Annotated in this window: 52 protein-coding genes and 1 tRNA gene (1 of these 53 cut by a window edge); 31 read left to right on the top strand and 22 right to left on the bottom strand. The window is 58.0% G+C overall.

The genetic code is table 11. From position 1 onward, the window contains the following. Nucleotides 1–32: 32 nt before the first annotated feature. The 8 genes from Q3Y64_RS00005 to tssA form a co-directional block, all read right to left on the bottom strand. Nucleotides 33–779, bottom strand: a complete 747-nt coding sequence (locus tag Q3Y64_RS00005; protein WP_303559208.1) for a hypothetical protein — start codon at nucleotides 777–779, stop codon at nucleotides 33–35. Next, nucleotides 769–1,554, bottom strand: coding sequence for an OmpA family protein (locus Q3Y64_RS00010; RefSeq protein WP_303559209.1), 786 nt, complete (start codon nucleotides 1,552–1,554; stop codon nucleotides 769–771). Before Q3Y64_RS00010 ends, Q3Y64_RS00005 begins: the two co-directional genes overlap by 11 nt. Before the next feature lie 21 nt (nucleotides 1,555–1,575). Further along, a complete protein-coding gene (gene tagF, locus Q3Y64_RS00015; RefSeq protein ID WP_101942254.1) occupies nucleotides 1,576–2,574 on the bottom strand; it encodes a type VI secretion system-associated protein TagF in 999 nt (332 codons plus the stop codon). 3 nt (nucleotides 2,575–2,577) lie between these two features. Then, nucleotides 2,578–6,354: a type VI secretion system membrane subunit TssM gene (tssM, locus tag Q3Y64_RS00020; protein ID WP_303559215.1), complete on the bottom strand. Its 3,777-nt coding sequence runs from the start codon at nucleotides 6,352–6,354 to the stop codon at nucleotides 2,578–2,580. 22 nt (nucleotides 6,355–6,376) lie between these two features. After that, nucleotides 6,377–7,798: a hypothetical protein gene (locus Q3Y64_RS00025; protein ID WP_303559217.1), complete on the bottom strand. Its 1,422-nt coding sequence runs from the start codon at nucleotides 7,796–7,798 to the stop codon at nucleotides 6,377–6,379. A 7-nt stretch (nucleotides 7,799–7,805) separates the two neighbouring features. After that, complete coding sequence (locus Q3Y64_RS00030; RefSeq protein WP_101942256.1) at nucleotides 7,806–8,075, bottom strand: PAAR domain-containing protein; 270 nt, start codon at nucleotides 8,073–8,075, stop codon at nucleotides 7,806–7,808. 16 nt (nucleotides 8,076–8,091) lie between these two features. Further along, nucleotides 8,092–8,802 (bottom strand): M15 family metallopeptidase, encoded by a 711-nt coding sequence (locus tag Q3Y64_RS00035; RefSeq protein WP_101942257.1) that lies wholly within the window; start codon nucleotides 8,800–8,802, stop codon nucleotides 8,092–8,094. 429 nt (nucleotides 8,803–9,231) lie between these two features. Beyond that, complete coding sequence (gene tssA, locus Q3Y64_RS00040; protein WP_101942258.1) at nucleotides 9,232–10,317, bottom strand: type VI secretion system protein TssA; 1,086 nt, start codon at nucleotides 10,315–10,317, stop codon at nucleotides 9,232–9,234. 269 nt (nucleotides 10,318–10,586) lie between these two features. Here tssA and Q3Y64_RS00045 point away from each other — a divergent pair, with 269 nt between their 5' ends. Together Q3Y64_RS00045 and Q3Y64_RS00050 are read left to right on the top strand one after the other, a co-directional pair. Continuing rightward, nucleotides 10,587–11,246 carry a TetR/AcrR family transcriptional regulator gene (locus tag Q3Y64_RS00045; protein ID WP_303559224.1) on the top strand — a complete coding sequence of 220 codons (660 nt, stop codon included), beginning with the start codon at nucleotides 10,587–10,589 and terminating at the stop codon, nucleotides 11,244–11,246. A 71-nt stretch (nucleotides 11,247–11,317) separates the two neighbouring features. Then, nucleotides 11,318–12,598 carry an OmpP1/FadL family transporter gene (locus Q3Y64_RS00050; protein ID WP_170021963.1) on the top strand — a complete coding sequence of 427 codons (1,281 nt, stop codon included), beginning with the start codon at nucleotides 11,318–11,320 and terminating at the stop codon, nucleotides 12,596–12,598. Between the two features lie 64 nt (nucleotides 12,599–12,662). Here Q3Y64_RS00050 and Q3Y64_RS00055 read toward each other — a convergent pair whose 3' ends face one another. From Q3Y64_RS00055 to Q3Y64_RS00065, 3 genes are all read right to left on the bottom strand, one after another. After that, nucleotides 12,663–13,091, bottom strand: a complete 429-nt coding sequence (locus Q3Y64_RS00055) for a hypothetical protein (protein ID WP_170021962.1) — start codon at nucleotides 13,089–13,091, stop codon at nucleotides 12,663–12,665. A 109-nt stretch (nucleotides 13,092–13,200) separates the two neighbouring features. Beyond that, nucleotides 13,201–13,827: a lytic transglycosylase domain-containing protein gene (locus tag Q3Y64_RS00060; protein ID WP_254048217.1), complete on the bottom strand. Its 627-nt coding sequence runs from the start codon at nucleotides 13,825–13,827 to the stop codon at nucleotides 13,201–13,203. Next, on the bottom strand, nucleotides 13,818–15,527 hold the full coding sequence (locus Q3Y64_RS00065; protein ID WP_303559232.1) for a proline--tRNA ligase: 1,710 nt from the start codon (nucleotides 15,525–15,527) through the stop codon (nucleotides 13,818–13,820). Before Q3Y64_RS00065 ends, Q3Y64_RS00060 begins: the two co-directional genes overlap by 10 nt. A 146-nt stretch (nucleotides 15,528–15,673) precedes the next feature. Between Q3Y64_RS00065 and Q3Y64_RS00070 the strand changes: the two genes are divergently transcribed. Further along, nucleotides 15,674–16,204 carry an RNA pyrophosphohydrolase gene (locus Q3Y64_RS00070; RefSeq protein WP_170022031.1) on the top strand — a complete coding sequence of 177 codons (531 nt, stop codon included), beginning with the start codon at nucleotides 15,674–15,676 and terminating at the stop codon, nucleotides 16,202–16,204. Nucleotides 16,205–16,207: 3 nt separating this feature from the next. Next, the gene (gene coq7, locus Q3Y64_RS00075; RefSeq protein ID WP_101942263.1) at nucleotides 16,208–16,828 is read left to right on the top strand and encodes a 2-polyprenyl-3-methyl-6-methoxy-1,4-benzoquinone monooxygenase; all 621 of its coding nucleotides are present in this window, start codon (nucleotides 16,208–16,210) and stop codon (nucleotides 16,826–16,828) included. Nucleotides 16,829–16,842: 14 nt separating this feature from the next. Here the strand turns inward: coq7 and Q3Y64_RS00080 are convergent, their stop codons facing one another. Beyond that, nucleotides 16,843–17,268: an OsmC family protein gene (locus Q3Y64_RS00080; protein ID WP_101942264.1), complete on the bottom strand. Its 426-nt coding sequence runs from the start codon at nucleotides 17,266–17,268 to the stop codon at nucleotides 16,843–16,845. Between the two features lie 525 nt (nucleotides 17,269–17,793). Here Q3Y64_RS00080 and rplM point away from each other — a divergent pair. Then, nucleotides 17,794–18,222 carry a 50S ribosomal protein L13 gene (rplM, locus tag Q3Y64_RS00085; RefSeq protein ID WP_101942265.1) on the top strand — a complete coding sequence of 143 codons (429 nt, stop codon included), beginning with the start codon at nucleotides 17,794–17,796 and terminating at the stop codon, nucleotides 18,220–18,222. 15 nt (nucleotides 18,223–18,237) lie between these two features. Beyond that, the gene (rpsI, locus tag Q3Y64_RS00090) at nucleotides 18,238–18,633 is read left to right on the top strand and encodes a 30S ribosomal protein S9 (protein WP_101942266.1); all 396 of its coding nucleotides are present in this window, start codon (nucleotides 18,238–18,240) and stop codon (nucleotides 18,631–18,633) included. A gap of 133 nt (nucleotides 18,634–18,766) precedes the next feature. On the opposite strand, the gene aceB is transcribed toward rpsI, so the two are convergent. The 7 genes from aceB to Q3Y64_RS00125 form a co-directional block, all read right to left on the bottom strand. Then, nucleotides 18,767–20,362: a malate synthase A gene (aceB, locus tag Q3Y64_RS00095; RefSeq protein WP_303559237.1), complete on the bottom strand. Its 1,596-nt coding sequence runs from the start codon at nucleotides 20,360–20,362 to the stop codon at nucleotides 18,767–18,769. A 170-nt stretch (nucleotides 20,363–20,532) separates the two neighbouring features. Further along, nucleotides 20,533–20,922 carry a type IV pilin protein gene (locus tag Q3Y64_RS00100; RefSeq protein ID WP_101942268.1) on the bottom strand — a complete coding sequence of 130 codons (390 nt, stop codon included), beginning with the start codon at nucleotides 20,920–20,922 and terminating at the stop codon, nucleotides 20,533–20,535. A 23-nt stretch (nucleotides 20,923–20,945) separates the two neighbouring features. Beyond that, the gene (locus tag Q3Y64_RS00105) at nucleotides 20,946–21,443 is read right to left on the bottom strand and encodes a PilX N-terminal domain-containing pilus assembly protein (RefSeq protein WP_101942269.1); all 498 of its coding nucleotides are present in this window, start codon (nucleotides 21,441–21,443) and stop codon (nucleotides 20,946–20,948) included. Between the two features lie 12 nt (nucleotides 21,444–21,455). Beyond that, on the bottom strand, nucleotides 21,456–22,232 hold the full coding sequence (locus Q3Y64_RS00110; protein ID WP_303559239.1) for a PilW family protein: 777 nt from the start codon (nucleotides 22,230–22,232) through the stop codon (nucleotides 21,456–21,458). Beyond that, nucleotides 22,229–22,765 carry a type IV pilus modification protein PilV gene (gene pilV / locus Q3Y64_RS00115; protein WP_101942271.1) on the bottom strand — a complete coding sequence of 179 codons (537 nt, stop codon included), beginning with the start codon at nucleotides 22,763–22,765 and terminating at the stop codon, nucleotides 22,229–22,231. Before pilV ends, Q3Y64_RS00110 begins: the two co-directional genes overlap by 4 nt. Further along, nucleotides 22,762–23,292 carry a GspH/FimT family pseudopilin gene (locus Q3Y64_RS00120; RefSeq protein WP_101942272.1) on the bottom strand — a complete coding sequence of 177 codons (531 nt, stop codon included), beginning with the start codon at nucleotides 23,290–23,292 and terminating at the stop codon, nucleotides 22,762–22,764. The genes pilV and Q3Y64_RS00120 overlap by 4 nt, the downstream gene beginning before the upstream one ends. Then, nucleotides 23,274–26,507 (bottom strand): pilus assembly protein, encoded by a 3,234-nt coding sequence (locus Q3Y64_RS00125; protein WP_303559242.1) that lies wholly within the window; start codon nucleotides 26,505–26,507, stop codon nucleotides 23,274–23,276. The genes Q3Y64_RS00120 and Q3Y64_RS00125 overlap by 19 nt, the downstream gene beginning before the upstream one ends. A 203-nt stretch (nucleotides 26,508–26,710) precedes the next feature. On the opposite strand from Q3Y64_RS00125, the gene Q3Y64_RS00130 reads away from it, so the two are divergent. The 6 genes from Q3Y64_RS00130 to hsdR all read left to right on the top strand — a co-directional run bounded on the left by Q3Y64_RS00130 (nucleotide 26,711) and on the right by hsdR (nucleotide 34,622). Further along, nucleotides 26,711–26,786: transfer RNA gene (locus Q3Y64_RS00130), tRNA-Thr, on the top strand. A 451-nt stretch (nucleotides 26,787–27,237) separates the two neighbouring features. Further along, nucleotides 27,238–28,725 (top strand): N-6 DNA methylase, encoded by a 1,488-nt coding sequence (locus tag Q3Y64_RS00135; RefSeq protein ID WP_303559244.1) that lies wholly within the window; start codon nucleotides 27,238–27,240, stop codon nucleotides 28,723–28,725. Then, the gene (locus Q3Y64_RS00140) at nucleotides 28,722–29,906 is read left to right on the top strand and encodes a restriction endonuclease subunit S (protein WP_303559246.1); all 1,185 of its coding nucleotides are present in this window, start codon (nucleotides 28,722–28,724) and stop codon (nucleotides 29,904–29,906) included. Before Q3Y64_RS00135 ends, Q3Y64_RS00140 begins: the two co-directional genes overlap by 4 nt. 10 nt (nucleotides 29,907–29,916) lie before the next feature. Beyond that, nucleotides 29,917–30,387, top strand: a complete 471-nt coding sequence (locus Q3Y64_RS00145) for a hypothetical protein (protein ID WP_303559248.1) — start codon at nucleotides 29,917–29,919, stop codon at nucleotides 30,385–30,387. A 9-nt stretch (nucleotides 30,388–30,396) separates the two neighbouring features. Further along, nucleotides 30,397–32,244: a DUF262 domain-containing protein gene (locus Q3Y64_RS00150; RefSeq protein ID WP_303559249.1), complete on the top strand. Its 1,848-nt coding sequence runs from the start codon at nucleotides 30,397–30,399 to the stop codon at nucleotides 32,242–32,244. Then, on the top strand, nucleotides 32,241–34,622 hold the full coding sequence (gene hsdR / locus Q3Y64_RS00155) for an EcoAI/FtnUII family type I restriction enzme subunit R (protein ID WP_303559252.1): 2,382 nt from the start codon (nucleotides 32,241–32,243) through the stop codon (nucleotides 34,620–34,622). Before Q3Y64_RS00150 ends, hsdR begins: the two co-directional genes overlap by 4 nt. A 119-nt stretch (nucleotides 34,623–34,741) precedes the next feature. Here the strand turns inward: hsdR and Q3Y64_RS00160 are convergent, their stop codons facing one another. From Q3Y64_RS00160 to Q3Y64_RS00165, 3 genes are read right to left on the bottom strand one after another with little or no spacing between them, the layout of a single operon-like run. Next, entirely contained in the window at nucleotides 34,742–35,479 is a 738-nt protein-coding gene (locus Q3Y64_RS00160) for a hypothetical protein (RefSeq protein ID WP_303559253.1), read from the bottom strand. Further along, nucleotides 35,476–35,802, bottom strand: a complete 327-nt coding sequence (locus tag Q3Y64_RS19460) for an STAS-like domain-containing protein (protein ID WP_368506631.1) — start codon at nucleotides 35,800–35,802, stop codon at nucleotides 35,476–35,478. Before Q3Y64_RS19460 ends, Q3Y64_RS00160 begins: the two co-directional genes overlap by 4 nt. Continuing rightward, a complete protein-coding gene (locus tag Q3Y64_RS00165; protein ID WP_303559255.1) occupies nucleotides 35,795–36,895 on the bottom strand; it encodes an ATP-binding protein in 1,101 nt (366 codons plus the stop codon). The genes Q3Y64_RS19460 and Q3Y64_RS00165 overlap by 8 nt, the downstream gene beginning before the upstream one ends. Before the next feature lie 306 nt (nucleotides 36,896–37,201). Between Q3Y64_RS00165 and Q3Y64_RS00170 the strand changes: the two genes are divergently transcribed. The 19 genes from Q3Y64_RS00170 to Q3Y64_RS00260 all read left to right on the top strand — a co-directional run. Further along, nucleotides 37,202–37,339 (top strand): hypothetical protein, encoded by a 138-nt coding sequence (locus Q3Y64_RS00170; RefSeq protein WP_303559257.1) that lies wholly within the window; start codon nucleotides 37,202–37,204, stop codon nucleotides 37,337–37,339. Nucleotides 37,340–37,431: 92 nt separating this feature from the next. After that, nucleotides 37,432–38,016 carry a hypothetical protein gene (locus tag Q3Y64_RS00175; protein WP_303559258.1) on the top strand — a complete coding sequence of 195 codons (585 nt, stop codon included), beginning with the start codon at nucleotides 37,432–37,434 and terminating at the stop codon, nucleotides 38,014–38,016. Then, nucleotides 38,000–38,410 (top strand): hypothetical protein, encoded by a 411-nt coding sequence (locus Q3Y64_RS00180; RefSeq protein WP_303559260.1) that lies wholly within the window; start codon nucleotides 38,000–38,002, stop codon nucleotides 38,408–38,410. The genes Q3Y64_RS00175 and Q3Y64_RS00180 overlap by 17 nt, the downstream gene beginning before the upstream one ends. An 83-nt stretch (nucleotides 38,411–38,493) precedes the next feature. Continuing rightward, complete coding sequence (locus Q3Y64_RS00185; RefSeq protein WP_303559262.1) at nucleotides 38,494–38,796, top strand: hypothetical protein; 303 nt, start codon at nucleotides 38,494–38,496, stop codon at nucleotides 38,794–38,796. Nucleotides 38,797–38,798: 2 nt separating this feature from the next. Further along, on the top strand, nucleotides 38,799–39,173 hold the full coding sequence (locus tag Q3Y64_RS00190; RefSeq protein WP_303559264.1) for a hypothetical protein: 375 nt from the start codon (nucleotides 38,799–38,801) through the stop codon (nucleotides 39,171–39,173). A 359-nt stretch (nucleotides 39,174–39,532) separates the two neighbouring features. Beyond that, nucleotides 39,533–40,747, top strand: coding sequence for a site-specific integrase (locus Q3Y64_RS00195; RefSeq protein WP_303559266.1), 1,215 nt, complete (start codon nucleotides 39,533–39,535; stop codon nucleotides 40,745–40,747). A gap of 560 nt (nucleotides 40,748–41,307) precedes the next feature. After that, nucleotides 41,308–42,117, top strand: a complete 810-nt coding sequence (locus tag Q3Y64_RS00200) for a hypothetical protein (RefSeq protein WP_303559268.1) — start codon at nucleotides 41,308–41,310, stop codon at nucleotides 42,115–42,117. 123 nt (nucleotides 42,118–42,240) lie between these two features. Continuing rightward, nucleotides 42,241–42,936: a hypothetical protein gene (locus Q3Y64_RS00205; RefSeq protein ID WP_303559270.1), complete on the top strand. Its 696-nt coding sequence runs from the start codon at nucleotides 42,241–42,243 to the stop codon at nucleotides 42,934–42,936. Nucleotides 42,937–42,968: 32 nt separating this feature from the next. Next, nucleotides 42,969–44,687, top strand: coding sequence for a DNA polymerase (locus tag Q3Y64_RS00210; protein ID WP_303559272.1), 1,719 nt, complete (start codon nucleotides 42,969–42,971; stop codon nucleotides 44,685–44,687). Continuing rightward, nucleotides 44,680–45,093 (top strand): hypothetical protein, encoded by a 414-nt coding sequence (locus tag Q3Y64_RS00215; protein WP_303559274.1) that lies wholly within the window; start codon nucleotides 44,680–44,682, stop codon nucleotides 45,091–45,093. Before Q3Y64_RS00210 ends, Q3Y64_RS00215 begins: the two co-directional genes overlap by 8 nt. A gap of 809 nt (nucleotides 45,094–45,902) precedes the next feature. Further along, nucleotides 45,903–47,900 carry a hypothetical protein gene (locus tag Q3Y64_RS00220; RefSeq protein ID WP_303559276.1) on the top strand — a complete coding sequence of 666 codons (1,998 nt, stop codon included), beginning with the start codon at nucleotides 45,903–45,905 and terminating at the stop codon, nucleotides 47,898–47,900. A 548-nt stretch (nucleotides 47,901–48,448) separates the two neighbouring features. Further along, the gene (locus tag Q3Y64_RS00225) at nucleotides 48,449–50,866 is read left to right on the top strand and encodes a heavy metal translocating P-type ATPase (protein ID WP_303560362.1); all 2,418 of its coding nucleotides are present in this window, start codon (nucleotides 48,449–48,451) and stop codon (nucleotides 50,864–50,866) included. A gap of 1 nt (nucleotide 50,867) precedes the next feature. Next, a complete protein-coding gene (ccoS, locus tag Q3Y64_RS00230) occupies nucleotides 50,868–51,074 on the top strand; it encodes a cbb3-type cytochrome oxidase assembly protein CcoS (RefSeq protein ID WP_254048218.1) in 207 nt (68 codons plus the stop codon). 381 nt (nucleotides 51,075–51,455) lie between these two features. After that, nucleotides 51,456–52,877: a cytochrome-c oxidase, cbb3-type subunit I gene (gene ccoN / locus Q3Y64_RS00235; protein ID WP_303559279.1), complete on the top strand. Its 1,422-nt coding sequence runs from the start codon at nucleotides 51,456–51,458 to the stop codon at nucleotides 52,875–52,877. 19 nt (nucleotides 52,878–52,896) lie between these two features. Continuing rightward, nucleotides 52,897–53,514: a cytochrome-c oxidase, cbb3-type subunit II gene (gene ccoO / locus Q3Y64_RS00240; RefSeq protein WP_368506641.1), complete on the top strand. Its 618-nt coding sequence runs from the start codon at nucleotides 52,897–52,899 to the stop codon at nucleotides 53,512–53,514. A 17-nt stretch (nucleotides 53,515–53,531) separates the two neighbouring features. After that, complete coding sequence (locus Q3Y64_RS00245) at nucleotides 53,532–53,714, top strand: cbb3-type cytochrome c oxidase subunit 3 (protein ID WP_101942747.1); 183 nt, start codon at nucleotides 53,532–53,534, stop codon at nucleotides 53,712–53,714. A 6-nt stretch (nucleotides 53,715–53,720) separates the two neighbouring features. After that, a complete protein-coding gene (gene ccoP, locus Q3Y64_RS00250) occupies nucleotides 53,721–54,626 on the top strand; it encodes a cytochrome-c oxidase, cbb3-type subunit III (RefSeq protein WP_101942277.1) in 906 nt (301 codons plus the stop codon). Nucleotides 54,627–54,706: 80 nt separating this feature from the next. Then, nucleotides 54,707–56,116 carry a cytochrome c oxidase accessory protein CcoG gene (ccoG, locus tag Q3Y64_RS00255; RefSeq protein WP_303559282.1) on the top strand — a complete coding sequence of 470 codons (1,410 nt, stop codon included), beginning with the start codon at nucleotides 54,707–54,709 and terminating at the stop codon, nucleotides 56,114–56,116. Nucleotides 56,117–56,125: 9 nt separating this feature from the next. After that, nucleotides 56,126–56,425 carry the 5' portion of a FixH family protein gene (locus tag Q3Y64_RS00260; protein WP_303559284.1) on the top strand. 204 nt of this gene lie beyond the right edge of the window, so 300 of the gene's 504 nt are visible here — the first part of the coding sequence; its start codon is at nucleotides 56,126–56,128; its stop codon lies beyond the right edge, outside the window.

Here is a 56,425-nt window from a genome sequence, read left to right on the forward strand (position 1 = left end):
GGCGGGCAGGCTGCGGGGGTCTAAGGCCTGGTTCATGGCTTCTTGTCTGGCAGGGCGGTGGGGGTCTGGGCCTTCGGATCGTGGGCAACCAGGGCTTCGAGCAGCAGCACGTCGGTGTCGTTGGCGGATTCGCGTGCGCCGTCTTTCTTGCCTGCCTTGCGGGGGGCAGCGGCAACTTCAGCCTTGCTTGTGCTGCCTTTTCCTGCGGGCGCGGCATTCTTTCGGCTGGGCGACTCCGGCGTGTTGGCGGCCGGAGCGGCCAATGTGGCGAGCAATGATTTTTTCGGTGCTGCAGTTTCTGCGGGTGCGGGGGAGGGGGGGGCCTCCGGCGCACTGGCCTGGGCTGCGGGGGCTTCGAGCGCGGCCAAAGGGGTGTCTGGCTCGATACGCTCGATGCTGGCAGGGGCGTTCTCCGCAACCAGCTCTGCGGCGGGAGAGGATTCAGCAGCCGCAGGCGGCGGGGCGGCCGGAACAGGCTGTGCGACAACGGCGGGCTCAGGTTTCTGGGCGAGGAGAGCCGGAGTATCGGTCAGCTCCCAGACGATCGAACCGATCAGGCCGGCGCTGAATAGGGCCGCGATAGCCAGCCACAGCGGGCGGCGCTTTTTTTTGGGCGCGGGCGCTGGGCGCGCGTCTAGCGAGGCCAGCACACTGATGCGCTGGGGGGCCGGCTGTCCTGCGGCTTCGGTTGCCGGCCCGAACAGGGACGGGCGACTGGGCGGTGTCGGCTTTGCGGGCGTGGGTTGGGTCATGTCGTCAGGCACGCGTTCAGTTGGCAATGCGGAATTCGATGCGGCGATTGCGCGCACGCCCTTCCGCCGTGTTGTTGGAGGCGACCGGCTCCAGCGAACCCTTGCCGATCGAGATCAGCTGGGTGCTGGCCAGGCCATGCTGGACGAGGTACTGGCGCACCGAGTCGGCGCGGGCCTGAGAGAGCATGGCATTGGCTTCGGGGCGGCCCGAGCTATCGGTATGGCCGATGATCTGGATGCTACGGTCTCCCAGCTGTTTGATGGCGCTGAGCATTTCGTCCAGTAGCTGGCTGCCGCGGGGGGTGAGAATGGCGGAGCCCTGGTCGAACTCGACGATGCGGTTGGCCAGCGCCTTGTCGAGCACCTGTTGCTCGTTGGTGCCGACCCGCAAACCGCTGCGCACTTGATAGGTGGGATTCAGGCGTGCGGCGAGCTGGGCAGGCAATTGCTCGACTTCTTGCTGACTACCGACATCGCCGCGGATGCTGAGGCTGTTGCCGTTGACGTCCAGCTCGCCGTTGCGGACCTGCTTGAGATCTTCGGTAATGAGCTTCAGCACATAGTCAGACCAGTTCGGGGGGGCGGAGACCTTGCCGATACCAAGCTGATCGACAACCCGATCGTTGCCGTAGAGGGTGCGCAGCTTGCCGAGGATGGCCTGGCGAGTCGCTTCGTCCGGCACGGTGCCGCTGACGACGACCGGGCGCTCTGCAGCAGCAGGGGCGGCCGGTGTGGTCTGGGCATGGCTGGTCACGCTACAGGCGAGCAGGGTGGAGAGCAGGAGGAGGTGTGGAATCTTCATGATGTGTGCTGTGCCTTGGGGTCAGGCGCCGAGAAATACTTCGCCGAAGGTGGTGATGGCCTGGGCGAGCGAGAGGTCGGGATGCTCGAGGTAGGTGGAGAGCTTGGTCAGCGCGTATTCGGAGGCGATGTAGTCTTCTACCCATTCGGCATCGCACAGGTCGATGTTGGCTTCAAAGGAACGCGCCGGGTTGAAGATGGCTTCAAGGCCGAGCGCGCTGGCGCCCGAGAAACCGAGTATCAGCTGGGGCCGACCCTGCAAATGGGTGCGCATCAGGCTGATTTCATGATCGCCGCGTGCCAGGAAGGGGGCTACCAGGCTGAGCCAGAAAACGGCCGCCGGCCCGGCCTGCTGCTTGTCTTCCGGCAGTGGCAGGGCCAGGCCCTTGCTGGCGGCTGCACTGGAGCCGGAGAGCAGCGGTGAGAGCAGCAGGCCCAAGGCGATCACGCTGTAGCGCAACAGGCCAGGATTGCCGGCCGCATGCAGCTGGGCCTCCAGCTGGCCGATGCTCAGATCCAGCATCAGACCCTTGCGCTCCGCTTCCAGCTCGGCCAGATCGGCTGGCACACGCAAAGGGGTGACTTCGATGCGGGCCAGGGCTTCGCTGATATCGCTGGCCTGGCGGGCGTCGTCGAGCAGACGCTCCATCTCTTCCCAGCTCTGTTTCATCGCCAGCGGTAGGCAGGGCAGGAAGGAGAGCGGAGTTTCGCTGCGCAGGCTGCCGGCCACCAAAAAGGGGAAGCGCCGGCCGGAGCTGTCTTCGCTGCTGATCATGCGGCCGAGCAACACGTTGGGGCTGCGGCTGCCCAGGAAGGTGAACAGGATGGCGGGCAGGGCGTCGAAGTGGCGCTTCCAGTCCGCATCCACGGCCAGTTGAGCGAGGCTGGCGGAAATCCAGCTATCCAGCGTGTTGATGACGGCCGAGCCATTGTGGCTGCGGATGAAATCGCCACGCGAGGGCAGCTTGCCGAAGTGAATCAGCGGCTCGTTGCCAATCTGCAGGGTGTAGGGCGCATTCATGTTTCAGCGCACCTCGACCGCAGCGACCGCCGGAGCGGGAGTGCCTGCGATGACTTGCGGCAATTGCAGTCCCTTGAGGCTTTGGGCAGGGGCCGGGCTGTTGCTGTTGCCCTGTGCCTGAGCGGCATCGGCACTTTGCTGGCTGATGATGCGCAGCACCACCGAGACCTGCTGGTTGCCTTCGCCCCAGCTCAGCTCGAAATCACCATTGTCACGACGCTGACGGCGGGCGGCTCCGATCATTTTTTCCAGGCCAAAGCGCCCGGGGATGTTGAGCAGCTCGGTGACGCGACCATCAAAACCGGTGGCGGTGACGCGTGCGCCTGGCGTGCCACTGCCCGGCCACTGGAAGCGATGCCAGGCGGTTGCGCCGTTGCGATAACGCATCTGCTGACCGTCGATCTCGACGGCGTATTCGGTGAGTCCGGAGGAGGGCACCGGCATGATCTGGAAGACAGTTTCCGGCGCACCTGCTGCCGCGCCGCTATTCACCGGCCCGCCGGGATTCGCCACGTAGCGCGGGTAATTGGCGGCAAACTCGGGGTTGAGGGTGATGCCAATATCCGCCCAGGTGCGCGGCGAGAAGGTTTGCCCGCGCTGCACGACAAGTGTGGCGAGGGTGGCGCTGGCGTACTTCGAGATGGCGCCGTCCGGGCCGAAGAACTGGGCGATCTCGGCCGGACTGGCTTCGATGCGCGAATCGGCCTGGAACGGGTATTTGGTCCCCAGCGTGCGATTGAAGGGCTCGAAGACCTGGGCCAGCCAGATCTTGTTGAGCTCGACTTCAGCCGGCTTGACGATGACGGTGAAGGATTCCATCAACGGGCGAACCAGCAGCGGCCGGATGGTGCTGCGCTGCGAGTCCGAGAGACCGATGAGCATGCTTTCATCCACGAAACGTAGCGCGTCGGCCAGCTCGGAGCTGCTGCCGTCGAAGGTCTGCTGCATCAGCTGACGGGCGGCCGGACCTGGGTCGCCCGAGGTCTTGATCTGATTGAAGCGGGTGCGCAGGGCTGAGAGGCGTGAGAGGTAGCCGGTGAGCAGCACATCCTTGTTTTCGCCGCGCGGCATCATGAGGGCGGCGATGGCAGCGAACTCTTTGCCGATCAGACCCATCTGCATTTCGCCGGCACCGCTGGCGAGATTGACATTGACGTTCACCTGGCCCGGAGCCTGACGCAGGATGGTCTCCTTGAACCAGGCGACGATGCCGCGCTTGGCACCGGCAAGCTGGGAGTTGATCAGCGAGGGGTTGTCCCAGGAGGTCTCGCGGTAGAGCGCTTCCATCAGGCGCTTGACGGGTGAGCTGCCGGGGTCCCCCAAGCGGTTGAGGCCGGTGACGGCGGCGGTGAAATCCGTGAAGCCTGCCACCGTGACACCTTGCAGGAATTTCTTCCACTCGGCGGCGTACTCGGCCTTGTACATCTCGACCAGTGCCTTCTGGATCTGCTCCGGGCTGCCTTGCAGGGTGAGGTCTTCGCGGGTGCTGGTCTTGAGCACCCAGTCGGAGGACTGCAGTTCCTTGTTGGCAGCTTCCTTGATCGCCGGGTCGACGAACTTTTCCCAGGCATCGCGGGTAAATGCACCGGACATGGCGTAGCTGCCGGCAACGAGCTTGCTGTCTTCCTCGCCGACGATGCGTGCCACGGTCAGCGGCGGGAAGCGGGTGGCTGCGCGGGCCTTGATTTCGGCATACACGCGCTCGCGGGCCGGCATGCCGCGCACCACGCGGCGCAGGTTTTCGCGCACCTGATCGACGAGCGCAATCTTGTTGTCGAGCACCGGGAAGTCCGGCTGGGCGGTCTGGGCCAGGAAGAAACCGAGAATGTGCTCGGCACTCTTGATCATCTGCTCGCGCGGCATGCTGCCGCGGTTGGCATCCAGCCACACGCGCCAGAAGCGGGTGATCTGGTCGTTCAGGTGACCGGATTCGAGACGCTCGCGGTTGGCCAGCATGAGGTAGGTCTTGAGCGCGTTGTAAGCGTCTTCCACGCTGCTCGGGGAGACTTCGCGATAGAGCGATGGTTCTGTGCGTGCAGTAGCCACGGTGGGCGCCGCCGAGGCCTGGGTGGTGGTGCTCTGAGGCTGGAGCTTGTCGGCGTTGGCATTGACTTCGCTGAGATAGCTCTCGATCGATTCACCGACCGGACCCAGCAACACCGCCTTGATGCCGTTGAAATACTCGTAGCGCAGGCGCTGCTCGATGGCATTGCCCTGGTATAGGCCAAAACCGAGCGCCAACGGCTTGTCTTCCCGGAACTGCTGGAGCTGCTGGATGCGATCCTGAATGACTTCGATGGCTTCCAGACGGCTGCCTACATCGGTGCGGCTCTGCTGGATGGCCACGGCGCGGTCCAGATCGGCCTGCACATTGGCGAGCAGCTTCTGGTTGGCGAGGAAGGACCAGGTCCATACCGAGAGTGCCGCGCTGAGCAGCAGTACGGCAGCGCTGAAACCGATGATGCGTGCGCGCTGAGTCGCACGGGAAGTGAACTGGCGCACCAGTCCCTTGTCGGCAAAGATGACCTTGGAGAACAGGTCCGAGAGGAAGAAGCCGGCGCCTTCGTAGATGCTGACCGGCGGGCGGGTGACGCCGGTCGGCTTGAGGGCGAAGAGCTCGCTCATGCGTTGGTCCGAGGTGCTGACCGGGGCGCCTTCACGGACCGCGCTGGAGAAGTAGAAGCCGCGGAACACCGGCTTGTACTGGAAGGGGTTTTCCTCGAAGAGGGTGGCGACGAAGGCACGCAGGCTGGCACGGGTGGCTTCGAATTCGAGCGGGAAGCTCAGCACGCCGGCGCCGATCTTGCCATCGAGGCTCATCGACATGCGGGCGACCGACAATTCGTGCAGGCCATCGATCAGCTTGGCGAAGTGCTCTTCGAAGGAGGCGACGGCGTCGGTCTTGCCCTCCGGGTCGAAGGGCAGGGTGGCGCCCCAGGCGCGGGCGCGCTCCTGAGCGTCTGCATCCTCGAAAAACTCGGCAAACCCGGCAATCAGGTCGACCTTGGTGAACATCAGGTAAACCGGGGCAAACACGCCCAGCTCATCAGAGAGCTCCTGCACGCGCAGGCGCAATTGCTTGGCGAGATTGATCGCGTACTCGGGCCGGTTCTGGCTCAGCTCGGCGATGCTGACGGCGATGATGATGCCGTTGATCGGGGCCTTCGGACGATGACGCTTGAGCAGGTGCAGGAAGGACAGCCATTCGCCGCGATCGGCTTCGTACACGGAGTAGCGGCCGGCGGTGTCGACCAGGATGCCTTCCGAGGTGAAGAACCAGTCACAGTTGCGGGTGCCACCGAGGCCATGAATCACGTTGCCGGTGACGTCCGAGAAGGGGAAGTTCAGCCCCGAGTTAACGATGGCCGAGCTTTTGCCGGCGGCCGGGTTGCCGATCACCAGATACCAGGGCAACTCGTACAGGGCTGCGTTGCCGCTGAGCTCGCCGAGCTTGGACGTCTTGATTGTTTTGACCGCGTCGAGCATGCGCTTGCGCAGGGCTTCGACTTCCGGGCGCTTGTCCGGTGTAGCGGCCTGGACGGCGCGCTCGGCTTCGGCTTCCAGCATTCCGGAAATGGCCTCGGCGCCCTTGCGCGCGCGGTGGGCACGCCACAGGCGCATCAGTACCCAGGCCAGTACGGCCACGGCAAGCACGATGCCGACCCAGAGCAGGGCGATCTGCAGGGTGCTGGCAGAGATCAACAGAAAGGCGGTCAGGGCGAGGAAGCCGATGGCGGCTAACACGCGGGAATCAAACAGGAAGGACAGGAGGCGGCTCATCTTGAATCGGACCAGGAAAAAATCAGCTTGCGGAAACTTGCCAGGGACGCAGCACGGCGAGGCTGCGCTGGACGGGATCGAACAGGGCGGCGGCGAGCACTGCACGGCTCTCCGCTTGCGCCGTATGGGCGGCCATGACCAGGGCCAGCAGTGGGCCGGCATGGCCGGTGTGGCCGAAGCTACGGCCCAGCGAGAGGTGGTCACTCACCGGGTCGAGTTCAGGCAGATGGGTGCTCATGAGCGTGGCGGCTTCGGTGAACCAGGCTGCGCGTTGATCGCAATCCGAGCTCAGGCCGCAGACTTCGCTGGCAGCAAGGCCGGCATGCTCCAGTAATTCCGGCAGCAGGCGACCCAGCAGCTCGGCGTCGGTGCGACCTCGTGCGTCGACAGGCTTCTGGCGTGCCCCCCAAGCGCTGCGTTCGAGGCGTGCGAGCGCCTCGCTTTCTGCAGGGATCTGCGAGGGCGCGGCGGCGAGCAGGATTGCGGCGGACTCTCCCGGGACCAGGCCGTCCGGCGTGCTGGCACTGAAGAGACGCCCTTCGGCTTCGAGTTGATCGATCCGTGTCTGATTGCTGAGGCTATCGCAGGCCACAAGCATCAGGGTGGCCTGGCTGCCCGGATTTTTGCGCAGGTCCAGAGCGAAGGCGTCGGCGACCCGGATCGGGTCGTGATGCAGCTCCGGGCGCTGCGCATCGTGCTTGATGAAGCCGATGGCAAATCCTGAGAGTTCAGTGAGACGCTCGCGGAGATGGGCGGTGAGCATGTCTTGCCATGGGGCGGGGGCAAAGAGCTTGATCAGCAGCGGGCGTTGTGCGGGCGGCGTACCCGCGGGCGTGTGCTCAGGCAGCGGCAGCGGCGGGAGCGCCGCCAGGGTGTCCAGGCTACGGGTGAGCGGGCCGTCCAGCAGGGCCAGCAGACGTGCGCCATCGGCCACTGCTTCAAGTTGCGAGGGATGTTCGGGGCTCGCGCTGTGCAGCCATTTCTCTAGCCACTCCTGATGGGCTTCAGTATCGAGATCGGCATGGCGTGCGCAGCTCACCGGCAGGCCTTCGGCATTGAGCATGTCGTCAGCAAGTTCCGGCCGCAGCTTGCCTTCGCGCAGCTCTGGCAGAACTTGTTCGGCCCAGTCTCCACCGGGCGTGGAGAACTCAGCGGCCAGGATCGCCAGCGGCAGCGGGATGGGCGTTGCAGCAGGCTGGGCAAGCGGTGCGGCAGGGGCCGTAGCCGGGCTGGCGCTGGCAGCGGGCTCGCGTGTCAGCCAGGTGAAGGCCGCCTTGCCAGCAAACCAGAGGGCCACCGCGGCGAGCGGGATATAGACGAAATGCAGCAATAAGGCATTGCCATCGACCTGGGCAGCGCTCTGCTGCAGGTAGATCACGGTGGCCAGCCAGATCAGGCCCACCAGCAGGAAGGGTACGAGCAGCAGCCCGAGGATACGTTGCATGCCGGCCTCAGATGTCCGTGGTGAAGGACTGTGAGGCGATCAGGGTGGCGCCACAGGCTGTCTTGTCGCCATGCCGGGCAACCGGTTTGCCCTCGATCAGGCAGGTTTCGTCGCCGGTGACGATCACGGTGGTGTCGTTGTGCCCGCGCTTCGGGCAGCTCACCTTATCGCCCACGCGAGCCACCTTGCGGCCGTGGATATCGGTGGTCGGGGCGCCTTCGAGCACCACGCCGCCATGATCGGTCTTGTCGCCAACGAGAATGATCGGTCGGTTCATCTTTGAGTTGCCTGTCTTAAAGTGTTGCGGGGGATTTGTCGGTGCGGCTGGGAAGACGCGTCGTGCCGCGCAGTTCGACGTGACCGAAGTCCATCATCTTCCAGCGCCCGCCCCAGGTAAGGCCCATGGCTTCGGCTTCCTGGCCATAGAGCTCGTAGCCACGCATGGCCCAGGGATCTTTTTCAGAGATCACCAGCTTGCCGTTGCGCACGAAAGCCACGTCGGCGGCCATACCGTACTGGTGATAGCTCTGGAAAGCCTTGGCATTGGTGACATGGCCGCCCATGGCCGCGAGTTGATCCTGTCGCTCCGGGCTGCGATAGCCTTCGAGTAGAGCCATTTCATAACCGTGTTCATGCATGCGCTGGAATACGTGCAAGAGGCGCTGGCTGAAGCCGTCATCCAGCAAGCCCCAGTCCCGGCTGGCATTGGCCAGGGCCGGGCGGAGGGTGAGGACTTCGACGGTGGTAAAGGAGTCCGGTGGCAGTGGTGGTGGGGGCACGAGGCGCTCGCCAGCCAGCAGGGCAGCAATCACAGCATCTCCTCCGCGCGGCGCATCGGCGAAGCTGCCGACGTTGATGTCCTCACGCAGGAGCAGGAGCACGAGCAAGGGGATGAGCAGAAACGCAGCGGCTCCCAGCCACCATAGGCGGTATTGCCACAATTCTTCACGCAGGCGCGACACACCGTCGCCGGTGAGCGTGGTGCCGCTGCGCCAGCCTTTCATGCAGGCTTGGGCTAGCTGGCTGAATGGTGAAATTGCAATATTTGCCAAATTGATTGTGGTGTTGAGCAGATATTTCCGGGTTTCTGCGAAAAATATCGAAACACACACCAGAACAATCAAAATCACATAAGCGAAAACTATTGCTACTGCCACGAAGTCCCCGATTCAAAAGCTCTTTTTGTGTTACCAGAAGGTTTTTTAGAGTTGGTGTTTTTGTTGATTTGAGGTGAATTTGACGACTAAAAAATCATTTAAATTCAATGGCTTGGATATTTACAGAAGGCGCTTTGAAGGGCAAGTGCCCGATTGGTCTGCTTGAATTATTTGACGTGATCTGAATAGAAAAAAGCCCTGCGGCAGACGGTCGTCCACCGAAGGGCTTTTTATTACTTAAGCATGCTCCCTGGCGGCGCAGCCAGAAACCTCCGATCAATGCTCCTCGCCGGCATCGAAGCCCAGCAGGTCCTCGAAGCGCGATAGCGCACCTTCTTCCTTGAGAACGGTTTTGAGCCAGACATGGAGTGGCATTTCCCCCCAGTTGGCGGCCTTGTCGGCCAGGTAGGCGACCGGACTGTGCGGTTCGGTGCGACGGAAAAAATCGGCCACCTCGCGCAACTGCTTCAGGGCCTGTTCGCGTGAGCGCAGGGGGCCGCCAGATTGGCTCGTCTGGGTAGCGGAAGGGGTTTCGTTCGCCAGGCTCTCGCCGCCCGAGGCCTCAAGTGGCTGGCGCGAAGCTTCTGCGCTGATGCCGTTTTCCCGGGCCATGCGTTCGATTTCTGCGGCATAGGCTTCGATTGCGCTGCGCAAGGGGGTGAAGGAGGGGCCGTCCATGCCAAGGTGCGCATCGATATTGCGGCCGAGCTGTTCCAGAGTGTTTAGGCAGGTGGTGCAGGCGGCCAGGGTTTGCTCGTAGAAGGCGCGCGGGCTTGAGCGTTGAGCGTCGCGAACCTGTTGCAGGGTGATCCGCTGGGCACTTCCATCGTCTTCGGGGGCCTGGTTACGATCGAGCAGGGATTGCAGGGCCCGCGCTGCGTTCAGGTCTCCCAGGGTGTAGCGGGCGGCTTTGCCCTGAACAACCGGAAAACCCCGTACGAGTTGTACGCCACGCGTGATCAGCCAGCCGATATTGCCGATGCGTTGCTCCTGGTCACCGTCTTCTGCCTGAGGGTGAAGATCACTCCAGAAGCGGCAGACCAGTTCATCGATGGCCCGCAGGCCATGGTTCATGCCGGAGATGCCGTGGGTCTTGGCTAGTGCCTCGGTGAGCCAGGAGGCCAGGCGCAGATCCTTGGTCCGCTCTGTCAGCAGTTGCTGACAGACGCTGGCAGCGCGCTTCCAGTCGGCCTCCTTGATCGAAGTGACCCATTCGCCCTGATCGATGCTGGGGTCGTCCTCACGGCGGGCTTCCTGGATCTCGTCGAATTCGCTGGAGAAAGACATGTCTTCCCCGCACGGATTGGTGTCAGAAAGTGCGGCGCCGAGGGCGTCGAGTTCGGGCAAGCTAGAGGCGTTCATGGTGTCAGGTCCACGGGAAAAATGAGCAGGAGAGCGCTCGTCTGGTCAGGATCGGAATGTGCGCGAGGCGCGATTCTGATGCAACTTGTGAGGCCCGACTTTCCGACCAGCCCTTGGTCTGTGCCGACGAGCAGAGGATTCTGCGTTCATGCTGAGGGCGTTGGGGCGTACTTTCGTCTGCTTTCCATACGCTAGCGATTGTGCGCTGCGGATTGACTCGATCCTGTACGCAGGTAGCATCCAAACGTTTGTTTGAATATTGCCTTTACATGCCGCCTGCCGGATCGCCCGAATCTTCTTCGCTAACTGCCGCCCGCATCATGGATGCGGCCGAAAGCCTGTTTGCAGAGCATGGTTTCGATGGAAGCTCGATGCGCATGCTCACGGCTGCGGCAGGTGTCAATCTGGCTGCGGTGAACTATCACTTCGGTAGCAAGGCTGAGTTGATCCGACGGATTTTCCAGCGTCGGCTAGCCGACTTGAATGGTGAGCGCATGACGAGGCTGGAGGCACTTGAGGCCAGCGTAGAGCCGGGTGTGGCTTTGCCGCCCGAACAGATCCTCGAAGCCTTCTTTGCGCCGGCAGTGCGTCTGGCCAGCGATCAGGCCGGTGGTGGTGCGATCTTCATGCGTCTTCTAGGGCAGGCGTATACGGCGCCGGTGGAGGGCTTGGGTGAGTTCATCGCTGCGGCCTACGAGCAGGTGTTGCAACGCTATCTGGAGGCTTCGTGCCGTGCGTTGCCGGGCTTGCCAAGTGATGAAGTGGCCTGGCGCCTGCATTTTGTGGCAGGCGCCGCGACGTATGTCATTTCCGGTGCCGATGCTTTGGCCTTGCTGAAGCATCCGGAAGAGCGGGATCCGGCGCGCTTGCTGCGTCGGATGGAGGTTTTCTTTCTGGGAGGGCTGCAAGCCCCTTGGCCAGCAGATTGAAGGGTGCGCGCTGGTGCGGGGTTTGTGGGTGAGTGCAGGTTTATATAACTAGAGGTTTTCAGGAGAGTTGCATGCAGAAAAAGAGGATGGTTCGAGCGATTGCCGCCGTGTTCGGTTTGGGCTTGAGTGGTGTGGCAGGCGCGTCGGGCTTTCAGTTGCTTGAGCAAAACGCCAGCGGTCTGGGCAATGCCTATGCGGGCTCGGCTGCGGTGGGTGAGAACGCCAGTACGGTGTTTTTCAATCCAGCCGCAATGACCAAGCTGAAGGGCGTTAATGTGTCCGCCGGGGTCGCACTGATCCAGCCGAGCTACAAATTCAGTGATGAAGGCTCCTCGAATGCTCCCGCAGCCAAGGGTACGAATGGTGGTGATGCCGGTGGTATTGCCGCGCTGCCAAACATGTATGCAAGCTGGCAGGTTAGCGACAAGGTGTTTGCCGGTCTTGGTGTGGGCAGCCCGTTTGGTTTGAAGACCGAGTATGACAATGACTGGGTCGGGCGTTTTCAGTCCACTACTTTTGATATCAAGACTTACAACGTCAATCCCTCTATGGCTGTGCAGGCGACTGAGAACGTGTCGCTGGGTTTTGGTGTGAACTATCAGCGCATGGAGGCTTTGTACAAGCGCCAGGCTGGTGTTGCGTACCCTCCGGGCTCGAATGCAGCACTGAATGCCATGGTGCAGGGCACCACCGTAACGCTGGATGCCACGAGTGAAGCCTGGGGCTGGAATGCTGGTGCTCTGTTCAAGCTCGGCAGTAGCATGGATCTTGGCGTTTCTTATCGCTCCAAGGTCTTTCATCGCCTTGAAGGCACGCTTACTTCGACCAATCAGGCCGTATCGCCGGATACCCATGCCAGGGCTGATCTGACTTTGCCGGATACCTATATCCTGAGTATCGTCCAGCGTCTGGATGAGAACTGGGAAGTGCTGGGCGATGTGTCGCGCACTAACTGGAGCAGCGTGGACAAGGTGGCAATCGATCGTGCCAACGGCTCGACTGCTCAGACGCTGGATGCGCGTTTCCGTGACACCTGGCGCTTCGCGCTGGGCGGCACCTATAAGATCAATGCCAGTTGGAAATGGAAGTACGGTATTGCTTACGACCAGACCCCGGTGCGTAGTGCCGAGGAGCGTCTGCTCTCGCTGCCGGATAACAACCGTTACTGGATTTCTACCGGAGCTCAATGGAAGCTGGACAAGTCCTCCACGGTTGATGTTGGTGCTGCCTATCTCTACATTCCCAAGTCAAGCGTGTCGGCTGATCAGCGCAGCAGTGGCCGCGGCAACGTGGTGGGCTCCTACGATGGCAGCATCGTGATTCTGGGTATGCAGTACTCGGTCAGCTTTTAAGCGTTTTCTGGCAACAAAAAAGCCGCTCATTACTGAGCGGCTTTTTTGTTGCAGACGGGGCTGATCAGGGCTTGGCGAGTTCGAAATCGGCGCCTGCCTTCTTGCAGTTTTCAGCGGCCTTGTCTGCCATCTTCACCATCGAAGCCGGCGCACCTGCCGGGGCCTTGGCGCCGGTGCAAACGTACAGCGGCTTGCCCTTGTAAGACCATTGGGTCGAGCCATCTTCACGCTCAATGATCTTGTAGTCGCCACCGGCTACGTCATCCGGACCCGGATAAAGCGGGCCGAAGACCTTCAGGCAATCGCGCACGCAGGCGCTTTTGTCGGCGTTTGCATCTTTCTTGTATGTGTAAAGCACCTCACCACCGGTGCTGACAAGAGCGCCATCCTTGACGACGGTCGGAGCCACGAAGCTGGAACTGGGGGCCGAGCTACAGGCCGAAAGCAGTGCGAGGGAAAGCGATGCAACTACGAGGCTAAGCGGGTGCTTCATGGTGATCCTCCTGATGTGTTGTCAAGCTAACTCGGGGTCTCGTCTTGGACGCCAAAGGCATTATTCCAAGGAGAAGAAACTTTCTCAATGCCTATATGAGTTTGCTTTATCAGTTTGCAGCCACTGGTGTTGCGCCAGTGCCAGCAGTGAAGGACCAATTATTCTTCCAGGCGGCATGAACGGCATTCGGGTATTCCGGTTTTCCTAGGCTGCCGTTATAGCGCCCCAGGGCGCGGAACACGTCACCCTTCTCGATATCCAGATAGTGGCGCAGGATCGTGCAGCCGTAGCGCAGGTTGGTGCGCAGGTGAAACAGGTTGGTGTCCGGCGTACCGATGGCCTTCACCCAGAAGGGCATGACCTGCATCAGGCCACGCGCGCCCACGCTGGATACGGCGTACTTGCGAAAGCCGCTCTCGACCTGGATCAGGCCCAGCACCATTTGCGGGTCGAGCCCGGCGCGTTGGGCTTCGTAATATACGGTCTTGAGAAATTCGACCCGTTCGCGCGTGTCGGGCATGCGTTTGGCCAGGCGTGGAGCCATCTCGTTGAGCCAGCGCAGCTTTTCGTTCAGCGACGGGAAGATGGGCTCTGGCGCGGTCAGGTCCGCAACCGCAGCGTGCAGCGCGGCCTGCACGCTGGCTGCGAGCGCCTCTTCGCGCTGCGCACCGGCCCATGCCGTGCAGGACGACAAGGCCAGCAATGCAACAAGAAGAGGGCGCAGACTCAGTTGCACAGGCGTGTCTTGATGAAAGCCGCAATCTCGGCAACCGGGACCTTGGTGGCTTCGGCCTCACGACGGCCCTGATACTCGGCCACGCCTTCCTTCAGGCCACGATCACCAATCACCACGCGGTGCGGCACACCGATCAATTCCCAATCGGCAAACATTACGCCTGGGCGCTCATCGCGGTCATCCAGAATCGCGTCGATGCCCGCCGCCCGCAGTTCGGCGTACAGCGAGGTGGCCGCTTCCCGTACGGTTTCAGAGCGGCTCCAGCCCATCGGGCAGATCACGATCTGGAAGGGGGCGATGGCGTCCGGCCAGATAATGCCGCGTTCGTCGAAATTCTGTTCGATCGCGGCACCCATGATGCGGGTCACGCCTACGCCGTAACAGCCCATCTCCATGACCTGTTCCTTGCCATCTTCGCCGATAAACTTGCAGCCCATGGCTTCGGAGTAGCGTGTGCGCAGCTGGAAGATGTGACCGACTTCGATGCCGCGGCAGATGGCTAGCGTGCCCTTGCCGTCCGGTGAAGGGTCGCCGGCAACGACATTACGGATGTCGGCAACGGCCGGTTCCGGAAAGTCCCGACCGAGATTGGCGCCGGTGTAGTGGTAGTCGTTCTCGTTGGCACCGATCACGGCATTACTCATCACGGCAACGGCGCGGTCCATGTAGACCTTGCCCTGGAAGCCGATCGGGCCGATGGAACCAGGTTCGGCACCGAAGGCGTCGCGGATGGTGGCCGGGGAGGCAAAGCGCAGCGGCGAGAATACGCCGGCGAGCTTGCTGGCCTTCACTTCGTTCAGCTCGTGGTCGCCACGCAGCAGCAGCAGTACCGGCACGCCGTCGTCGCCATCAACGATGACCGACTTGATGGTCTGGCGGGCCTCGATCTTGAGGAAGGTGGCGAGCTGTTCGATGGTCTTGGCGCCGGGGGTGTGGATCTTTGTCAGCGCGGCAGACGGCGCGGGGCGCTGCGTCGCGGGCGCGACGGCTTCGGCCAGTTCGACGTTGGCGGCGTATTCCGAGTTCGGGTTGTAGGCGATGGCGTCTTCGCCGGTCTCAGCGATCACGTGAAATTCATGCGAACCAGTGCCCCCGATGGCGCCGGTGTCCGCTGCAACGGCACGGAACTCCAGACCGAGGCGGGTGAAGATCGAGGAGTAGGTGCTGAACATGTTCTGGTATTCGCGCTTGAGGTCCTCGAAATCCTTGTGGAAGGAATAGGCGTCCTTCATCGTGAATTCGCGGCCACGCATGATGCCGAAGCGGGGGCGGCGCTCGTCGCGGAACTTGGTCTGGATCTGGTACAGGTTCTTCGGCAGCTGGCGATAGCTGCGCAGATCCTGACGCACGATGTCGGTGATGACTTCTTCCGAGGTCGGTTGCATCACGAAGTCGCGCTGATGGCGATCCTTGAAGCGCAAGAGCTCGTCGCCCATCTTGTCGAAGCGGCCGGTCTCCTGCCACAGCTCGGCCGGTTGCACGATGGGCATGGAAAGCTCCACCGCGCCGGCTCGGTTCATTTCCTCACGGATGATATTCTCGATCTTGCGGATCACGCGCAGACCCATCGGCATGTAGTTATAGATACCGGCGGAGAGCTTCTTGATGAAGCCGGCGCGCATCATCAGTTTGTGGCTGACGATCTCTGCATCGGCGGGGGCATCCTTGAGGGTCGAAATGTAGAACTGGCTAGCGCGCATGATGAGGCTTCGGGTGGAAAGCGGATGGACAATCTGGAATTGTACCCGAGGGCCCCGGCTACGCGCAGCGCGGGCTGGCGAGAGGTTTCCTTGGGCGGGGAACTATGGAAGAATCACAGCAGTTCATGAATTTCATGGTGATACCCATGCTCGACAGGGACGGCTATCGGCCCAACGTCGGCATCGTCATCGTCAACTCACACAACGAGGTTTTCTGGGGCAAACGCATCCGCGAACATTCCTGGCAGTTCCCGCAAGGCGGCATCAAGCAAGGGGAGTCCCCCGAGCAGGCGATGTTCCGGGAGCTTTATGAGGAGGTTGGATTGCGTCCCGAGCACGTGCGCGTGCTCGCCCGGACCCGTGACTGGTTGCGTTATGACGTGCCGAAGCACTGGATCAAGCGCGAGTGGCGCAGCACCTACCGCGGTCAGAAACAGATCTGGTTTCTGTTGCGTCTTGCGGGGCGAGATTGCGACGTGAACCTTCGCGCCAGCGGCCATCCCGAGTTTGACGCTTGGCGCTGGACTAATTTCTGGGTGCCACTGGAGGGCGTCATCGAGTTCAAGCGCGGCGTCTATCGTGCTGCGCTGAATGAACTGGGTGTCAGCCTGTTTCATGGCGACATGCAATCCCGTCCGCGCTCCTACGAGCCCGAAGCGCCGGCGCGTCAGGCCTGAATCATGCTCGATCGCCTCATCATTAGTTTCGATCGTGCCCTGCGCACCCTGGCGGCCGAGCCGCGCAGCATGCGTGCGGTGCCGGGTGCGCAACAGCCTGAAGCTGTGCTTGATGATTCCCAGCGCAAGCATGTAGCAGGGCTGATGCGCATTAATCACGTCGGCGAAATCTGCGCCCAAGCTCTTTATCAGGGGCAGGCTCTGACGGCACGGACTCAGCACTCACGCTCTGTGCTGGAGCATGCCGCGGACGAAGAGACCGAACACTTGGCCTGGACCCTGCAGCGCATCCGTGAGCTTGGTGGTCGCCCCAGCTTGCTCAATCCTCTATGGTACGGCGGAGCACTGGCGATCGGCGTCGGCGCGGGACTGGCGGGAGATCGCTGGAGTCTGGGTTTTCTGGCTGAGACGGAAAAGCAGGTTGAAGCCCATCTCGACAGTCATCTTGGTAAAGTGCCACAGAATGATCTGCGCAGCCGCGAGATTCTTGAACAGATGCGGAGCGACGAGATCGCGCACGCTGAAATGGCGCAGGAGCTTGGCGGTGCCGCCTTGCCAGGGCCTGTGCAGGAGGCCATGCGTCTGGCCTCCCGGGTCATGACGACAGTGGCCTATCGCGTTTAATACCGCCGTCGGCTTCAGGCAGCGGGCGTTTCGATGATTTCGAAGTCGTGGGTGATCTCGGCCGTCTTGCCAAGCATGATCGAGGCAGAGCAGTACTTGTCCGCTGACAGCTTGATGGCGCGCTCAACGATCTCCGGCTTCAATTTCTGGCCGCTGACCAGATAGTGGTAGTGGATGCGGGTGAAGACTTTCGGGTCTGTTTCGGCTCGTTCAGCCTTGAGCTGTACTTCGCAGCCAGCAACCGCATGACGTCCTCGCTTGAGGATTAGCACTACGTCGTAAGCAGTGCAGCCGCCGGCGCCAGCCAGGATCAACTCCATGGGGCGAGGCGCCTGATTTTGCCCTCCCAGATCACCCGCCCCCTCCATTCGGATGGTGTGTCCGCTGGTGGTGTCGGCGACGAAACGGGCATCGCCATCCCATTTGACAGTGCATTCCATGGCTTGAGCTTCTCTTCTCTATTCTCGGGAACGCGAGTGTAAAACCCTGTGGAAGTCTCGTGTGAATTGCGTGTTTGCGGTGTAGCCTGCAGCCTGGGAGAGAGGCTTGCCATGGTTCGACGCGCCTTTGGTATTTGTCAGTCCGTGAATATTTCCCTTGATGAATCATGGTTTTGTTGGTATTGGCAGTTTTTATGGGTGAATAGAAACAATCTCGCCCGAAGATCAGCCTTGATTCTTGCAATGCACCATCGGTCACTCCATAATTGAACCGTGTTGATCGCAGTGCTTTGCGATCCGTCGTTTGTCTCCTCCACCCTCCTCCTTTGGTGTGGACTTGGCGCAGCCCCACAAGGGCTGCGTTTTTTTCGCCTGTAATCGACGGCAAGCCTTCCGCCGGTGGTGACAACATCGTCTTTGATGATGTGTTTGACACCGCTGTTTTAAACCGCATATACTTGCCGACTTTCCGCGTACGGGTGTCCGTTTCGCGTACAACAAGACAAGACTAGAGGAAACTCTGTGATGAAGACCTTTTCCGCCAAGCCGCATGAAGTGACGCACGACTGGTTCGTCGTCGATGCGACCGACAAGGTGCTTGGTCGTCTGGCCAGCGAAATCGCACGCCGCCTGCGCGGCAAGCATAAGGCCATCTATACGCCGCACGTTGATACCGGTGATTTCATCATCGTGACCAATGTCGAGAAGCTGCGTGTGACTGGCGACAAGGCACTGGACAAGAAGTACTACCGTCACTCGGGCTACCCGGGCGGTATTTACGAAACCAATTTCACCAAGTTGCAACAGCGCTTCCCCGCTCGCGTGCTGGAGAAGGCCGTCAAGGGCATGCTGCCCAAGGGCCCCCTCGGCTACGCGATGCTCAAGAAGCTCAAGTGCTACGCTGGTGGTGAGCATCCGCATGCTGCCCAGCAGCCCAAGGTGCTGGACATCTAATCTAGGAGCGAGAAAATGCCCGTTGGACAGTACAACTACGGCACGGGTCGTCGCAAGACTGCGGTGGCTCGCGTATTCATCAAGGCCGGTTCCGGCAAAATCGTCGTCAACGGCAAGCCGCTCGACGAATTCTTCTCCCGTGAAACGGGTCGTATGGTGGTTCGTCAGCCTCTGCAGCTGACTGAGACCAGCGATCGTTTTGACATCATGGTCAACGTGAACGGTGGCGGTGAGTCGGGTCAAGCTGGTGCAGTGCGTCACGGTATCACCCGTGCCCTGATCGACTTCAGCCCTGAACTGAAGCCTGCTCTGAAAAAGGCCGGTTTCGTGACTCGGGATGCACGTGAAGTTGAGCGTAAGAAGGTCGGTCTGCGCAAAGCTCGCCGTGCCAAGCAATTCTCGAAGCGCTAAGCGTTTCCTGGATTCAACAAAAAGCCCGCATAGCGGGCTTTTTGTTTTTCAGACCCTATTTTTTCGCGGGCATGAGTGCTTGTCGAGCTATCTCAATGCCTTCAGCGCGAGTTTGTCCAACCAACTAAGCGCCTTAGTTCATTGTTTCGTAAAGCGGGAGGGTGAGGAATTCTACGTACGGATCCGAGAGCGACATCTCTTCGAAGATCTTGGCGGCTTGTTCATAGTTGGTTGCGTTTTCTCCTTGGGCGGTTACCGTGGCTTTGACTTTTTCCAGCTCCTGCTGGATCAGGTTGCGAACCAGCACGGCATCCACCTTGCGGTCGTCGTCCAGCACACCCTTGGGCGAGCGTACCCATTGCCACACCTGCGAGCGGCTGATCTCCGCGGTGGCTGCGTCTTCCATTAGGTTGTGGATCGGCACGCAGCCGTTGCCGGCGAGCCAGGAGCCGAGGTAGTGGATGCCCACATTGATGTTGTTGCGCAGGCCCGCTTCGGTGATCGGCTGCTCAGGCACGAAGTTCAGCAGGTCGGCGGCACAAAATTGCACGTCGTCGCGCTGCTTACCCCACTGATTGGGCGCATCGCCAAGCACCTTCACGAACTCCTCGTGCGCGATCGGCACTAGCCCCGGGTGGGCCACCCAGCCGCCGTCGAAGCCATCCACCGCGTCGCGAGCCTTGTCTGCCCGTACACCGGCGAGCGCCTTCTCGTTGGCTTCCGGATCATTCTTGATTGGAATCAGCGCTGCCATGCCACCGATGGCGGGTGCGTCGCGCTTGTGGCAAGCCTTCACCAGACTCAGCGCATAGGCACGCATGAAGGGCGCGGTCATCGTAATTGCGGAGCGGTTTGCCAGGCAGAAATCTTTGTTTTCCTTGAATTTCTTGATGCAGGAGAAGATGTAATCCCAGCGCCCTGCGTTGAGCCCTGCGCTGTGCTCGCGTAGCTCATAGAGAATCTCTTCCATCTCGAAGGCTGCAAGGATGGTCTCGATCAATACCGTGGCCTTGATCGTGCCGCGTGGGATGCCCAGTTCGTCCTGTGCCATGCAGAAGATGTCGTTCCACAGGCGTGCCTCCAGATGGCTCTCCATCTTCGGCAGATAGTAGAAGGGGCCTGCGCCTCGCGCGATCTGCTCTTTTGCATTGTGGAAAAAGGCCAGCGCGAAATCAAAGATCCCGCCGGACACACGCTGTCCGTCAACAAGTACGTGTTTCTCGTCCAAGTGCCAGCCACGCGGGCGAATCTGTAGGGTGGCGACCTTGTCCCTCAGTCTGTATTCCTTGCCGGCTTCGCTGGTGTAACTGATCGTGCCGTGGATGGCATCGCGTAGATTGATCTGCCCCTGAATCTGGTTGAACCAATTCGGCGCGTTGGAATCCTCGAAGTCAGCCATATACGAGTCCGCCCCGGAGTTCAGTGCATTGATGATCATCTTGCGCTCGACCGGTCCGGTGATCTCGGTGCGGCGGCAACGCAGGGCAGGGGGAAGGGGCGAGATCCGCCACTCTCCTTCGCGAATGACTAGGGTTGCGGGCAGGAAATCCGGGAGCTCACCTGCGTCGATACGAACTTGACGTTCGGTTCGAGCTTTTAGCAGTACTTGGCGTCTGCCTTCGAACGCCTGATGCAACTTAGCGATAAGAGCCAATGCCTCAGATGTAAGGATAGTTTCGAAGCCGGAGTGGAGGGGGGCATAGATCTCGATAACAGAGGGGCGTGGCATGTGTGAAGCTCCTGCAGGAGGGATGTTGCACTGCAGTGTAGGAGTGAGCTAATCGATGGAGCAAGGGCGGAATTACCACTATCGATTGGGTGTCATGTCTGACAATCACGCTTTCCCCAGAAAAAAACCCGCTAATAGCGGGCTTGGTCTGCATTCCTCACGGCCAAAGGCTATTTCTTCCAGTTGCCTGTACGTGCGCCGGTATTGGTAAGCGTTTGATTTCCATCGTTTGCCTGACTTGTTCCGGTTTTTGGGGTGGCGGTGACGGTGAAATCATTTGCATTACAGGCTCCCGCAATCGTGTAAAAGTCATGACTAGGGCCTGATACGCCACAAGTTGTGCCGCTTGAGTTGTATTTTCCGTTTGTTGAGTAATAGCGCTCCAAGCTTTGGGCATACTCTGTTGCGGCGCGTTGAGCGTCAGCACGTCGTGTACTGACAATGTAGCTTGTGTAGGATGGCAAGGCGATACTCGCAAGTATCGCAACAATGGCCACGGTGATCATCAATTCGATCAGAGTGAAGCCGGATTTTCGGTGTGAATGATTTAGGGCAAGCATGATGCAAGGTTCCTGAGTGGGAATTACATCGGACAGACGAAGGAAATCGCCTGCAGGATGACGACAGAGTTCGAATTCAACCCTTGCCCTTTCCCCATGATGCTGTAGGGCAGGCAGCTTTCTTTTCCTGTAGGAACGAAACTGCTGGCGGGTGTCAGTGCATTAATCACGAATTTGGCACTAGTTCCTTGGCCTGTGGCAAGGGTGACCTCTTTTGAGTCTGTATCAGACCAAGCAGAAGGAACAGTGTTCGCTGCAGATGCAGCACCAATACCGGTGTTTGGGATACTGGTACACGGCCCCATGCATGCCTCTCCGTTTGCAGTCAGTGCTGCCTGTGCCTGACTCAAGGCTTGTTCGGCGGCCTGATAGGCTCGCGAGCGGTCCATGTGATTCCCTGTAATGCGTTCCCCAAGCGTTCCTGTGCGGGTTGCAGAGAGTACAAGAATGGTCAGTGCGAGAAGCAAAACCAAGGATACGATCAGTGATAAACCTTGTTCTTTTTTTCCGAAGTAGCTCATGGTGTCTTCTTCCTAGCGATTCCTGAGCAGAACCGTGCTCTGGAACTGGCGATAGAGCTTGCTATCGGTCTGGGAGTTGCTGATATCGGTGCCGCTACAATTCTTGACAGCGGAGGCCTTGCTGATGCCTGCGTCGGCCATCTCGGTACGCAAGATCAGACAAAGTTGTACTGCTACGATCTGCACACTGGTGACGCCTGTTGGTAGCGTGGTGACATAACTGTCTGCGACACAGTCGCGATTCGCGCCAGCACCTCCGCACCGATAGTCATCTGCTAGTGTGTTTGGGGCGGCTGCAGTATCGATGCCGTACATGACCTGAAAATCGACCACTTCGGTACCGCGGCCTCCGGTCTGTGTGGCAATCCAGTCGGTGGTAACGGGGGTGGTGCCACTCGTAATACAGCTCAATTTGCTGCTGGCAAATTGAATGGTAAGCGTGGTGTCAGTTCCGCTAGTGATGGCGGCCCCATTGCAGTTGACAATATTTGTGCCATCCCCTTTTGTTCTGAGGACGAATTTTGTCGAAGGAGTGGTTGCATCAGGGGCTATGCGATCTGCTGCAAGTGCCTCACTGGGAGGGCGATAACCCGCCTGGGATATCAGGCGCTGCAGCATGGACAGGGCAAATCGCCCATCTTCGGTGAGCCGCGCCTGCATTTCCTGAGTGCGGTTGGTTTGGCGGGTGCCTATATATATCTGAACAAGTGCGACCACCACCAGCATTGACAATACCAATGCCACCATCAGTTCGATCAGCGAGAAACCCGGCTGTCTTTTATTCATCATTCGATCACCACAGAGTAGCTGGTGTTGGTGTTGCTGGATTGGCTACGGTCGTCCAGCCAAGTGATGGTAAGGGTGTAGCGGAAATGATCGGCATAATTACCAGCAGCGCTGGTCAGCGTATAAGTTGCCTCAGGCAACTGAGTGCGCAGGAGTGTGTTCCAATCAGTCATTTCCGTACTGACACGATAGGCCTGATCTGTTGAATCTTGAGCAGAACAAGTTACCGTGCTTTTGTCTGATGTGTTTTGCACGCACTTGGAAAAGTCTGGTGGGGTGGCGGGTTTGACTTCCGAGGTCGAATCAGCCAGAAAGGGCGAGCGATTTGCTCTAATTCGTTCGCCAAGGTTGGTAGCGAGATCGGCAGCGATACTGCGGTAATAGCTGCTCTGACTCATCATCAGGGTTTTGGCTTGAAGGGCTGCAAGGCCCACTAAGCCCAGCACCAGAACAGTGATCGATACGAGCACCTCGATGAGCGTGACCCCAGCTTGGGAGCGGCGGGCTAACATTTCGTATTCCTTGCTGGTCATCATGTGCAGGTAGTTGTGCCGATGGATTTTGTGGCGCGCCCGGAGGCGGATACGCTGACCGTCTGTTGCTTACGCCCGCTGATACACAGAGTGAAAGTGCTTACCGCCGTCACGCTACCCAGCGTGGCTGAGTATTCGACCTTCGTGTCTGAGTTGGTGACGCTGACGCCCGAGCCGGTCGGTATGCGTTTCAGGATGTTGCTCCCCTCTGCGATCAACCAGCCGTTGCCCCAAGAGGCTGTAGTCGAGCATGCTGCTAAAGCAGAGTCCGTGTCCGAACTGTTTGCTGGACACAACTTGACGACCTTGCGTTGCTGCACAGCTTCCTGCCGAGCAAGATTCAGGGCGGTCACCAGTGCGTCAGACTGAGCTGATAGTCTTGAATCGCGCACCATATCCATCATGCTTGGAGCCGCCAAGGAGGCCAATACGGCCATCAGCGCGAGCGTAACCATCAATTCTATGAGGCTGAAGCCTCTGGATTCCTCTGAGATGGGGCTGCAGAAGACCCTCACTTGAGTTCCTTCCATGTGCCGGTTTCAACGCGGACGCCGGAGGCTGGACCTAGCATCCGGTCACGGTCGATGGTGTCGGTACCGATCGTGCCGCTTAGCACGACTCCTTTTCCGGATGAGTAATACTTAGCTGCACGATACACCGCCATTGAGTTGACTTCGCGGAGGGCTATCTTGCTGCCCTCAGCGCCGTAAGCTCCGTCTGTTGTGAGCTCAACGACTGCGCTTTGATCCGCTACGAAAGTGAGTTCTGTGGGCATGCCGCTGCGATCAAACCCGCCCGCATAGGCATTGCCGCTTGTGAAGGGGATCTGGTCTGCAGTTGTAGATTTGTCGTCTCCATCAATATCTACGAAGCTGTATTCACGACCGGTGCGGCTCTTCGGAGTGGAGCCTGTGAGCGGGTTGAGGCCCATGATCCAGCCCTTTCCTCCTGGAGTGCAAACTTCTCCAGACTGCACGCTGCCGGTTCCAAAAAGTGCTTTGTCTGCATACACCATTGGTGACGTAACGAGGCGCTCTCCGCCAGGAAGATCAATGTACCAGCCACGTTTAACGCCTAGATCCACCGTATTGGCTGACATCTTGCGATAGGTGCCCGCGCGTTTTCCAGTCGCGCTCATTGTGTAGGTGCTATCAATGGTCTGTGCCACGAGGCTGGACTTTGCTGCGGTGCTAACTGCGCTCTTGAAGTTATCGACTACACCGTAAAGAGCCTGCGTTCTGGTGTCGGTCCTATCGGTATCGAGCAAAAGCTTGCCGCTACCAAAAATTACCATCACCTCACCATCGGTGCCGGTCGGGAAAAGACCTGGGCGCTGCACAATCGGCTGTGTGGTGCCTGCGTCAAAAAGCGGGGTGGTGGAAACTGAAAAAGCTGATGTACTTGAACTTGTCAGATCAAAACGCCACACCTTCCCATTAAGATCGCCCGCATAAACGTAGTCGACGATCCCATCACTGTCGTAATCCCAGCCCGCCGGGCTAGATAAACCACTGCCAAGCTCTGTTGTGCCATTTTTGACTTCAATTTTTTTGATCAAGGCTCCGGTGTTGGCATTTACGATGAATAAGGCAGAGCCTTTGCTGCTTGTCTTCTGGCCGCCACCATTGCTACCTGTGTCATCGAAGTCGCTTTCGTAGCCATTGCTGAAAATGATGGCTGGTGTTGCTGTTGTCGCCGAGGTGCGTACGTTGTAGATAATCGGTGTGCTGAAGCTATAGCCGATTTGAGCATCGCGCTGGTCGTTCCATTCCCATTTCACGGCGCTAGCAGCTCCGCCTGTCAGTGTGCTTGAAGACGTTACATCCAGAGCGTAATAACCTTGCCCACCCTGACCAAGTCCTCCAGCAAGAATGGTTCTCCAGTTGGAAGTAGTGGTCTTTCCATCTGAAGAGGTAGTTGGGAAGTTGACATCTTCGCGCCGTGAGCTGCCATTTACGAAAAATGCGTGAGGCGTGCCAGTTGCCTGCCCGTAATCGGTTTTTGGCAAAGACTTAAGATTGCGATACACCGCATGCGGCACATAACCCATCAATTCAGTCATCGTGCCGATGTCGAAAGCGTGCATCATCCCGTCGTTGGCTCCGACCAGCACAAGGTTGCGCGAGGCGGTGTCTGTTTTGAACTGGGCGTAAGTGGGGTCAGTAGTAAAACCGGACGATTGCGCGATGATGGTGGGCTGCGCGTCGACCATGTCCCCCAGTTTTCCGTTGGGACGGCTTCTCAGGCCTGTTACGTCTTCACCACGAATCCATTTGATCGTGTTTTGGCGTTCCGTGGCGTCAGCGCCCAAGCCCGCCTGCTGACTGGTGCTCATCAAACCAAGATTTTCAGAAGTAAAATCGAAAGTAGATGTTGAGCTGGATGTGACTTGGCTTGTGTAGATTTTGCGTGATGCAGCAGCCGGAATAATAGCTTTCGGCGTGCTGCAGTCTCCTGTGATCGTTCCACTCTTGTCTAGGTTTTTGCAGCGTAATTCGCCATACCAGCCTTGCGGATTAAATACAGGTTGAATTGCGACGTTGCTGGCATAAGCCACCTCACTGCGCGTGGCTACGCCGCCCGCATTTGAAACCGAGGCTACGATGTCATTGATTGCATTCGTCAAAGCGGCATTTAAGGTCGCTTCGTCCGTTGGTTTGTAGGATTTTCCGCCTCCAACGGTAGCTGCAGCAGCCAATACAGGATTGTCTACGGAGAAACCGACCGTGTAGGTAATCAAATTCTGTTTAATGAACTTAGGATCGTCATAGGATTTACTGTCGCCGTCTGTTCCGCCGACTTTTAGATCCGAAATATAGGCATACTTTGCAACGTCCCTGATAGCACGAAACCAGTTGTAACCATCCTTACTCGTATCGTCGTCGAAGCCTGGGGTTCCTGTGGAGCCTTCCAATGTTGCAGGGCAGGTGACGGTCAGTCCGTCGTCGGCTGCAGTGTCGGCACTTTTGCAGATAGAGAAATTTTTGCTGACAGCATCACCATTACTTTTTCGGGCGGTATAAGACAGCGCGGAGAGTCCTGCACCGGGGAGAGTGTCTTCATCAGTTGCCATGCCGTCAGTAATGACAAGCACAAAATTTTTCTGGCAGCGATACTGGATTGGGCTTGTGTAACTTCCACTCCAAGTGTTGTAGAGAGATGTCTCCCCCTTGAAGTAACGCGTGATTTCCGTAAGACCTTCACCGAGTGGAGTGGACGTGCGTGCCCACATATTGCTGATGGCTGTATTGAGAGTTGCCTTGTTCGTATCCGTCATATCAGCAACTGGAGCTCGCAGCTTAGCGCCGACGCCGCGAGTTGCATTGCTGGCGTTGAGTTTTTCGTCCTGAAAAGTGAATAAACCAAAGCGCACGCCCGGGTTGTTGGCGACAACATTCCTGGCAACCCGTTTTGCAATATTCATCTTTGTGTCTGGAGACACGGTTTCACTGTCAACAGCGTCGCGAAAGCCTTTAATGTTGTCGTTGATGCATTTGTTGTAGCCGCCAGATTGGGTGTCAGGGTTGCACTTGCTGGTTTGTACCCACTTGTTGTTGCTGTCTTGCCCCATGCTCCCAGAAGTGTCGATGTAGAGCAGTACGTTGGGTGTGACCGAATTCGATAGGGTCGGGGGGAGCGCAGGATAAAACTCAGATCCTTGTGCAAGACGTACCCCGAAGGTTGCCGGGAAGGCCAGTGCGATGGAGAGAGATAGGGTGCTGAGCTTGAACTGTGCGCGCTTCATGGCGACCTCGCTGTCTGGTGTTGCGTTTGTGCCTAGCATTGCAGTTGCTGCATGACATGGCTTGCTTAAGATTGCCTGAGTTTTGGTTGTTGAAATGGCAAATTCAACAAAATCGCGACAAAGGGGCGTATGTTCCTGACGGGTGGATCTGTGTCTAAGGTGGTTGAGCAATCTCGGTTGTTCGCATACAATCCGCCTCCTTCGCTGCTGTAGCTCAGTTGGTAGAGCAACTGATTCGTAATCAGTAGGTCACCAGTTCGATTCCGGTCAGCAGCACCAGTTTTGCCTAAAGGGTCACTTCGCAAGAGGTGGCCCTTTTTGTTTGCCCAAACCGGCCAAATGGCAGGGCGGGGAAGGGGAGTGGTGCGGCCCGGATTACCTTCCAGAGCCTTCTTCCTGCCTGCATTGTGGCTGCCGATTTCGTAAAGAAAAGCTTGCCTTGTCCCAATGGGCGGTACGCCGAGACAGAAGAGCAATCCTGACCGTCGGGCGGTTCTGGGCGTAGATTCGTGGTGCAAATTTCCGCCCATTTCTGCTCGTTATCCGTTGGGCAGGTGCATTTCCGGTGTGTCGCGCGGCGGTTTGACGGCGTGTGGCCGATGTGGTGGGTCAAGGATGCTTTGATCTTTGTGGCGCGAAGCGCTGTTTAGCCGGCTCTGGATGGGCGTTTACGGGTAAATTCACGCTTTCGGCCGAATTTCGGTCAAGCACTCCGGAAACACCCCGCCCAATGTTCGAACAAGCCTTCAAGAATATCGATGACGCCCTCTGGAAAGAGAGCGGCTGCACCACCGAGCTGGACTACACCGAGCAAACCTCCTGGCTGCTCTTCCTCAAGTATCTGGACGGGCTGGAGCAAGACAAAGCCTCCGAAGCCATGCTCGAAGGCCGCGCCTACAGCTACATCCTCGACCCCGCCTACCGCTGGAGCACTTGGGCTGCGCCCAAAGATGCCGAGGGCAAGCTCGACCACAACGCCGCACTCACCGGTGATGATCTGGTCGACTTCGTCGATCGCAAGCTCTTCCCCTATCTGCACGGCATCAAGCAGCGTGCCTCCAGCCCGGACACCATCGAGTACAAGATCGGCGAGATCTTCGGCGAAATTAAAAACAAGATCCGCAGCGGCTACACCCTGCGCGACATCATCGATCACATCGACGAGCTGCGCTTCCGCTCGCAGGTCGAGAAGCACGAACTCTCCGCGCTCTACGAAGAGAAGATCAAGCGCATGGGCAATGCCGGGCGCAATGGCGGCGAGTACTACACTCCGCGCCCGCTGATCCGCGCCATGATCCGCGTCACTGCCCCCAAGATCGGCGAGCGCATCTACGACGGCGCCTGCGGCTCGGCCGGCTTTCTGTGCGAAGCGTACGACTACCTAAAAAATCCCGTTCGCCCTGAGCCTGTCGAAGGGCAACGTGCTCCCAGCCTGTCGACCAAAGACCTCGAAACCCTGCAGACGCGCACCTTCTACGGCAAAGAGAAAAAGAGCCTCGCCTACGTGATCGCGATCATGAACCTGATCCTGCACGGCATCGAAGCGCCCAACATCCAGCACACCAACACCCTCGCCGAAAACCTCGCCGACGTGCAGGAACGCGACCGCTTCGACGTGATCCTCGCCAATCCGCCCTTCGGCGGCAAAGAGCGGCCCGAAGTGCAGCAGAACTTCCCGATCCGCACGGGAGAGACCGCCTTCCTCTTCCTGCAGCACTTCATCAAGATGCTGCGCGCCGGTGGCCGCGCCGCCATCGTCATCAAGAACACCTTCCTCAGTAATTCCGACAACGCCTCGGTCAGCCTGCGCAAGCTGCTGCTGGAAAGCTGCAATCTGCACACCATTCTGGACTGCCCCGGCGGCACCTTTCAGGGTGCAGGCGTCAAAACCGTCGTGCTGTTCTTCGAGAAAGGCGCCCCCACGCGCCACACCTGGTACTACCAGCTAGCCCCCGGCCGCAACATGGGCAAGACCAACCCGCTCAACGATGCCGATCTGGCCGAATTCATCGAGTTGCAAAAAACCTTTGCCGCTTCGGACAAGAGCTGGCGCGTGGACGCCACCAGCATCGCCACCGCCAGCTACGACCTCTCGGTGAAAAACCCGAACGGCGGCGAAGCCGTGGTGCATCGCAGCCCGCAGGACATCCTCGACGAAATTGCTGCGCTGGATGCCGAGAGCGCCGAAGTGCTGGCGAACATCAGGACGATGCTATGAGGGAGCAGTGGGCAAAGGTTCGTCTCGATGATTTGACGGAGCAGGACTCGCCAATCACTTACGGCGTAATCAAGCCTGGAGACGAAGGAACTGTTCGGTTTGTGCGCGGCGGCGACATATCGGATGGGTGTGTTCTGATTGGTCAGCTTCGAACAATAACGGCAGAAATTTCGGAGCAGTACTCGCGTACCCTGTTGAGGGGCGGAGAATTGCTGATGTGCCTTGTTGGCCAGCCCGGACAAGTGGCAATCGCTCCCGACACCTTGGCTGGCGCAAACATTGCCAGACAGGTGGGACTGATTCGACTGCGCTCCGAATTCAACGCTGAATTCATCAAGTACTTTCTCCAATCTCCGGATGGTCAAGAAAGTCTTGGTGCGCACACAGGCGGTTCGGTGCAACAGGTAATAAATCTGGGCGATCTTCGAACTGTTGAAATTCCGTTGCCTTCCCCCGCTGAACAACAACGAATCGTCGCCATCCTCGATGAAGCCTTTGCCGGCATCGCCACCGCCCGCGCCGCCGCCGAGCAAAACCGCCAAAACGCCCGCGCCCTCTTCGAAAGCCATCTCCAAACCGTCTTCAGCCAGCCGGGTGAGGGGTGGGTGGAGAAGAACTTTGCAGATGTCTGTGAAATTTCCTCCGCATTGGTTGATCCGCGCAAAGCAGAATTTTTGGACTTGCTGCATGTGGGTGGCGCCAACATCGAATCCAAAACCGGCGGCCTGCTTGAGCTGAAGACAGCCAGAGAGGAAGGACTAATCTCGGGCAAGTTCATTTTCGATGAATCAATGGTGCTCTACAGCAAAATTCGTCCGTATCTAATGAAGGTAGCTCGTCCTGATTTTCGCGGGCTTTGCAGTGCGGACATCTACCCACTGTCCGCCAAACAGGGCCAAGTAGATCGAGATTACTTATTCCACCTGCTTCTATCACCAGCCTTCACCGACTATGCGAACGCTGGGTCTGCTCGTGCAGGCATGCCGAAAGTGAATCGCGATCATCTTTTTGCATACCGTTGCTACTTCCCTCCAGTGGAAAAGCAGGCTGAACTTGCTGCGTTGCTTGATGAGTTGCACGAGGAAACCCAAAACCTCGAAGCCCTCTACCAGCGCAAGCTCGAAGCGCTGGACAAGTTGAAGCAATCCCTGCTGCATCAGGCTTTCAGCGGCGAACTTTAGGAGACGCGCGATGAGCCTGCCCTTCCGCCACTCCGCCGCCTTCGGCAAACGCATCGAGTTCTACATCGTGGGGCTGATGCTCAAGGAAGGGCTGGATGTGTATCTGCCGCTGGTGGATGACGATGCTATCGACGCAGTGGTGAAACGCCCGGACGGCCGCTTTGTAGAAGTGCAGATCAAGGCGCGCTCGAAAGATGTGAGTTTTGGCGACGCGGCCTTGTTCGCGGCGCTGAGCCACGAGCAGCGCCCGAACTACTGGTTCGTGTTCTATTCCGACCTGATGGAGACGATGTGGATCATGTCGTCTGCAGAATTCATCGCGGAGTCGCACCAGAACAAGGAAGGCAAGAACGTGGGCAAGCGCTCGATCTGGTTCAACGGCAAGAACACCAAGGCGCAAACCCAGCATGTGAAGCCGCAGTTCGAGAAGTATGTCGCGACGAGTTTTCGCCGCATTCTTGAAGACGACCCCGACCAATAGTGATCAGCCATGAGCAAAGACGACCACAAGATTGATGCCGATGACCGCTGTATTTTCGATGTCCTGAACGAACGCAAATACACCGTGGACTACTTCCAGCGTGAGTACAGCTGGGAGAAAAAGCACATCGAACAGCTGGTGACAGACCTGAGCGCGACATTTCTGGATGTCTACCAGGATGGCGATGCGCGTACGGCAGTTGAGCACTACAACAACTACTACCTCGGGCCCTTTGTGGTGAGTAGCAAGGATGGGGCGCGAAGCATTATCGATGGACAACAGCGATTGACCTCGCTGACGCTGCTTCTGATCTTTTTAAACAATCTTCAAAAGGAGCTGGGTGGCAAAGAATCCATAGAGCCCTTGGTGTTCTCGGAAAAATACGGCAAGAAATCTTTCAACATCCAGGTCGACGAGCGGATGGCATGTCTAGAAAAACTGTTCCTCGAAGGGTGTTACGAGGTGCAGCCGGGGGACGATGAATCGACGGTCAACATGGCCGATCGATACATGGATATCAAAGAGGCGTTTCCTGAGGAGTTGAAGGGCGCGGCTTTTCCGTACTTCCTGGACTGGTTGAAGTACAACGTGATCCTGGTAGAGATCACCGCGTATTCCGATGACAACGCTTACACGATTTTTGAGTCCATGAATGATCGGGGCTTGAATCTGACGGCGACGGAAATGCTGAAAAGTTACATCCTGTCGCGCTTCAGTGAGCAGAAGAGTCGGGACAAGGCCAACACGTTCTGGAAGGGCGCCATCCAGAGCCTGCACGCGCAAAGCAAAGAAGAGGATCAGCGATTCATTCAGGCTTGGTTCCGAAGCCAGTACGCTGACACGATCCGACAGGGCAAAGCTGGCTCGTCAAACGAAGACTTCGAGAAAATCGGTACGCGCTTCCATAACTGGTTCCGCGACAACCTGAGCAAAGCCAAACTCAAGGCGAACTCAACCGAGGATTTCCAGAAGTTCATCCACACAGAGCTGAAGTTTTATCTGCAGGCTTATCTCAACATTCTTGATGCACAGAAGGAAGAAAAACCAGGCTGGGAAAGGGTTTTCTATCACAGTCACTGGGGCGTGGCGGACTCACTTAGTTTGCCGCTGATGCTGGCACCGCTGATATCTTCCGACGACGCCGAGACCGCCAGACTCAAGATCAACATGGTCGCGCAGTACCTGGAAACCTTTGCGGTGCGAAGAGCCATCAATTTCAGGAATTTTGGCGCAAGCTCGATTCGCTACACGATGTACTCGCTGGTCAAAGAGATTCGTGGAAAGGACTTGCTTAGCCTGCGCGAAGCTCTGGGCAAAAAGCTGGAAGAAATGCCGGAAAAGTGGAATGGTCTGGCCCAGTTCAGAATGCATGGACAGAACCGCCATTTTGTAAAGTTCCTGCTGTCTCGAATAACGGGGTATAGCGAGCAGCGCTCTGGCCACTCAAATAATTTTTCGTCCTACTTCATCAGGCAGGGTGATTCCAAGCCCTTTGAGGTCGAGCACATCTGGGCAGACAAGTTCGACCAGCACCGGGATGAGTTTGATCAGCAACATGAGTTCGATGCTTATCGGAATCGGATTGGTGATCTGTTGCTTCTCCCCCGAGGCACGAACCAGTCATACGGTGCCATGGCCTATGCCGACAAGGTGAAGCACTACCTGAAAGAAAATTTGCTGGCGAAGTCTCTGCACCCGCAGGCTTACGAAAACAATCCGAATTTTCTGAACATGATTGAAAGCCTAGAGCTCAAGTTCAAGGCACATGCCATGTTTCAGAAAGCAGATATTGATGCTCGCCAGCAATTAATCCAGCAGATTTGCGAACGGATCTGGGTTTGGGAGGGTCAGTCATGAACGAAGCCGAAACCCGCGCCGAACACATCGACCCTGCCTTGGTGGCAGCGGGCTGGGGCGTGGTGGAAGGCAGCCGCATCCGCCGTGAGTACCCGATTACGCTGGGCCGCATCGAGGGTGCGGGCAAGCGCGGCAAGGCGCTGACGGCAGACTATGTGCTGGAGTATCGCAACACCAAGCTGGCGGTGGTGGAGGCGAAGGCCTGGGACAAGGCGCTGACCGAAGGCGTGGGCCAAGCCAAGGATTACGCGGGCAAGCTGGCGATTCGCTTCACTTACGCCAGCAACGGCCAGGGCATCTACGGCATCGACATGCAGACCGGCACGGAAGGCGAGTTGCTGGCCTTCCCCTCGCCCGAGGCGCTGTGGCAGGCGACCTTTGCCACCGAGAATGCTTGGCGGGATCGCTTCGCCGCAGTGCCCTTCGAAGACAAGGGTGGTTACTGGCAAGGGCGCTATTACCAGGACATCGCCATCGAGCGCGTGCTGGCGGCGCTGGCGGAGGGGCAAGACCGCATTCTGCTGACGCTGGCGACCGGCACCGGCAAGACCTTCATCGCGTTTCAGCTGGCGTGGAAGCTGTTTCACAGCCGCTGGAATATCGGCGACTGGAAAGCTGTGGGCGAACCCATGCGCCGCCCGCGCATCCTGTTTCTGGCGGATCGCAACATCCTCGCGAATCAGGCCTACAACTCGTTCTCGGCCTTCCCTGAAGATGCGCTGGTGCGCATCGCGCCGGACGAAATCAGGAAGAAGGGCAAGGTGCCGAAGAACGGCAGCATCTTCTTCACGATATTCCAGACCTTCATGAGCGGGGCCGGTGACACACCGTACTTCGGTGAGTACCCGCCGGACTTCTTCGACTTCATCATCATCGACGAGTGCCACCGGGGCGGCGCGAATGATGAGAGCAACTGGCGCGGCATTCTCGAATACTTCGCGCCAGCCGTGCAGCTGGGCCTGACTGCTACGCCGAAGCGCCGCGACAACGCCGACACCTACGCCTATTTCGGCGAGCCGGTGTTCATCTATTCGCTCAAGGATGGCATCAACGATGGCTTCCTCACGCCCTTTCGCCTGAAGCAGATCGCGACCACGCTGGACGACTACGTTTTCACGGCTGATGACACGGTGGTAGAAGGCGAGATAGAGGCCGGCAAGCGCTACGAAGAGAAGGATTTCAACAAGATCATCGAGATCAAGGAGCGCGAGAAGAAGCGCGTCGAGATCTTCATGAACGAAATCGACCAGCGCGAAAAGACCATCGTATTTTGCGCCACGCAGACCCATGCGCTGGCGGTGCGCGATCTGATCAATCAGGCCAAAACAAGCAGTGACCCGAACTACTGCCAGCGCGTGACCGCCGAGGACGGCGGGCTGGGCGAGCAGTGGCTGCGCGACTTTCAGGATAACGAGAAGACCATTCCGACCATCCTGACGACTTCGCAGAAGCTCTCGACCGGCGTGGATGCGCGCAATGTGCGCAACATCGTACTGATGCGGCCGGTGAATTCGATGATCGAGTTCAAGCAGATCATCGGGCGCGGCACCCGGCTGTATGACGGCAAGGACTACTTCACGATCTACGATTTCGTGAAGGCGCATCACCACTTCAGTGATCCGGAATGGGATGGCGAGCCACTGGAGCCGGAGGCTTGCACAAAGTGCGGCAACCAGCCTTGTACCTGCGAAAAGCCGACTCGCCCGCTTTGCCCTGTGTGCGGCAATCAGCCCTGCACCTGCCCGCCCGAGCCTTGCGCGGAATGCGGCCAGCGGCCCTGCGTGTGCCAGAAGAAAAAGAAGGCCAAGGTAAAGCTGGCGGATGGCAAGGAACGCCAGATTCAGCACATGATGGCAACAAGCTTCTGGCACCCGAACGGCACGCCGATGTCTGCGGCGCAGTTCGTGAGTGCGCTGTACGGCCAGCTGCCGGAGTTCTTCAAGGATGAAGACGAGCTGCGCGCCATCTGGAGCGCGCCCGACACCCGCAAGAAGCTGCTCGCCGGCCTGGAAGAAAAGGGCTTCGGTCACGACCAGCTCGCGGAGATGCAAAAGATCATCGACGCCGAAGACAGCGACCTCTTCGACGTGCTCGCCCACATTGCGTACGCCGAAGCGCCGCTGACCCGCGAGGAACGCGCCGAACGCGCCAAGGTGGTGATCGGCACCGAGTTCAGCAGCAAGCAGCGAGCCTTCCTGAGCTTTGTGCTGGCGCATTACGTGAGCGTGGGCGTGGAAGAACTCGATGAAGAAAAACTCGGTCCGCTGTTGAAGCTTAGGTACAACAACGCGATTGCAGATGCGCTGGCGGATCTAGGGCCTGCGGATCAGGTGCGGGGAGCGTTTGTGGGCTTTCAGCGCTACCTGTATCTGGGATGATCTCTATAAGTTAACTGATGCTTGGTTTTGCTCGTGATTTACTTGGTCGGATGAAGCGATAGGCGTTCACCGAAAATGCGCTTTGAGGGGCACAAGGGGGCGGGAGGGGATTACGCTTATTAGGAGGCTTTGCGCTTAAACCAGCGGTTTCGGAAGCCCATCTTTGAATCAAACCGATTCGAAAATGCAGATTCCATTTGCATGGTGAGTGCCCCGGCTACAGCTACCTGATCGAATAGCAATGGATCCATGCAGGTCAGTGGCTGCCGTATGACCGAGTCAAAAGTCTCTCCTGTGATTGAGTCGAAGAACTGCTCATATTTTGTGACAATTTCTTTGTCGGCAAGAGATTTTGCAAGCAGCTGAATGATGTAGTCCAGCCGTTGAAAGGCTAGTTTTATTTCAAGGGCTTTTTGTGCGGATGGCACACTTTGGCTAGGCTCAAGCAAGTATTCTCTTGAGGCGGATACCAGCGAATCAATTTCCCTTGAAAGCTGCTCAAGTCGAGATCGGGCCTCTTTTCGCCGCTCTCGTTCAGTGGCATGGTGTGCTGCGACGGCCCATCCGACGGCTGCTATGACTGCTGGAATTACTGCAGGCAGGTAGCTCGATATGGGAAGGGCAATGCTTGGTGGTACAGGCGCGCAGGATGGCTTAATGGTCTCGGCTTTGAGGCCCAATCGCTCCGTGTTTATCGCAGGGGGCGGCAAACTTTGCCCTTCTTGCGGGGAAGGGGCTGAAGCCAAAGCCTGTTGTAAGTGGTTGGTCGTTTCTTGAGGCGCTGGCGGCGAACTGGCCGCTTGGGAGGGGGCCGAGATTTTCGCCGCTGGGATATTGGCTGGTTGGGATTGCTTCAACGTCTTTTTGCCGCGTCATCTATGTAACGCCACACTCGGCTCTCGTATAGAGGGGATGTGCGAGCTTCAACCTTCAACTTCTTACGTACGTCATCCGGGGAAATGTGGCATTCACGGATAAGCCCGCCAAACGCCTCTTCCAAGAACGATGAGCCGTAGCCTGTTGTTCCATCAAGGACCACCTCTACTGAGTCAAAGCTTATGAGGGCAGGGGCCAAGAGCTCGTCTCGGAATCTTTGGCCAGATGCCGGGCCATCAGTTAAGTACCGCCCAGCCGGCGTTTTTGAGAAGTCGCTGGCAATGACAATTTTTTTGCTATTCATGGTTCACCACCTGTCCTTCGAGAGGGAGATCCCACATCACTAACGTTCCTTTGATGGGGCGTTGAAATTTGCCTCTCCTATCCACCCCATCTGACGCAGAGTATCGATAGCTTCCTTTGGAACTGTAGATCGCCAGCCCTCCTGAGGATAGATTTTTGCAGAAATCGAGCATTTCTGGTAGCCCCTTACCTCTGTGAGCAAGTTGCGTGCCAGACCTTTCGCTGCCAACAGCCGCCTCAATCATTTTTCCATCGCGCCAAACGCGGCCCGCAAGATAGTCTGCTAAATCAGGCCTGTCACGAAGGTGGGCTGGGATTCCGATGCCCAGATCGCAAACGACAACAAATAACTTCCCATCTTGGGGTTTTGAAAACATCCACCAAGAAGAGTCGGGTGCCCGCACTCTCCGCCCTGACGGGTACTCGTATGCATGCTGAACTACGTTTGTTACCGCCTCATTCAGGCAGTCCCCAAACATGCCACGGTGAGGGTGATCGACGTCAGGTATCGCGCCTTCCATCAATTGTTGCCAATATTGGGGGGTGGCATGCGAGCCCTTGAAAAAATGCCAGTGCTTAACCCTTTCGTGAGAAACCGTCAGGCGTGGTGAAAGTTGCATTTGTTCCAATAGTCCCACATGTTGAAACAATTCTTCGACAACTTTATCTCGTGGATAGTTGCAGGAAACCTTGTCGCCGTATAAGCCCCGCCACCTGTCGATGTGGGCAAGGAAATAGAGTGTCCCGCAGGGGTGAAGTTCCTCTGTCTCGGCGAAGTTGATTTTTACCCGGCACTTTGCCAAAAGCTGCTCTTCAATCATCCGGAGGAAATGCAGCAATACCCTTCGGTTGTCCTCGTCGATAAGACGGAAAACTCTCGGGGCATGCACGATTGACCGCACAATTAGTCCGCCAGAGTAGCGACGCCTATGCTTGTCTATCCCCGCTGCGCGCAATTGGCGGCGCTGCTGATATAGCTGTTGGCGGAATAGCCAATCTATTCTCTTGGGGTTACTTGCTCGACGCATAGGTTGCAGGTAAATGCAGATTAGCCTGCAATTGTAGCAATTAATGGGGGTGGCAATGTATTTCAATGCCGACATCCTACTGGCCCGACCTCCTGATCAACCACGCTGAAGTGGTTGTATAGCAGTAGATGTTGCGTTCAGTTGCATATCATTTCTTTGCGGTCAGTACCGCAACTTCTGAAGCCCCGTCTGGCAACCTCCTGACGGGGCTTTTTCGTTCACACAACAGAGAAGGATTGATATGTGCCCAGTGTTCTGCGCGCGTAAGCCGCCCGATACACCTGCCTGGAGTCTGACCCAGGCAACAGCCCGAAATTGCTTGCCGATGCCCCGCCTTGGTAAGCCCCGTTTGAGCAAGGGGAGCTGACGACCATGTTTTCTTCTGTGCTCTCCCGCGTGGCGCTGGTGCTGGCGCCAGCCAGCCCGGTGACTGCCGCCGTGGTGGTTGTAGCCGCCATTGCGTACGTTGTTACCCAGCGCAAGGTCGATGTCGGCGTTTCCATTCGCTGATTCAACCTGCCATCCCAATGAGCCCCCGTGATCTTCGTGATCACGGGGGCTTTTCTTTTGTACGACTGAACAAAGGACAAGGACTTCACATCATGACGACCGTAACCCAAACACCGTATCTACGCCTTCACACCGACCACGCGCCGAAACTTGGCGCGCGCTCGATGGGTGGCGTGACCTATGAAGTGCTCACCAATCCGGAGAAAACCCAGCTCTTCATCATCGTCGTCGCCAATGACGGCGGCGGCAACTGGAACCGCGAAGTGGTTTCCCTGCTGGAGATCGAAAAGGCGCTAAAGGGCCAGGACAAAGCCCCGTTCCCGTCCCGGATCTTCAGGAGCGTTTTCAGGGGGCGCTCCAGCAACAATGCCGGCTTTCTCGCGGCGGTGCTGACCAAGGAGGGCTTGCTTGCGCTGGCACCCGAGGTCAAACACAAGCTCGCCTTGGCAGGCGACTGGGCCGGATGGCAGTCGGGTTTGCTCTCCAAATCGGGTGAGCAAATCCTGATTCCGCCGGTCTTGCCGGAAGCGGCCACTAAAGCGCCAGCCAAGGCGCAGGGTGGCAAACCCATCGAGGCAACGGCTACGCCTGCCGTCACGCGCAAGGATCGGCGTGGCAAGCGAGATGAAGCTGACGCGCAACCAGCCGCAGGTGGCGACGATGCTGGCGCTTCGTGACCAGGCAGCCGTAGCGGGTCTGGGCGACGACAGTATCCGCGCCTACCTTGAAGAGCGCTTTGAGGGACTGACTGAGCCAGGGGAAACCTATGCTCCGGAAACGCATGGCTGGTTTCTGCTGCTGGAGCCGGGCGATGACCCCGACGAAGCAGGGCAGGTCTTTGATTGCTTCCCGCTACTGACCAGCTCCACAGGTTGCGCTCGATACGGTGACCCGGATTTTCGGTCGCCATTCGAGTGGATCACTGATCTGGGGTCGTTCTACGAGGGCGTCATCCTCATGTCTGACGGCGGGGATTTCGTTGGCGTGATCATCCCCAAGCTCAGCGGCATGGATGCGCGCTTGCTCGAATACTGCGAGACGCATGCGAGTGACGAACCCATGGAGCTGTAACGCAATACCCATCCTGATTGCTTTTGTAACCCATCCGCCCAAGGCCTCAATCGCCTTGGGCGTTTTCATTTGAGGAGTCCGGAATGGATACCCTGAATCAAATTGGAGATCGAATGCCGATGTTTGCATTGGGTCAGTTGGTCACTACGCCTGCGGCGCTCAGTTTGCTGGAAGCGTGTGGCAAGCAACCCTTTCACTATCTCGCCAAGCATGTCTCTGGCGACTGGGGTGCCACGTGCGCCGAAGATTGCAAGGCCAACGAGCAGGCCCTGCAGAGTGGGGCTCGCATCATGTCGGCCTACACGCTGCCCGATGGCGAGAAGATCTGGATCATCACGGAGGCTGATCGCAGCAGTACGACCATCCTCATGCCCAGCGAGTATTGATGATGAGCCAGCCAACACATCCTTTGCCGCTGGACCCGGCTGTCGTCAAGGTCGTTGCTCAGCTCGATGAAAATCGACTCGAAGCCTGGCGCGAACGGGCAGCCATTATGGAGTTTGACGCAGGCCTGCCGCGTCTGGAGGCCGAACGTCAGGCATTGATCGACACCTTCGCCCGCCACGGTCTGCCTCAGGCACCGCTGAGTTGCTTGCTGCATGCCGAGATCAACGGCTGTTCGCAATGGGTGCTCAGTACCGATGCTGGTTTTGCTCGGCAGCAACTCATCGAAATCGGCGCCAGCGCCATTGAAGCTGCCGACCTTGATGACGTTGTTCGGAGCCAGTACCGCGACCTCGCATTCCTGAGTACCTCCTCGTAGCGACATCCCCGGCGAACTGCGCCTGAAAAGCCGGCAATAGACCGGCACCGCTGCTGCCCGCTAAAGCCCGCTTCGTCGTGCGCCGCATCCACCCAGCGTAGGCAAGCCTGCTCGGGCTCTGCCTGCGCGATGGGTGGGCGTGCACTTCGGATTCAAGAGACTCGGTGCGCCCGCGCAGGGGCGCTTGAGCTTGATAGCGCTTTCGCTGGATGCCGCACCGGCAGCCCGCAGGTCGCATTTTTATCACTCAAAAACTTCCGAACACCCCGATAGGCGCTCGCCAGAGCGCTGCCACCCATTGGCCGCCGCCGGTTCACATCCGGTCGCGGCCATTTCATTTTCAGATCGAGAGGCCTCACATGACCCAAACCACCCGTTTCCGCTTCACCACGCGTGCGATCGAGCAACTCAAGCCTTGCCCGGCTGACTCGAACGCCAAAGCCATTGAATACACCGACACCGATATCCCCGGCTTCAAGCTTGCAGTAACCAAGACCGGCCGGAAGACCTTTTCCCTGCGCTATTCCTTCCGCGAGCAAAAGCGTGCTGCACGTATCGGCGAGTTCCCCGGTATCAGCCTTGCTGAGGCGAGGGCCACTGCGCAGGAGATGCGCGCGCTGCTGGATCGGGGCATTGATCCGCAGGAGCAGCGAGATCGCGAACGCGCTTCTCCGTCTTTTGAGCAGTTCGCCGAGAGCTATCTCGAATACTCCCGCCAGCACAAGCGCAGCTGGAAAGACGACGAGAGCAAGCTGCGTCTGCACATCCTGCCGCGCTGGGCTCGCAAGCGTCTATGTGATCTGTCACGCCGAGAGGTCGAAGTGTTCATCGGAGAGGTGCGTCAATCGCATGCAGCCGCCACAGCGAATCGCTTCCTTTGCTTGATTTCTTCGATGTATCGCCGTGCGATTGCCTGGGAACTGGTCGAACGCAATCCATGCGCCGGTGTTCAGCGCTTCAAGGAGAACAACCAGAAGCAGCGTTTCCTGTCTCCAGAAGAAGTGGGGCGAATGCTTGTGGCGATGGATAAGGACCCTAATCAGGTCGCCGTCTCGGCGCTCCGCTTTCTTCTGCTCACTGGCGTGCGCAGGCAAGAGGCCCTTCGGTTGCGTTGGCAGGAGGTCGATTTGGATAACCGCGTCTGCTTTATTCCTCATACCAAGGCAGGCCGAGCGCGCTATGTTCAGCTCAATGATTCGGCGTTTGATCTTTTGTGCAAGATGCCAACGCGGGGGGCAAGCGAATGGGTTTTCGCATCGACGCGTGATCCCGCACAGCCGATCAATGATCCTCGCAAGACCTTCTGGCGAGTGTTGGCGGCAGCAGGGATCCAGGACCATATCCGGATCCATGATTTGCGGCACACTTTTGCTTCATTGTGTGTGGGTGCAGGAGGCCAGACGCTATTCGCCGCCCAAAACCTGCTTTCGCACAGTGACCCCAAAATGACGATGCGCTATGCGCACATGTCGAATTCTGGTCTCCGGGATGCAAGCCAAGCTGTTGCCGATGTCGTTGTACGTGCAAAGCTGGATGTGGAGGCAGCTTCCAAGCAAACTTCATCGCCAGCATGATCAATCCCATCACAGCTAGAAGCCTACGGCCCTGGGCCGTAGGCTTTCTTTTTTTTTTGCAGGTAGATCCGGGGCTCGGGTAGATATGGAGCAGTAGAGGCGCAAAGCCTCAGCCGCCGATTCGTAAGGGAGATCCATCTGATTCGACTAAAGTGACCATGGGCGCCCGGCCTGGGAGTCGCCAGACCGATACCAACTTGGCCTCCTCCAGTCGTTTCAGGCCGGGATAGCACGCATCGCGGCTAATCCCGAATCGCGTTAGGGTGCGTCGGGTAAGCTGGATGCACGGTCCTTGCCGAATACCAACCAGCCACCAGATAGCCATGCCAAGATGCAGAGTCTTCCCGGGAAGGGCTGCACATCGCTCGACCCAGTCCATTCGCACGAGGTGTGGGACTTTGCGGTTGATCAGTAATGGTCGGGCAGTCGGGGGTAGATTCATATTTTTTGTCTCCAAAGATGTACTGATAGTTTGTTGGTAGACAAATAGGTTTACATGACGGGTGAGTCGCGCTGCCCCAGGTAGGTGGGGCGCGGCGCATCAGCTTGTTGGAGGTAAGATGGCCGAAATAGCAATACCCCCCCAGGACTGGGTTGATTTTTTGAATGCAGCCCGAGCGCTTCGGGATGGTGGCTTGCTGGATGGGGCGGAGTCTGTTGATGAATCGCACCGGAAGCTACTGTTGCTGCCGTACGCAAAAGAAATTCATCGGCTTCGCCCTGTCCTCGCTGCGTTTGATGCGTTGGAGGATATGTATCAGAACCTGAATCGCCACCGGCCGGAGCGGTGGGGACCAGAGGAAATTCGGCGGCGAAGACTGATTTTCCTTCTGCGCTATGCCGAAATCGTCAAGTACAAGGGGGCCCCCGAAAATATCAACCGTCCTGCAGAGAGTCGCAGAGAGTGTGCTGATGCCGCCAAACTCTGCCGCAGGCTTGCAAAACAGCTGGAGCGCATAGACCGTGATCACTATGTGGTTGAGGCGCTGGGGCAGCATTCTTTGGGGGCCCTTCACGAGGCAGCTCCATTGCTCAAGATGTTGGCCGATCGTTTGGCTGAGGTGCGACCTTCATTCCCACATGAGAACACCAGGGGAAACACCCGTATTCGTATTGTTGTTGACCATCTGGTTGAGTGTTGCGGCCGTATTTACCACGGCTGCAATGAAAAGATTCTGAAGGGGTTGCTGGGGGTTAGTTGGTTCAAGGATTCCGTCGCTTTGGCGGACGGGGAGCTTCGTCAGTGGATCGACGAAGCCCTCCAACGAAAAACCGACAACTACGAGCGTCGCATGAGCGAGGAGGACTGGGGGGAGGGAAGCACGCGTCCCAGAACCTGGGAGCCACCCACATCGCTGGATCCGCACTGATGCAAAACTGAAATCGGGCTACAGAGGGTAGCGCTAACGTCGGATTTTTTCGGAGGTTAGCTATCCTGGTGAGTAATCGTATTTGGTCAGACTGCCTGCTCTATCTACCACCTGGAGCATGTCATGACTAACACCCCCCCCGATCTCAGCATCACGGCGCCCCGGCGCCAGCCCCCCCTCTCACGGTCCGCTCAATCCGACCGGGATGCGTTGCAGGCGGCTACTTTTCCCAGCGCTGTTGCAAGTGCTATTTCTGTATCGCCTGCTGAAGCTTCAGTCTTGACCCTGCGACTGAGCACGGACTTCCACCAGATTGCGGCTGGCAAACCGGTGCTCGTCGAAGTCCCGGTTGCCAAACCGCCGAAGCACGCTTTTTTTCAAACGAGCCAGAACATCGCGCACTCTATTTCGCTCTGTACGCTGGACGCCGCCAAGATGGGAGGCTCCGGGGTGTATGCGGTCTCGGCGGAAGTAGCTGCGCGTATCCCAGACCAAGTCCGCAATGTCGAATTACGTTTGGCAGTGACCGCTCAAGGGGCTCCTTACTTGGTTCCGATCCCCCATTCAGGCGCGGACGGGAGGCAAAACCCCTGGCACCTGTCGCTTGCCCGAGCGATGGCGCTTGCCAAGGGGCGTTGGATTCGTCTTTCTGCGAATCAGCTGCGAGGTGCTTACGATGTATTCGAAGCGCTTGGTGAACTTCCCGAGCCGCAATGGCCGACTGAAAGCTTCGATGAACTTGTCGAGCTGGCCTTCAAAGACCGCGTGATTACCAGCGTTGATCACCCGCTGATCCAGCAATTGCTGGGGTTCGTGTAATGAGATGCCCGGAATTCCCGGGCGGCATCCACGTGATCGACTTCGAGTTTCACTCTGACAACCGGGACGGCAGTCTTCCCGTCCCGGTTGCGATGGTGGAGTTGGATGCGATAACGGGGGCCGTCCAGCGTTATTGCCAAGATGACCTTCGCGCGATGCTGCAGCCGCCGTTTGGTGTCGGCATAGATGCTCTTGTGGTCGCCTACATGGCGAGCGCTGAAATCAGCTGCTTTGAGGTGCTTGGCTGGACCGGTCCGTGCAATCTTGTTGATCTCTACGTGGAGTTCCGGAATATCACGAACGGCCTTCCTGTACCGGCTGGCAATGGTTTGCTGGGCGCGGCATCGTATTTCGGTTTGCCGCATATGGATGCGGGAGCGAAGGACGCAATGCGAGACTTAATTCTTGGAGGCGGCCCTTGGACCTCCCCCGAGATTCAGGAGATTCTCGACTACTGCGAAGCGGACGTCGCCACGACAGCAGCTTTGCTCAACGTGATGACTCCTTTGATAGATTGGCCGCGTGCGCTGCTGCGCGGGCGCTACATGAAGACGGTTGCAGCGATCGAGGCTTGCGGCATCCCCCTTGATGCAGGGGAGTATCAGCGGATTCAAGAGGGTGGAGCAGCGCTGCGTACTCGTCTGATTAGCGAAGTTGATCAGACGTACCAGGTCTTCCGCAATGGCAGCTTCAGTGCCGCAGACTTCGAGGCGTATCTATCCCGTCAGAATATTCGGGGATGGCCAAGGTTGGCCTCTGGACGTCTGGATCTCCAGGACGATACTTTCCGGGAGATGTGCGGACGCTATCCCCAGGTCAACGATATGAAGGAGCTTAGGTCTTCACTGGCCCAACTTCGGGAGTGCAAGCTGGCAATCGGAGGGGACGCCCGCAATCGATATTCGCTGAGGCCATTCAGCGCGAAGACGGGGCGAAATCAACCCTCCACCACGCGCTGTATCTTTGGACCGGCTACTTGGCTGCGGGGTCTTATCAAGCCGGAATTGGGGATGGGGCTGGCTTATGTCGATTGGTCGCAGCAGGAGTTCGGCATTGCCGCGGCTTTTTCTGGAGACAGGAATATGCAGGAGGCCTATATGTCTGGTGATCCATACCTGACATTCGCGAAACAGGCTGGTGCAGTCCCCGGAACGGCGACGAAGGCTTCGCATCCCAACGAGCGCGCGCAATACAAACTGTGTGCTTTGGGGGTGCAGTACGGTATGGAGGCCGAGGGGATGTCTAGGCGCCATGGGATGCCACTGGCAGTTGCTCAATCGCTGCTGGCTGCACACCGACGGACCTATGCCCAGTTCTGGAAGTGGTCAGACGGAGTGGTTGATTGCGCCATGCTGACGGGCCGGCTGTGGACGGTTTTCGGGTGGGAGTTGCAAGTCGGTCGCGATGCCAACGCTCGCAGTCTGCGTAACTGGCCGATGCAGGCCAACGGCGCAGAAATGCTTCGGTTGGCCTGCGTGCTGCTCCACGAACGCGGCGTTTCGGTGTGCGCCCCGGTTCACGACGCGGTGCTTATCGAGGCTCCACTGGGTGAGTTGGATGAGGCCATCCGCATTACTCAGGCGACGATGGCTGAAGCTAGCAGGATCATCCTCAATGGCTTCGAGTTGGTGACGGATGTAACGGTCGTACGTCACCCCGGTCGTTACATGGACGAGCGCGGCGCTTCGATGTGGGACCGCGTCATGAGGTTGCTTGATGAACTGTCGGCTGACGGGGGGTGCAATGCTTGATGCCCTCTCGTCGAAATCGAGTCATGAAGGAACAACGTCTTTCAACTGCGTGCGCAAACATGTGTTCGACGCGGAGCGCGGCGAACTCGTCATTCGCCGTCCTGGCGCAAAGTTCATCTGGGCCAAGATTCCATTTGATTGGATGTGGCAGGCGAATCGCTTGCCGGGTAAGGCATCACACGTTGGTTTGGCGCTTTGGTTTCTTGCGGGTGTTAAGAAGACGATGACTTTCAAGCTGACGGCTGAAGCGGTTGATCTCGCCGGCTGTGGCCGAAAGTCCCTTTACGCAGGATTGGCTTCGCTGGAGCGGGGGAGGCTGATTTCTGTCACGCGGCGCTTAGGCGCAAGGCCTGTTGTGACGATCCTTACGCTCACGACTGACCCGAACACGGATGAGCAACTATGACAAAGCTGCAGTACCTCACGCCTCTTGATGAAGAGGCTTTTGACGCCCTGTCTCTTGATGAGCAGGAGTGTTACCTAGACGCGCAGTCACCTCTGGGCATCCCCGAGCGGGAAGACTTCCCATTCTGGGCTGCGAGCTTTTCTTCGAACGGGTCATTCTCTAGCAGGGAATGACGCACTTTGTTCTCTGAGCTTGGCCTGCTCGCGGCCAAGCCCACCATGCACGGTGCATTACTATGAGTAACATCCGTTTCGGGATATCTCATCTGGCTTATCGGGCAGGTTACTTGCGGCTAATGTTGCAGGGCCGTCGCCTGCCCGCTTTGCGGGTGGTTGGTTTTCTTTCCATGGCAGCTCGCGCGGGACTGGAGCTTTTGAGCGCAAGTATGCTGTAAAGGCTTGCGTAGCCTGGTTTTCGCCAAAACGGGAGAAAACCCGCAGTCCCCTTGGGGCTCTGCGTTCAAGGCTGGTGCTTGGTTGCTATGTCGGGTTTGGGGAGGTTTTCCCCAAAACAGGGGAAAACTGTAGTTGCTCTGAAATCGTCGCAGCCCCTTTTCTGTGACGGTCACATCTTCAAAGTGGCGTTTTCAACCACAGTCGGGAGACCTGACATGAAACGCAGTGACGCAAACCACAAGTCCAACCAAAGCAATCCGAACAACCCAGCCCACCAGAAGGTGAATGACAACAAGTCGAATCAAGGAAACCCCAACAATCCGACTTTTCATCAGAGCCACAAGGGTGGGACTACTGAGAAGCGTTAAGCCTTGAACAGGGGGCCGGAGCCCCGGCCCTCAACTGGAGTTTGCAATGGGTAACAAGAAAAAATCCGATGGCGTAATTGCAACGATCGAGCGGTTGACAGGGCAAGTGCCCTGTCCCGTGTTTCTGCGCAATAGCTTGAATAAGTATCTCTACGAGGAAGCCCTGTTTGAAGGTGCGAGCAAAGGGAGTGCCAGCAAGGACAAGGTGCAAGGCAAGCTCACACAAGGCGAGACAGACGCCCTTGTGATGAATGTGCTCAACCTAGACCAGGTGTTCAACGGCGCAACTGCTACGGTTGTCCGCATAGCCAGTGGAAAGGCTGAGAAGAAAGAACTCGAAGATGTATTGGATAGAGCCGGAGCCGAGCTTCAGCGCCGTTTTGACGCATACGGCTACTGGGTCCAAAGAATGGGGCAGCTCAAGGAAATACTTGGCGAGGGCGATATTGATCTCAAGAAAGTTCGGCTCGACGAACTTATCAAGACGCCTTCCGATACCTCTGTCCCCCACCATCAGAATCCTTTTGCGCTGCGCGCGTTTCAGCAGTTGGAGCGGATTGAGGGAAAGGGACGGTTGGGCGTTCCAACCGCTAATGAACTTGTCGAGCAGGCAGATGCATACCTAGCTCTGGGGGATATGCAGCGTGCAACGTTGAAAGCTTGCGCAGCTTTGGAGGCGGATAAAGCCAACGCCAGAGCATGGTTCATTCGCGTGATGGCCGCGCTCCGAGCGCGCAATACGGCTCTGAACCAGATGCGCCACCAAGAGATGATCGCCCAAGAAGTTGCGGAGCCGATGTCGGCCCACGAAGCGTGGGCATATGAGATGGCAAGTGAAGAACAAGGTAAGGCAGCTGATTGCCAGATGGCGCTGAGTAAGATCTTGCCGCAGGCCCTGTTGCATTGGCCTAAATATTTTCCAAACTCTCGCTCATATGAGCACGGTAGAGAAAGGCACGTTGTTCGTGACCTCTTCATTAATGCCATCTTCGCTAAGGTCGCGGGCCCGCAGGCGTACCCGAGAAATTACTACCTCAATGGCCTAGAGGCTGAATGGAAGTTTGTGCGAGAAAACAGCACTCTCAGCACAATCAACTGGGAGCCCGATTCGGGCGCTGTTTCGCCACCTCTGGACTCCGTCGAACTTACAGCGCTTCAGCTATTGCTCCAGGAAAGAGACGATCCGAACGCGTGGAGTTACGAGTCTGTCTGGGAGCCAGGGATTGGACGCGAGTTCAAGCTTCTCCACCTGCGCTGGGCACTGCAGTTGGGCGGATACTCAGAGCATTGGGGGCAGTTCAAAGAGTTGATCTCCCGAAGGCACCCTCAGGGCTTCGAGGACGAAGTTTTGGGGGATGAACTGATGTCCCGCATTTGGCAGGTCCATGTCATCCTTAACGATGGCAGCGAGGGGTTGCATGCAGCTATCGATACCTGGGTTACACGCACCTCGGCGGAACGCGAAGAGGTAAGCGATAGACACCGCCTTCGCCAGTTTGCTTGGCACTACCATCATCGGTACGTTCGATCAGACAGCTCTGCTTGCGTCGATATCGCTCAAAGAGCTCAGGTACTTGTTGAGAAGCTCGGTGATCGGCTTCATTACTCGCCAGACTCGATGGATTGCCCCGATGATGAGTCTGTCTGGATGCCTATTTGTAGCAGGCTCTATTGGAAGTACCTCGAAGTACTTGCCGTACTGCAGATGTCTCCTGCCGCTGCAGGCGATGAGGGCTTGGCCATGCTTCTGGGGGCAGAGTCGCTGGCAGAGTCTTTCCGTGACGTGGAGAAGTGCTTCTGGCGACAGGTAGAAATGTACGAAGGAGGCGGTGGCGACGAGTTCGAGATCCCGCCTTATGGGGTGGATCTCCGTGACACCGACCCATGGATTTTGGCTGCCACAGCGTATATGGGCGATGGTTGCGAAACGGAAAGCTCTGCTGTGTTGCCTGCTTTGGTCGCGAGGTTAGCGGCTGCCGATCGCCCCTTTGCTCCGCTGGGGCGTGATTTCTTCGTGGTGGCCCGCCCGGACTGCTCCGATTGAGATCCAGCAAGCGACGCGGGTTTCCTGCCGGTTCTTTGTATGAGCTGAGTTGCGCCATGGCGACTTGCTAGCTTGGAACTTCGCATGCGGCGTGAAGAGCTACGTTCGGGGAAGACCTGCCGGGACCGGCCAAATGCCGGTTTCTGGCCGGTCATTACGAGTGGGAGTTGGTGCGGATGGGGTAAGTGCTACGCCTTTGTTGATGGTTGGTCCGCTTGCAAACATAAAGCAGGGCGGACGAAGTTGAGGGATCCTTGGTATGCTTGGCAATGGCCTGGGCTCACCGGGAGCCCCTTGAGAACGTGGTTTTCTGCCGGTTCTCCGCTGGATCGAAGCTACTGAAGCGAGTTCAAGATATTCGTAATCAGTAGGTCACCAGTTCGATTCCGGTCAGCAGCACCAGTTCCGCCGAAAAGGCCGCTCCATCAAGGGGCGGCCTTTTTTGTTTGATGGGCTGGCTGTGCCTGCAGGATAGAATCGACGGCCGCAGCTCTCTTTGGATCCGCCCGATCGTGCCTTCCACCCTTTCTACAAGCTCTTCTGCCGGGATGGTCTGCTTCCATTGTGGCCAGCCTGTGCCCGCAGGAAAAGTGCTGTTTGTTCCAGTGGAGGGAATCCCGAGACAGATGTGCTGCGCCGGCTGCCAGGCGGTGTGCGAGGCGATCGTGACGGGCGGGCTGGCTGATTACTACCAGCATCGCCAGGCTTTTCCTGATCGTGGCGAGGTGGTTTTACCGCCTGCGTTGGCGGAGTTGGGGCTGTTTGACCATCCCGAGTTTCAGCAGGCCTTTGTGCGGCCTCTGGCTGGAGGCGAGCGTGAGGCTGATCTGATTTTGGAGGGTGTCACCTGCGCTGCTTGCGTCTGGCTCAATGAGCGACATTTGGCGACGCTATCCGGTGTTGTTGGCATACAGGTGAATTACGCGACGCGGCGTGCGCGCATCCGCTGGCGCGAGGAAGATGTACGACTCTCGCAGATTCTGGCTGCAGTGGCGGCAATTGGCTATCGCGCCCATCCCTATGACCCACAGCGCTCTGAGCTACTGGCTCAGAAGGAGCGGCGTACTGCCCTGTGGCGGCTCTTTGTGGCTGGCTTCGGGATGATGCAGGTGATGATGTATGCCTTTCCTGCCTATATCGCGGCTGAGGGCGATATCAGTGTGGTGGCTGGCGGTTTGATGCGCTGGGCGAGCATGGTGTTGACCTTGCCTGTGGTGCTGTATTCGGCGGCGCCTTTCTTCTCGCGTGCTTGGCGCGATCTTCGTTTGTTCAGACTGGGCATGGATGTGCCGGTAGCGTTGGGAGTGGGGGCGGCTTTTGTGGCGAGTGTGTGGGCCACACTCCGTGGCGCGGGCGAGGTCTATTTCGACTCAGTCACGATGTTTGTGTTCTTTTTACTGGGCGCGCGCTACTTGGAGATGCTGGCCCGGCAGCGAGCCACGCGTGGAGCAGAAACGCTTGGGCGTTTGCTGCCTGTGTTTGCCCGTCGATTGAGCGCTGATGGTGTTGTAGAAGAGCAGGTGCCCGTGTCGAGTCTGGCGGTTGGGGATGTTTTGTTGGTGCGTCCTGGTGAAACAATTGTGGCGGACGGGGTTGTGCGCACAGGCGTCAGTGAGGTGAATGAGGCCTGGTTGACCGGCGAGAGCCTTCCTGTGGCGAAGCAGCAGGGCTCGCGGGTGCTGGGGGGCAGTCTGAATGGTACGGGGGCGCTGGAAATTGAGGCGCAGCAAGTGGGGGAGGCTACCCGGCTGGCGACGATTCGTCGCTTGATGGAGCGGGCAAGTGCTGAGCGCCCGCGGATCGTGGCGCAGGCTGACAGGGTTTCGCTGGTTTTTACGGTGCTGCTGCTGGTTCTGGCGGCTGGGGTCGGAGTCTATTGGTGGTGGTCTGAGCCTGCTCGTGCTTTGTCGATTTGTGTTGCCGTTCTGGTGGTGAGTTGCCCGTGCGCTTTATCGCTGGCAACACCGGTGGCGCTGACTGTAGCAACTGACGCACTGGCTCGTGCTGGATTGTTGGTGACGCGTGGGCATGCCATTGAGACTTTGGCTCGGGCAAATCATTTCGCGTTCGACAAGACGGGAACGCTAACAACGGGACGGTTGCGGCTGATGGATGTTGCTTGCGTGGATGGCGAGAGTCGGGAGTCTGTGCTGGCTCTGGCTACGGCGCTGGAACTCCATTCGGAGCATGCTGTGGCGCGTGCTCTGGTTGATGCCGGGCCAAAGGCTGAGGTGCCGATAGCTGATGAGGTTCGCATTCATCCTGGAGAAGGTGTGCTTGGACAGGTGGAGGGGGTGCGTTTGGCATTGGGGCGGGAGGATTTTGTTGCGGAGTTGGCTGCGCAGGCTTTACCCGTCAGTTTTGTGTCGGCACAAGGTGACAGCGTAGTTTTTCTAGCGCGGGAAGGTGCTTGGTTGGCGATGTTCGTTCTGGCGGACAGCGTGCGTGGGGCTGCGTCAGCACTTATCTCAGGTTTGCGCGCAGAAGGCTGTGGAATAAGCATTTTTAGTGGCGATGGCCGTTTGCCGGTACGTGCGTTGGCTGATCGCCTGGGCGTAGAGGATGCGCGTGCCGAGCTTTTGCCTGAAGGCAAGCACGCCCAACTGACTGCCTTGCAAGCGCAAGGGAAAATCGTGGCAATGGTGGGAGACGGTATCAACGATGCTCCGGTTCTGGCGCAGGCTCAGGTGTCAATCGCTATGGCAGGTGGGACGGAGCTGGCGCGAAATCAGGCGGATGTAGTTCTGCTGGGAGACGATCTTGAGCGTTTGCTGCTCGGGCGACAGATTGCGCGCAAGACGCAGGCGATTATCCGCGAAAATCTTATCTGGGCTTTTGCCTACAATTTTCTGGCCATTCCGGCCGCTGCGCTGGGTTGGGTTACGCCCTGGATGGCGGGTATTGGCATGGGAGGTAGTTCCTTGCTTGTCGTGCTGAATGCTTTGCGTATCGCGCGGAGAAACTGACGTGGAAAGCAGCCTCTATATATTGATCCCGCTGTCGGTTGTGCTGGTTTTTGTCATTGCCTGGTTGTTCTGGTGGTCAGTGAAGGACGGGCAGTTCGATGACATGGAAGGGCCTGCTTTCAAGCTGATGATGGATGATGATCGTGCGCCGGCGCGCGATGCGGAAAGCGCTCAGGGAGCTGGCGAGAAAAATAGCACTTTGGTGTAGGACGCTTGATTTCAGTCAAGCCGTATTTCTCGTACTCCTGCATACTGCATCCCATGCCGACGGGGGCGTCGGCGGCGAAACTTCAGAGCTAAGTTCTGGGGTTTCGTGAAGTCTCTCTGTTGGGGTTGGGGGTGCGCTTGTCGCACCCTTTTTTTCGTCTACAGGTTTTCCTGGGTGCCGAAAAGACCCTTCTGTTGTGCTAGGATTTGCGCCAGCGCAAAAACCCGATTGACGTGCGTCAATCAGGGCTCAAGAGAGCAGGGTGAGGCTCTCCTGCTGCTTCAAGTTGTCGTGCATTACCTGAACGCATCTGCTGCAGGTAGCCGATGACATGTGACAGCCTGGCAGGCGCTGGGTTCCTTCTCCAACACGAGGTGGCTTATGCAAACCCAGGCGACTTACGACTATTCGGTCGTACGACAGTTCGCGATTATGACGGTGGTATGGGGTATCGTCGGCATGCTGGTGGGCGTGATCATCGCGGCCCAGCTGGTATGGCCCGAACTCAATGTCCACGAATTCCTTCACTTCGGGCGGCTGCGCCCCCTGCATACGAATGCGGTGATTTTTGCTTTCGGCGGCTGTGCGCTGTTCGCGACTTCCTACTTCGTGGTGCAGCGGACCTGTCACACGAATCTGTTTCTTCCCAAGCTTGCCAGCTTTACCTTCTGGGGCTGGCAGCTGGTGATCCTGCTGGCGGCGATCACGCTGCCGCTGGGCATGACTTCAGGAAAGGAGTACGCCGAGCTTGAATGGCCGATCGATATCCTGATAGCCATCGTATGGGTGTCTTATGCCGTAGTTTTCTTCGGCACTATAGCCAAGCGAAAAACGCCTCATATCTACGTGGCGAACTGGTTCTATGGCGCCTTCATTCTTGCCGTTGCGCTACTTCACATCGTGAATTCGGCTGCTGTTCCAGTATCTCTGTTCAAGTCCTACTCGGCTTATGCTGGAGTACAGGATGCAATGATTCAGTGGTGGTACGGTCACAATGCGGTGGGCTTTTTCCTGACTGCAGGTTTCCTCGGCATGATGTATTACTTTGTGCCGAAGCAGGCCGGTCGCCCGGTGTATTCCTACCGTCTTTCGGTTGTGCACTTCTGGGCCCTGATCTTCACTTATATGTGGGCAGGCCCTCACCATCTGCATTACACGGCGCTGCCTGATTGGACTCAGTCGGTCGGTATGGTGTTCTCGCTGATTCTGCTGGCTCCCAGCTGGGGCGGCATGATTAACGGGGTGATGACACTCTCTGGCGCATGGGAGAAGTTGCGGGATGATCCTATCCTGAAGTTCCTGATCACTTCTCTTTCGTTCTACGGCATGTCGACCTTCGAGGGGCCGATGATGTCGATCAAGACTGTGAATGCGCTGTCTCACTACACCGACTGGACCATTGGTCACGTGCACTCGGGCGCGCTGGGTTGGGTGGGGATGATCTCGATCGGCTCTATCTATTACCTGTTGCCGCGCCTCTACGGTAAGACCGGGATGTATTCCACCAAGCTGATCACTTGGCATTTCTGGATCGCCACCATCGGCATCGTGCTCTACATCGCTTCGCTGTGGATTGCTGGGGTGATGCAGGGGCTGATGTGGCGTGACACCAATATTGACGGCACCCTGAAATGGGCTTTCGTCGAAAGTGTCAAGGCTAGCTATCCGTATTGGATTATTCGTCTGCTGGGCGGCACGCTGTATCTGAGCGGCATGTTCATCATGTTCTACAACATGGTGCGCACGATCGCTGATGGTCGTGCCGTCGATGCGCCAGTCGTAGCTCCGGCTGCTGCGCACTGAGGGGAGAGCACAGATGAAACTGAATAATGAACTGATCGAAAAGAGTGTTCCTTGGCTGATCGTGCTGACGCTGATGGTGATCAGCGTGGGTGGCCTGGTGGAGATCGTGCCGCTGTTTTTCCAGCACTCCACGACCAAGCCCGTCGAGGGCGTGAAGCCTTACGATCCGGTACGCCTGACCGGGCGTGATATCTATGTTCGCGAAGGCTGCTATCTGTGTCACTCGCAGATGATTCGTCCTTTCCGGGCTGAAACCGAGCGTTATGGCCATTACTCGGTGGCAGGCGAGTTTGTATATGACCATCCCTTCCAGTGGGGGTCTAAGCGCACCGGGCCCGATCTGGCTCGTGTTGGTGGCCGCTATTCGGATGTGTGGCAGCGAGCCCATTTGCTGAATCCGCGTGATGTGGTGCCGGAGTCCAATATGCCGGCTTTCTCGTGGTTGGACCGCCCGCTCAAGGCCGCAGATGTTGCGACCATTGAGACGAAGATGCGCGCCCTGCGTGCGGTTGGTGTGCCGTATACCGATGCGGAAATCGCTGCGGCGCCCAAGGCGCTTGAGGGGGTTTCTGAACTGGATGCGCTGGTGGCCTACCTGCAAGGGCTGGGCACAGCCATTCCGGCAGGCAACAAATAAGGCGGCGTGCCATGGAATTGGATATCAATCTTGTACGTTCGCTGGTGACAGCAGGTGGTTTCTGCTGTTTCGTGGCGATCATCCTGTGGGCTTTCAGTAAGTCCGCCCGAAAGGGGTTCGATGAGGCAGCCATGCTGCCTTTTCAGGATGAGGAAGCTGCGGATGTGCAGTCCGCTTCCCGATCGAAATCAGAGGGGTAAGGCGTCATGAGTGATTTTGTCAGCGATACCTGGCATTACTACGTTGCAGGTTTGGTGATCCTGAGCCTGATGTTTTGTATATGGGTTCTGATCTCCAACATGACCAAGCGGGTCAAGGGGCCGGTTGCGCTTCATGACCACATCTGGGATGAAGACTTGCAGGAGTACAACAATCCGCTGCCGCGCTGGTGGATGTGGTTGTTCTGGCTGACCTTGGCTTTCGGTATTGCCTATTTCACGCTCTATCCGGGCCTGGGCCGCTGGCAGGGCAAGATTGGCTGGAGTGCTGTTGGGCAGTACAAGGCAGAGGTCGCGGCAGAGGACGCTGTGATTAAGCCGATCTACGAGAAGTACATGAAACAGGATTTGCTGGCTGTAGCCGCTGATCCAGAAGCCCAGGTGATGGGGCAGCGCCTGTTTCTGACTTACTGTACGCAGTGCCATGGTTCAGATGCGCGGGGTGCCAAAGGCTTCCCCAATCTGACTGATACGGACTGGCTGTACGGCGGGGAGCCGGCGACGATCAAGACCACCATCACTGGCGGGCGCAATGGCGTCATGCCTCCGTGGGGGGCTGTTCTGGGTGCTGATGGCGTGAAGGATGTGGCGAACTACGTTCGCTCCCTTTCTGGGCTGGCGCATGATTCCTTGCGTGCCCAGCGCGGTAAGGATGCTTTCATGAGTAACTGTGTGGCTTGCCACGGCCCTGAGGGCAAGGGTAATGCCGCGCTTGGCGCACCTAATCTGACTGACCGCGTGTGGTTGTGGGGGTCTTCGGAAGCGACGATTATCGAAACTGTGAGTAAGGGACGCACTAACCAGATGCCGGCCTTCAAGGAGCGACTCGGTGATGAAAAGGTGCATCTGCTGGCCGCTTATGTGTTGAGTCTGTCAAAGAGTCAGGCCAAGTAAGGGTTCAGCATGAGCGGGGCGCTTCGGCGCCCCGCTTGCGTTTGGAGCAGGACAATTGTAGTTAAAGCAGGAGAGTAGTGATGGCTGACGTCCGGGAAACCGATAATCAGGATGCAGGGGATTCACTTTATGCCGTGCGCCAGAAGGTGTATCCGCGGGCGGTGACAGGGGCATTCGCGACGGCACGCTGGGCGATGGTGTGGATTACCCAGCTAGTGTTCTACGGGTTGTGCTGGCTGCCCTGGAACGATCGCCAAGCCGTGCTGTTCCATCTCGGAGAGCGCAAGTTCTACATTTTCGGCTGGGTGTTCTGGCCGCAGGATGTGTTTTATCTCTCCATTTTGCTGATCATATCCGCCTACTCCCTATTTCTGTTTACAGCGGTAGCAGGGCGTTTGTGGTGTGGCTTTGCCTGCCCGCAGACGGTTTACACCGAAATATTCCTGTGGATCGAGAAGTTTTTCGAGGGTGATCGGGCCAAGCGCATGAAGCTGGATGCGCAGGAGGCCAGTGTTGGTAAGCTGTGGCGCAAGAGCGCCAAGTACGTGGCCTGGATAGTACTTTCGCTATGGACCGGGATTACCTTCGTGGGCTACTTCACGCCGATCCGGGAAATTCTGCATGGCCTGAGCAGTCTCGCGCTGGGGGGCTGGGAGTGGTTCTGGATTTTTTTCTACGGAGGTTTTACCTACCTGATGGCGGGCGTAATGCGCGAGCAGGTGTGCAAGTTCATGTGTCCATATGCACGCTTTCAAGGGGTTATGTTCGATCCGGATACGCTGGTGATTACCTACGACGAGGAGCGCGGTGAGCCTCGAGGTTCGCGTCGCAAGGGAAGTGATCCCCGTTCCCAAGGTTTGGGCGATTGTGTGGACTGCGGCATTTGCGTGCAGGTGTGTCCTACGGGAATCGATATACGCAAGGGTTTGCAGTATGAATGCATCGGCTGCGCAGCCTGTATTGATGCTTGTGATCAGGTGATGGATAAGGTGGGATCGCCGCGTGGACTGATTCGCTATTCCACCGAAAATGCCATTAAGCAGCATTGGGGGGGGCGTGACATCCTGCGTCATGTGCTGCGGCCGCGTATCCTGATCTACAGCGTTGTCTTGTGCATCATCTGTGTGGCCTTTGTGTGGGCATTAGCAACCCGTACGCCGCTGCGTCTGGATGTAATCAAGGATCGATCGATCATTTCCCGAGAAGCTGAGGGCGGAATGATCGAGAACGTTTACGTGTTGAACCTGATGAACATGGCGGAGTCTGACCGGAGTGTCCAGCTGGCGGTTTCAGGCCTGCCCGGTGTGAGCCTGGATGGTGTGGATGCTGCGATCGTGATGCCCCCCGCTCGCAATCAATCTTTGCCGGTGCGTGTGCGGGTGCCCATGGACGAGTTGGAAAAAGGCTCGCACCGGATCTGGTTTGAACTGAGAGCTGTGGATGACCCATCACTGCTGATCAGGGAAAAAGCTGTTTTCATCGTACGTTGAGGTGCATGCATGAACAATCCTGCCATGAGTCTTGAGCCCCGTCCCTGGTATCGACAGTTGTGGCCTTGGCTGATCATCAGTATGCCGCTGACGGCTGTGCTGGCCGGTGCTGCCACCTGGTATCTGGCTTGGCATTCGAATGATGGTCTGGTGGCTGATGATTATTACAAGCAGGGCATGGAGATCAATCGCTCGTTGGCGAGTCAGGAAACTGCGCGCCAATTGGGCCTGAGCGGAACGCTCCGGCAGCGAGGTCGGGAGGTTGCCTTGCATCTGGAGGCTGAGCGGGAGATTACTTTTCCGCAGCGT

This window comes from Uliginosibacterium sp. 31-12 (assembly GCF_030548425.1).
Lineage (GTDB): Bacteria > Pseudomonadota > Gammaproteobacteria > Burkholderiales > Rhodocyclaceae > Uliginosibacterium > Uliginosibacterium aquaticum.

Excerpts from the sequence above, each read along its gene's own strand:
- Q3Y64_RS19460 (WP_368506631.1), bottom strand. The coding sequence starts at position 35,802 with ATGAATAGCAAAAAAATTGTCATTGCCAGCGACTTCTCAAAAACGCCG.
- Q3Y64_RS00125 (WP_303559242.1), bottom strand. The coding sequence starts at position 26,507 with ATGAAGCGCGCACAGTTCAAGCTCAGCACCCTATCTCTCTCCATCGCA.
- Q3Y64_RS00205 (WP_303559270.1), top strand. The coding sequence starts at position 42,241 with ATGACTAACACCCCCCCCGATCTCAGCATCACGGCGCCCCGGCGCCAG.
- Q3Y64_RS00180 (WP_303559260.1), top strand. The coding sequence starts at position 38,000 with ATGCTGGCGCTTCGTGACCAGGCAGCCGTAGCGGGTCTGGGCGACGAC.
- Q3Y64_RS00150 (WP_303559249.1), top strand. The coding sequence starts at position 30,397 with ATGAGCAAAGACGACCACAAGATTGATGCCGATGACCGCTGTATTTTC.
- Q3Y64_RS00175 (WP_303559258.1), top strand. The coding sequence starts at position 37,432 with ATGACGACCGTAACCCAAACACCGTATCTACGCCTTCACACCGACCAC.
- ccoP (WP_101942277.1), top strand. The coding sequence starts at position 53,721 with ATGAGTGATTTTGTCAGCGATACCTGGCATTACTACGTTGCAGGTTTG.
- Q3Y64_RS00030 (WP_101942256.1), bottom strand. The coding sequence starts at position 8,075 with ATGAACCGACCGATCATTCTCGTTGGCGACAAGACCGATCATGGCGGC.
- Q3Y64_RS00140 (WP_303559246.1), top strand. The coding sequence starts at position 28,722 with ATGAGGGAGCAGTGGGCAAAGGTTCGTCTCGATGATTTGACGGAGCAG.
- hsdR (WP_303559252.1), top strand. The coding sequence starts at position 32,241 with ATGAACGAAGCCGAAACCCGCGCCGAACACATCGACCCTGCCTTGGTG.
- Q3Y64_RS00200 (WP_303559268.1), top strand. The coding sequence starts at position 41,308 with ATGGCCGAAATAGCAATACCCCCCCAGGACTGGGTTGATTTTTTGAAT.
- Q3Y64_RS00100 (WP_101942268.1), bottom strand. The coding sequence starts at position 20,922 with ATGCTTGCCCTAAATCATTCACACCGAAAATCCGGCTTCACTCTGATC.
- aceB (WP_303559237.1), bottom strand. The coding sequence starts at position 20,362 with ATGCCACGCCCCTCTGTTATCGAGATCTATGCCCCCCTCCACTCCGGC.
- Q3Y64_RS00135 (WP_303559244.1), top strand. The coding sequence starts at position 27,238 with ATGTTCGAACAAGCCTTCAAGAATATCGATGACGCCCTCTGGAAAGAG.
- Q3Y64_RS00215 (WP_303559274.1), top strand. The coding sequence starts at position 44,680 with ATGCTTGATGCCCTCTCGTCGAAATCGAGTCATGAAGGAACAACGTCT.
- rpsI (WP_101942266.1), top strand. The coding sequence starts at position 18,238 with ATGCCCGTTGGACAGTACAACTACGGCACGGGTCGTCGCAAGACTGCG.
- Q3Y64_RS00170 (WP_303559257.1), top strand. The coding sequence starts at position 37,202 with ATGTTTTCTTCTGTGCTCTCCCGCGTGGCGCTGGTGCTGGCGCCAGCC.
- Q3Y64_RS00080 (WP_101942264.1), bottom strand. The coding sequence starts at position 17,268 with ATGGAATGCACTGTCAAATGGGATGGCGATGCCCGTTTCGTCGCCGAC.
- Q3Y64_RS00055 (WP_170021962.1), bottom strand. The coding sequence starts at position 13,091 with ATGAAGCACCCGCTTAGCCTCGTAGTTGCATCGCTTTCCCTCGCACTG.
- Q3Y64_RS00225 (WP_303560362.1), top strand. The coding sequence starts at position 48,449 with ATGGTCTGCTTCCATTGTGGCCAGCCTGTGCCCGCAGGAAAAGTGCTG.
- Q3Y64_RS00010 (WP_303559209.1), bottom strand. The coding sequence starts at position 1,554 with ATGAAGATTCCACACCTCCTCCTGCTCTCCACCCTGCTCGCCTGTAGC.
- tssA (WP_101942258.1), bottom strand. The coding sequence starts at position 10,317 with ATGAACGCCTCTAGCTTGCCCGAACTCGACGCCCTCGGCGCCGCACTT.
- Q3Y64_RS00220 (WP_303559276.1), top strand. The coding sequence starts at position 45,903 with ATGGGTAACAAGAAAAAATCCGATGGCGTAATTGCAACGATCGAGCGG.
- coq7 (WP_101942263.1), top strand. The coding sequence starts at position 16,208 with ATGCTCGATCGCCTCATCATTAGTTTCGATCGTGCCCTGCGCACCCTG.
- Q3Y64_RS00190 (WP_303559264.1), top strand. The coding sequence starts at position 38,799 with ATGAGCCAGCCAACACATCCTTTGCCGCTGGACCCGGCTGTCGTCAAG.
- Q3Y64_RS00045 (WP_303559224.1), top strand. The coding sequence starts at position 10,587 with ATGCCGCCTGCCGGATCGCCCGAATCTTCTTCGCTAACTGCCGCCCGC.
- Q3Y64_RS00050 (WP_170021963.1), top strand. The coding sequence starts at position 11,318 with ATGCAGAAAAAGAGGATGGTTCGAGCGATTGCCGCCGTGTTCGGTTTG.
- tagF (WP_101942254.1), bottom strand. The coding sequence starts at position 2,574 with ATGAATGCGCCCTACACCCTGCAGATTGGCAACGAGCCGCTGATTCAC.
- Q3Y64_RS00145 (WP_303559248.1), top strand. The coding sequence starts at position 29,917 with ATGAGCCTGCCCTTCCGCCACTCCGCCGCCTTCGGCAAACGCATCGAG.
- Q3Y64_RS00035 (WP_101942257.1), bottom strand. The coding sequence starts at position 8,802 with ATGAAAGGCTGGCGCAGCGGCACCACGCTCACCGGCGACGGTGTGTCG.
- Q3Y64_RS00110 (WP_303559239.1), bottom strand. The coding sequence starts at position 22,232 with ATGATGAATAAAAGACAGCCGGGTTTCTCGCTGATCGAACTGATGGTG.
- Q3Y64_RS00120 (WP_101942272.1), bottom strand. The coding sequence starts at position 23,292 with ATGGAAGGAACTCAAGTGAGGGTCTTCTGCAGCCCCATCTCAGAGGAA.
- ccoG (WP_303559282.1), top strand. The coding sequence starts at position 54,707 with ATGGCTGACGTCCGGGAAACCGATAATCAGGATGCAGGGGATTCACTT.
- Q3Y64_RS00185 (WP_303559262.1), top strand. The coding sequence starts at position 38,494 with ATGGATACCCTGAATCAAATTGGAGATCGAATGCCGATGTTTGCATTG.
- pilV (WP_101942271.1), bottom strand. The coding sequence starts at position 22,765 with ATGATGACCAGCAAGGAATACGAAATGTTAGCCCGCCGCTCCCAAGCT.
- Q3Y64_RS00070 (WP_170022031.1), top strand. The coding sequence starts at position 15,674 with ATGCTCGACAGGGACGGCTATCGGCCCAACGTCGGCATCGTCATCGTC.
- Q3Y64_RS00065 (WP_303559232.1), bottom strand. The coding sequence starts at position 15,527 with ATGCGCGCTAGCCAGTTCTACATTTCGACCCTCAAGGATGCCCCCGCC.
- Q3Y64_RS00025 (WP_303559217.1), bottom strand. The coding sequence starts at position 7,798 with ATGCAACGTATCCTCGGGCTGCTGCTCGTACCCTTCCTGCTGGTGGGC.
- Q3Y64_RS00195 (WP_303559266.1), top strand. The coding sequence starts at position 39,533 with ATGACCCAAACCACCCGTTTCCGCTTCACCACGCGTGCGATCGAGCAA.
- rplM (WP_101942265.1), top strand. The coding sequence starts at position 17,794 with ATGAAGACCTTTTCCGCCAAGCCGCATGAAGTGACGCACGACTGGTTC.
- Q3Y64_RS00105 (WP_101942269.1), bottom strand. The coding sequence starts at position 21,443 with ATGAGCTACTTCGGAAAAAAAGAACAAGGTTTATCACTGATCGTATCC.
- ccoN (WP_303559279.1), top strand. The coding sequence starts at position 51,456 with ATGCAAACCCAGGCGACTTACGACTATTCGGTCGTACGACAGTTCGCG.
- tssM (WP_303559215.1), bottom strand. The coding sequence starts at position 6,354 with ATGAGCCGCCTCCTGTCCTTCCTGTTTGATTCCCGCGTGTTAGCCGCC.